Source organism: Corynebacterium anserum (assembly GCF_014262665.1).
GTDB lineage: Bacteria > Actinomycetota > Actinomycetes > Mycobacteriales > Mycobacteriaceae > Corynebacterium > Corynebacterium anserum.
Genome location: NZ_CP046883.1, coordinates 576,715 through 634,385 on the forward strand (window position 1 = coordinate 576,715; position 57,671 = coordinate 634,385).

The following is a 57,671-nucleotide window of genomic DNA, read 5'->3' on the forward strand; positions in this document are numbered from 1 at the left end:
CTTTTGCGGATGTCTCCGTCACTGAGCACTACGAGGAGATGGTCGAAGACCCGCGTATCCGTAAGAAGAAGATTAACGCTCGCCAGTTCTTCCAAACCCTCGCCGAGATCCAATTCGAATCCGGCTACCCATACATTATGTTTGAAGACACGGTGAACCGGGCGAACCCAATCGAGGGTCGCATTACCCATTCGAACCTGTGCTCTGAGATCCTTCAGGTCTCCACCCCTTCCGTGTTCAACGATGATCTCACTTATGAGACCGTTGGCGACGACATCTCCTGCAACCTAGGGTCTATGAACATCGCTGCTGCGATGGATTCGGAGAACTTCTCCCGCACCATTGAGACAGCAATCCGTGGATTGACTGCTGTGGCAGACCAGACCTCCATTGACTCAGTGCCGTCCGTACGCCAAGGTAACGACAATTCCCATGCCATTGGCTTGGGACAAATGAACCTGCATGGCTACCTCGGGCGGGAGCACATTTATTACGGGTCGGAAGAAGCGCTGGACTTTACCAATACGTACTTTGCCTGCGTGATGTATGAGGCGATTAAGGCCTCTAACACCATTGCGAAGGAGCGCGGTACGAAGTTCCAAAACTTTGAGAAGTCGGAATACGCCACTGGTGAGTTTTTTGACCGTTACGACGTGGCAGATTTCGTTCCAAAAACCGCACGCATCAAGGCGATCTTCGACAATTCTTCGGTGAACATCCCATCTCAAGAACAGTGGGATGAGTTGCGTGCCTCCGTCATGGAGCACGGCTTGTACAACCGGAACTTGCAGGCTGTTCCGCCGACCGGTTCCATCTCCTACATCAACAACTCCACCTCATCGATCCACCCGATTGCGTCGAAGATTGAGATCCGCAAGGAGGGCAAGATTGGTCGCGTGTACTATCCAGCCCCACACATGACCAACGAAAACCTGGAGTATTACCAGGATGCGTATGAGATCGGATATGAGAAAATCATCGATACATACGCGGTTGCTACGAAGTATGTGGATCAGGGATTGTCTCTGACTCTGTTCTTTAAGGATACGGCGACAACCCGAGACATCAACCGCGCTCAGATTTACGCATGGCGCAAGGGAATCAAGACCATTTACTACATTCGTCTACGTCAAACTGCGTTGACGGGTACTGAGGTTGAAGGGTGTGTTTCCTGCATGCTGTAGCCCAGAGCAGTCCCAGAGCAGTTGAGCTTCTGGCTGGTATGGGTTCGGGAACTATCCCACCCTCCATGGATCCCGGCTCCTCCCCGGTGCCGGGTCTTCATTGGTTCCTCCCGTTCATAGGGCGTTCCAGCACTGCACGTCCCTGTCCGCCGTCCCGGAGAATTCCTTCTCATTTATCCCATATATATCCCATATATATAAGGTATAAGCCGGCAACGCGGAATAGGGCGACGGCGTTATTCGAAAATGGGGTGGGGAAGCGGGCTAGTAAAGATGCAGTGGAGCCTCATGTGTGGAACGGAGTGGAGTAATTACTCGGAATCAGGGCGGGAACCAAGTTCCTGGTCGATGCGCAGCAGGCCCGAACCATCCGTGCCCACGATCTTGATGCGGTCGATGATCTCACCGACCGTGGACTCCTCCTCAATCTGCTCATCAAGGAACCAGTTGAGCAAGGAGCGGGAGTCGATGTCGCCGACTTTGTCGGCAGTACGGGCGAGTTCTCGGATGAGCTCGGAAACCTTTTCTTCATGAGCCAAGGATGCCTCGAAGGCTTCCAGAGGAGAAGAAATCTTGATGGCTGGAACGTTTACGGTGCCCAGCTGTACGCGCTCCCCGCGATCCAGGAGATGCTGAGCGAACTTCTGAGCGTGTTCGCGCTCTTCCTTGGCCTGTTCGAACATCCAGTCTCGCATACCCGAGAAAGAGAGCCTATCGAGTTCGTAGGCGAGCTGGGTGTAGATCAACGCAGCCTCATGTTCTGCGATGACTTGCTGGTTTAACTGCTTTGCGAATTTCTTGTTGATACTCATACGGCGGAGTCTACGGATGAACGATCGTCGGCGCTAGGGTTCGCAGCCTCACCTAAATGTGCGTAGCCTTATCTACCGCTAAGAATGTGCGTAGCCTCATCTACCGCTAAGTCTGCTGTGCGTCATACGACAGGTCAGAGAACCGGGTTCGATGAGCTAAGAGCATGAGCTTCTTGTCTAAAACGGGTACGATGAATCGAAGCGCCTTGTATGAGGCAAACGCAGCTATGAGCTGCGAAAGGACAACCATCTTCATTAACAAAAGTGTGTTCGCAGGAGCGCACACACGAGTGGGAAGAAAAACCAAGGAGAAGTTGTACAGATGAGCGCGCAGGCTCCACAGTCGCCAGTACACCGCCAGATTGGCGTACCAGTTTCTGCAATTAACTGGAACAGCATCACCGATGACAAAGACCTTGAAGTCTGGGATCGTCTGACGGCCAACTTCTGGTTGCCCGAAAAGGTGCCCCTATCCAATGACGTCCAGTCGTGGCATACGTTGAATGACGTCGAGCGAGAGACCACCATGCGTGTCTTTACTGGCTTGACCATGTTGGACACCATCCAGGGAACAGTGGGAGCCGTCAAGCTCATAGAAGATTCCGCGACCCCTCACGAAGAGGCAGTGTTCACGAATATTGCCTTCATGGAGTCTGTGCACGCTAAGTCCTACTCTTCGATCTTCATGACCCTTGCGTCCACTCCAGAGATTAACGACGCCTTCCGCTGGTCCGAAGAGAATGAAAAGTTGCAGAATAAGGCTGATCTGATCCTTGGTTTTTACGAGGGTGATGATCCAATGAAGAAAAAGATTGCCTCCGTTCTCTTGGAAAGTTTTCTTTTCTACTCCGGGTTTTACCTTCCGATGTACTGGTCGTCCCATGCGAAGCTGACTAATACTGCAGACATTATTCGTTTGATCATCCGTGACGAGTCAGTGCACGGCTACTACATCGGTTACAAGTATCAGCGTGCACTTGAGAAGGAAACGTCCGAGCGCCGTGAGGAACTCAAGGACCACACATTTGATCTCCTGCTCGAGTTGTATGACAACGAAGCCCAGTACACCGAGGATCTTTACGATGAGCTGGGTTGGACCGAGGACGTCAAGCGCTTTCTGCGTTACAACGCCAACAAGGCTCTGAACAACCTGGGTTATGAGGGGCTTTTCCCCGCTGATGAGACCCGTGTCTCACCAGCCATCTTGTCTGCGTTGAATCCGGGCGGTGATGAGAATCACGATTTCTTCTCTGGCTCCGGTTCCTCGTACGTAATCGGTAAGGCGGAAAATACTACAGACGAGGACTGGGATTTCTAAGAAAAGTTCTGTTGTTTCCGGCATGTGCCGCATGAGGCTCGGTTGTGGCGCCGCTGCAGCTCAACCTTCGAAGTTGCTGTATGTGGGTGGATGAGCTCAAGTCAGACAATTGCGCTCAGTAGACATGATGACCTGGTAAAACTAGGTCGCTCTAGTACTGTTTTCGTTTGTCCCTTGGGTGTCGATGAAGTCTGGTTGCTTTAGTGCCACGTTGTTCCACCCCACTTCCGACGTCACCTATACACCCCTACCGAAAATACCGGTGGGGGTATATGCTTGTGAACATGTAGGAAGGTGTTTACATAGATTCAAAATTTTCTGGGAATGCCATGTCACCCCCGAAAAGTGCAATAGGTAAAGATGCATAACATCCTGACTATTGAAAAGGGGGTTGCACCTACTAACATGAAGATATTCCTGCGCTCGGTGGGAAGATGCTGACGACATCACAACACTGAGACTTGGAGAGATCATTCTTTGAATATCGGGAGAGACGATCCCGATATTGCGTAGTCAGGAGGAATCAATGACCGCAGTAGCGCCACGGGAAGACCACCAGGTCGCCCCGAGTCGGCCTGCGCCACTCAATGTGCAGAACCGTCGCGGCAGCAAAGCTTGGCTGATGCTGACCACGACCGACCACAAGCAGCTGGGCATCATGTACATGATCATGTCTTTCAGCTTCTTTATGGTCGGTGGCTTGATGGCTTTGCTCATGCGTTTGGAGCTTTTTAAACCAGGCCTGCAGTTTCTGACCAACGAGCAGTTCAACCAGCTATTCACCATGCACGGCACCGTGATGCTGCTGCTGTATGGTTCTCCGATGGTGTTCGGCTTTGCTAACTACGTCATGCCGCTACAGATTGGCGCACCCGACGTTGCCTTCCCTCGCCTTAATGCTTTCGGCTTCTGGCTGACCACCGCGGGTGGTGTCATCATGCTGTCTGGCTTCCTCACCCCTGGTGGCGCGGCCGACTTCGGTTGGACCATGTACCAGCCACTTGCTGACCCAGTTCACTCCCCAGGCGTAGGTTCCGACCTGTGGATCTTGGGTGTCGGTGTTGGTGGTGTCGGTACCATCGCATCCGCTATCAACATGATCACCACCATTCTGTGCCTCCGCGCACCGGGTATGACCATGTTCCGTATGCCGGTGTTCACCTGGAACATCATGGTTACCTCCGTCTTGGTTCTGCTGATTTTCCCACTGCTGACCGCAGCAGCTCTGGGTGTGTTCTACGACCGCAAGCTTGGTGGCTTGATTTATGACGCCGGTAACGGTGGAGCTATTTTGTGGCAGCACCTGTTCTGGTTCTTCGGCCACCCAGAGGTTTACGTTCTGGCCTTGCCTTTCTTCGGTATCGTGTCTGAGGTTTACCCTGTCTTCTCCCGTAAGCCAATGTTCGGTTACGTCGGCCTGATCTTCGCAACCCTGTCCATCTGCGCACTGTCCATGGCAGTGTGGGCACACCACATGTTCGTTACCGGTGCTGTCATGCTCCCATTCTTCGGTTTCATGACGTATCTGATCGCCGTTCCTACCGGCCTGAAGTTCTTCAACTGGCTGGGCACCATGTGGAAGGGTCGCCTGACCTTCGAGACTCCAATGATCTTCGCATTGGGCTTCTTCGCAACCTTCCTCTTCGGTGGTTTGACAGGCATCATGCTGGCCTCCCCAGCACTTGACTTCCACGTGTCTGACACTTACTTCGTGGTGGCTCACTTCCACTACACCCTGTTCGGTACAGTGACCTTCGCTTCCTTCGCGGGCATCTACTTCTGGTTCCCTAAGATGACCGGTCGTATGCTTGACGAGAAGCTGGGTCACCTGCACTTCTGGCTGACCATGATCGGCTTCCACACCACCTTCTTGGTTCAGCACTGGGTTGGTAACCTCGGTATGCCACGTCGTTACGCCGACTACCTGGACTCCGATGGCTTCACCATCTACAACCAGATTTCCACTGTCGGCACCCTGATCCTGGCTGTGTCCGTCCTTCCATTCCTTTGGAACATTTTCAAGTCCTACCGCTACGGCGAGGTTGTCACCGTGGACGACCCATGGGGCTACGGCAACTCCTTGGAGTGGGCCACCTCTTGCCCTCCACCACGCCACAACTTCACCTCCATGCCACGCATTCGTTCCGAACGCCCAGCGTTCGAGCTGCACTACCCACATATGGTCAAGCGCATGCGTGACGAGGCTCACGTGGGACGTCACTTCTAAGCGGTATCACCCGTCGAAACGGCACCGCAGCTGCAGTGCTGGTGAAGTGATAACCCTCAGTTAGGCACCCTGCCCGTCCAGCCAACACGGCTCAACCGGGTTAGGGGAGAAGTTAAAGCCACATCCCTACTACGCGGGATGTGGCTTTCGTAGTTTTCAAAAAAGCTGGGGCACCCCATAAAATCCAAAGGAGCGCACCAGTACATCACCACAAGATGACGTACATATAGCGCATACCCGATAGAACCAGCACGCATAAGCGCTCCATGCCTACAAACATCCTTGTACGTATCGCTAACCCATACGCGTAACCAAATCACACATTTAAGACCGCACAGTGAATACAGAGAAAACCGATCTGACCCAGCCCGAATCCCACACCGACGCCACCTTTGAGGGCACAACCAACGACACCCTCCAGCAAGGCCTCGTGCCTGCATTAGTAACAGTCAGTGGATTAGACAGGCCAGGCGTGACAGCCGCCTTCTTCCGGGTGCTGTCCTCTTATGGCGTGCAACTACTAGACGTGGAACAATCCGTCTTTCGTGGCACGCTCAACCTTGCCGCATTGCTTGGGGTCAACAAGAACGACATAGACAACCTGCGCGACGGGCTACAGGCAACGCTCATTTCTTACGGTATGGGTGTTCAGGTCACCGCAGATAGAGAACTGGAGTCCACCCGCCCCCGTTCTACCCACGTCATGGTGGTGATCGGCCGTCCCGTCACCGCCGCTCATATCTCACGAATTGGCCAGACGCTGGCGGATTACGGAGCCAATATCGACACTATTCATGGCATCGCAGACTATCCCGTCACCGGCCTGGAACTTGAGCTAACCGTCGCCAATGCCGCACCCGGTGGCGGAGTCCCCCTGCGTAAGGCTTTAGCTGAACTCACGAGTGAAATTGGTGTAGACATTGCTATTGAACGAGGCGGCCTGGCACGTCGTGCAAAGCGTCTCATTTGCTTCGACGTCGATTCAACCCTGATCCAACATGAAGTTATCGAAATGCTGGCAGCCTATGCAGGAAAAGAAGCTGAGGTAGCCCAGGTCACCGAACGCGCCATGCGTGGAGAGCTAGACTTCGTGGAATCCCTCCACGAACGAGTGAAAACCCTCGCGGGTCTCGACGCATCCGTTGTAGAAAAAGTGGCCCGCGATATCCAGCTCACCCCCGGAGCCCGCACCACCATTCGCACGCTCAAACGTCTTGGATACAAAACTGGCGTGGTATCAGGCGGTTTTATTCAAGTCATCGAGCCACTAGCGCGCGAATTGGAACTGGATTTCGCCCGTGCGAACACGCTAGAGATTATCGATGGCAAGCTGACAGGTCGAGTGATTGGCCCTGTTATTGACCGTAATGCGAAGGCAGAATCTCTCAAGGAATTTGCGTGGTCCAACGGAATTCAGTTATCCCAAACAGTCGCCGTAGGTGATGGAGCCAATGATATCGACATGCTCTCTACCGCCGGTTTGGGCATTGCCTTTAATGCAAAGCCCGCCCTACGTGAGGTAGCCGATGCCGCAGTGAATCATCCATTTCTGGATCAGGTGCTGTTCCTACTGGGAATTTCACGCCACGAAATTGAAGACGCGGATTTACGTGATGGCACATATCGCCGCGTCCCATTGGATCAGTAGAACGCCCCGGGACAAAAGACAACCCGGGGCAATCCTGAAGTGGAATCGTGTAGGGGTGGTTCCTAATTACTTCTCCCGCGCCTTTAGCTCGCGGCGCAGGATCTTGCCCGTGGAAGATTTAGGAATTTGGTCAATAAACTCCACTTCCCGGATCTTCTTGTATGGTGCAACTCGCTCGGCAACAAAGTCCATGATGGACTGCTTTTCTGCGTCGGTATTCTCACAACCTTGCTGCAGCACAATGAAAGCCTTCGGAATTTCCTCTCCCTTACGCACCACGCCGATGACTGCAGCGTCCGCAACGTGATCATTATTGAGTAGCAACGCCTCGAGCTCCGCAGGTGGAACCTGATAACCCTTGTATTTAATTAACTCCTTAAGCCGGTCGACAATAAACACATTGCCTTCGGAATCCTGCTCGGCAAGGTCACCAGTGCGCAACCAACCATCACCGGGTAGAGTCGCAGCAGTTTCCTCAGGACGGTTGAGGTAGCCCTTCATGATTTGTGGACCGCGTACCCACAATTCACCAACTGCAGAACGTTCCCCAGGTTCCGGCAAGCCAATCTCGTTACCTGACTCAGGATCTACCAACTTGTGCTCAGTGTTCGCCACAGGCTTACCGATGGATCCACGGTTCATCTGTGGGTCACTGTTCGTGTGGGTGACGGGGGACGTCTCTGTCATGCCATAGCCCTGCTCCACGTGTACTCCCAGACGTTTCTCCACCGCAAGGGCTAGCTCCTCATCCAAAGCCGCAGCACCGGATAGTACCGCACGCAACGTGGACAAGTTGAACTTCTCCACCACAGGATGTTTAGCCAGCAGCACAGCGATGGGAGGAGCAATGAACGTAAACGTGACTCCGAACTTTTGGTGGGCAGTGAGAAAGCTTTCTACCTCGAAGCGCGGTTGGGTAATGAGTGTTGCTCGTGTGGTGAGCGACAGGTTAGCTAGCGCTGTAAGACCGTAAATATGGAAAAACGGCAGTACACCAAAAATCACGTCGTCACGCGTCACTAGCTGCGCATCTTGAGCTTGAAGCACGTTCATTACGAGGTTCTCATGGGTGAGCTTCACTCCCTTGGGAAGACCGGTGGTCCCAGAAGAATACGGCAGAGCTGCCAGGTGGGTAGAGGGATCGAAGCTCACTTGAGGAGCTGTACGGCGTTCCGCAAACCACTGCTGGAGGCCATTGTTGGAGTCGAGAAAAATAGTCTCCACACCCTCAGACTTCGCGGCGTTCGCAGACGCTTCGCCTAACGCAGCGACAGAAAGTAGAAGTGTAGTCCCGGAATCCTTAATCTGTTCCGCAATTGCTTCCTCAGTTGCCAAGAGAGAGATTGGGGTGAGTACGGCTCCTATTCGCCAGACAGCATGCGCAGCGATCACAAAAGCAAGGGAGTTAGGGCAGTGTAAAGCTACGACATCGCCTGGCTTAACTCCACGATGCACCAAACCCCCGGCAGCGGATTCCACGTAGGTCTTTAACTCAGCAAACGTGGTTTCGGAACCGTCAGCCACATCGATGATGGCCACGCGATCTTCATCTTCCGGAGCAAGAGATCCAAATACAAGACCCCACAGTCCACATGCGGGGATCTCGAGATCTGGGCGGGGGCTAGCCACTGGCATATGTTCCTCCTCGGTTGGGGAAATCAAAAGGTTGAACCCAATCGTAAGAGAAAGAAGAAGATTTTGCGTCCAAATGTAGGAACATCTTTTCGGCTGCACCCGGGAACTCCCCCGATAGGCTTCGGTATGCGCCCGCACGCACTGTGCTTCATCTCATCCTGTGACAGTTTGCTCTCAATCCACGGCGGTTTTTGCCAATCGACGCAGCGCAGCAAGAGCGGTGCTCTGACTGGAAGTTTCCCAAAAATCAGGCATGGACGCTCGAAGGAAACTCCCATACCGAGCAGTGGCTAGGCGCTGATCCAGTACGGCGACCATGCCGCGGTCGTCAACAGAACGGAGTAAGCGACCTGCTCCTTGCGCGAGTAAAAGTGCGGCGTGAGTGGCCGAGACCTCCATAAAGCCGTTACGTCCTGCCTTAACCGCAGCTTCCTGACGAGCTTTCATGAGAGGATCATCTGGGCGGGGGAAGGGCAGACGGTCAATGACCACCAGGCTTAAGCTGGAGCCCGGCACATCAACCCCTTGCCAGAGTCCGAGCGTGCCGAAAAGACAGGTGGATGGATTGTCCCGAAATTGCTCCACCAAAGAAGAGAGGGAATCTTCCCCTTGCAGCAAGATGTCATAGGGAACTACGCCACGTAGTTCATCGGCCATCTCTTCGGCGGCACGACGCGAAGAAAACAATCCCAGAGTTCTTCCTCCCGCGGCATTGATGAGCCGGGCAGTCTCGTCGATGGCCTCTGCAGACAAGCCATCTCGCCCAGGTTTTGGCAAATGGGTGGCGACGTACAAAATGCCGTGCGTTTTGGAATCAAAGGGTGTCCCCACATCCAAAGTGGTGGCATGGGAGGGCATACCCCACTGAGCCATCATCACATTGAACCTGCCCCCAAGCGCTAGTGTTGCGGAGGTGAGGATCACTGTGGAGTTGGAGAATAATCGCTGGCGCAGCAAGTCAGCCACGCTCAAAGGGGCGACGAAAATCTGCTTTCGGCTACTGTCCGAGGAGAGCCAGACTACGTCTTCCCCGAGCAGGTCGTCCGGTCGTTCCGCGGCATTGGCGGAGGAGGCATCCAGCACCCGCTGGGCAGTATCGTGTAGCTCTTCGGTGGCCGCAATAACGGACTGACGCTCGGCGGCTTGTGCCGGGTCATTGGCAAATTCCCCCGCCGGGATACTGCTGATTGCGCGATTGACCTTCCACGCGGCATCGCGCAGAGCGGACAGTGGAGTCACTAATCCAGCCGGAACTTCAGTCCACCTGCCGATGACCGAGCCTGGGGTGCCTGCGGGAGCCGAATGGGCGATGGCAGAATCCAGCGCCTGTGACCACGCGTCTCCTGCTTCCTCGAGTTCCACTCCCGTGTCTTTTGAGCCGATCTTGTTCGCTCGTTTGGCAAGGATAGCCACCGCCGTCGGAGAAAGTTCCGCGGTTGCGGCAGAGGTGATGCGAGGCACCAGCTCGTGTGCTTCGTCGATCACCACGGTCTCATGTTCAGGGAGAATGGGTGCGTCGGCCATGGCGTCGATGGCTAAGAGCGCATGGTTGGTGACCACAATGTCTGCTTGCGCGGCGCGCGCTCGGGCACGCTCCGCGAAGCACTGCTCTCCGAATGGGCAGCGCGTCGCCCCAATGCACTCGCGTGAAGCGACCGATACCTGACGCCAAGCCTGATCACTGACACCCTTGTCTAGATTGTCTCGGTCTCCGTCATCGGTCTCATTCGCCCACTCATATAGGCGCTTGACCTGAGCGCCCGTGCGGGATACCTCCGAAGAAGAAAGAAGTGCCTCTTCTTCAGGATTCATCCCGGATTCGTTGGCAGCCTCTACTGTGGCGCCGTGGATCTTATTCAAACACAGATAATTGTTGCGCCCTTTTAAAATCGCGGATTCCAATGGACGCGGCAATTCGTCCTCGAGAGCCTGCGCCAAACGCGGTAGGTCCCGCTCTACTAATTGCCTCTGCAGCGCAATAGTGGCGGTGGATACGATAACCGGGAGATTGCCGTGCATCGCTTGATTGATCGCGGGAATGAGATAGGCCAAAGACTTGCCCGTGCCCGTGCCCGCTTGCACTGCGAGGTGCTTTTCTTCGGCCATGGCTGCGGATACCGCATCGGCCATTTTTTGTTGCCCGGCACGCGGCGTGCCGTTCAGGGAATCAACCGCTAGGCTCAGCAGCTGTTGGGTACGGTTCATTCCTCCATCATTCTTCCTCTGCGACTGTGACACTACGTGGTGTGGCGCACGGAGAGCGCTGGTTCGTCTCGGGTGAGAGCTAGACCTTCCCACGGAAGAGTGACCAGCTGTTGTGCGAGGTAATCGCGGGATTCCGTGAGCGCTGGGATTTCTCCGACTAGCTCACCATCGCGCACCATAGGGATGGATAGCTGCACGTAGGAATGGTCACCGACTTCTGGCAGATCACCACCGAGCGGATAAGTGACTTCGTCGATGGCTGTACCCGTATTGCGGAATATGCGGATTGCGCCTTTGGCACCACCACGTGACTCTTTGCCGCGTGCTCGCTTAGAGACGGGCTGGCCTTCAACTTCGACGAGCTTATAAACCAGACCCGCTGTGGGGGCACCGGATCCCGTGACGACGGAGGTACCCACGCCAAAGATGTCCACCGGTTCGGAGCGTAACGCCGCGATCGCAAATTCGTCGAGATCCGAAGAGACGACGATTTTGGTGTTCGTCGCTCCGAGGTCGTCGAGTTGGCGTCGAACCTGACGGGAAACGACGCCGAGGTCACCGGAGTCAATACGTACAGCGCCTAATTCCGAGCCTGCCACGTCGATGGCGGTTGCAACGCCTTGAGTGATGTCGTAGGTGTCCACCAGTAACGTGGTGCCTTGTCCGTGAGCTTCTACCTGGGCGCGGAAGGCACTGGCCTCATCGGGGGAGCCGTCGGGATGTGTGTGCAAGAGAGTCCATGCATGCGCGGCAGTTCCGGTGGATGGAATGCCATAGCGTTTAGCGGCCTCGAGGTTACTGGTGGCATCGAATCCGGCGAGATAGGCGGCGCGAGCCGCAGTGACAGCGGCGTACTCGTGGGTACGGCGAGATCCCATCTCTATGATCGAACGGCCGGCGGCGGCAGTGACCATACGGGCAGCCGCACTGGCTACGGCGGAATCGGCGTTGAGAATAGACAGCACGACCGTTTCCAGGATCACGCATTCAGCAAACGTTCCCCGTACGGTGAGGATTGGCGAGTTCGGGAAGTACAGCTCACCTTCGCGGTAACCGTCAATGTCGCCGGTGAAGCGGTAATTGCGCAGATAGTCGATGGTCTCGGGGGAGAGGAAGTCCAGCTCAGCGAGTTGTTCTTCGGTGAAGACGAAATCTCGGATGGCGCAGAGAACACGAGGTATACCAGCCACTACACCGTAGCGGCGTTCATTCGGCAGACGCCGGGTGAAGACTTCAAAGGCGCACGTGCGGTGAGCAGTGCCATCTTTGAGCGCGGCCTCAAGCATGGTCAGCTCGTATTTGTCGGTGAGCAGTGCAGAGGAACGATTGCCTGCATGGCGGTTCTGCAGCTCGGTGGTATCTGGTGTAGTCACCCGATACATCGTAGTCGGGACGGGGCAGATTGTGTGCGCGGACGGTATCCTTTAGAACATGACGTCACCTGCAGCCCCTACAGCAACACCCGTTGAGGAAAAGGTTCCTGACATGGTCACGGATGCCAATTTACCGTGGCTGTGCATTTGTTGGGATGATCCCGTGAACCTCATGAGTTACGTAACCTATGTTTTTCAAACCACCTTGGGCTATTCGCGTAAGAAGGCCACGGAATTGATGATGAAGGTACACACTGAAGGAAAAGCCGTGGTCAGCTCCGGTGAGCGCGACAAAGTTGAGGTTGATGTGAAAAAGCTCCAGATGGCCGGTCTGTGGGCAACCATGCAGCGTTCGGATGGCTAAAACTAGGAAGGGAAGCGTCGAGGTTTAGTCATGGATGCATGGACCAAGAAGAAAAGCATGATGCGAGGTACCCGCTACATCACGCGCCTGGAACCGCTGGAACGGGAGATGCTGGGTGATAGTGCGTCGTTGGTGGCCAACCAGCTGATGGAGCGAGTGCGTACCGCACCAAAAGATGAGTTGGCTGAAATGACAGGAATGCCTTCCGGTCACGCGGAAGCGCCGGATAATCCAGCGCTGGCGCGCCTGCTGCCTAGCTATTTCGCAGATGGCGCTGAGGAGGTGGAGGGAGATGCTGCCCTCATGCGCCAACTTAACGAGACCGATATCATCCGTCAGAAGTTGCTGAACTTGCGGGTGCTGTGCGATGTTCTCGGCCCGGATGGTTCCGTGAATATTTCTCTCACTGAGTCGGAAGCAGCGATGTGGACAAATGCTCTGGCAGACATTCGCTCTTATCACTATGAACAGCTCAAACAGCTCATCGCTGAGAAGGGTGAAGATGCCGAGCAAGTAATTCAAGCTAATCAGTACATGGATTGGCTGGGTAGCCATTTAGATTCGCTCATGTATGCGATGATGGGCGACCTTGACCTCAACGACTTGGAATAAGTGTTCACCCGTGTCGAGTAGTGGGCAGTTATGAGAATGCGAGTAACGGAAGACTAGCTGATGTCCTTGGAGCTTTTCGGTTGTAGACCCGGTCCGCATAATGCCTTGATGGATGTGCGCGGGTTGGGCGTGGGTCATGCGACGTGTGAGGACGGTTCCGGTGATTCCGGTGTTAGCGTCATAGTCGCGCCGGGCGGCGCGGTGGCTGGTGTGGATGTGCGCGGTGGCGGGCCGGGTACGCGCGAGACGGATCTTCTCAACCCGGAGAATACTGTGGATGCCATTCACGCCGTCGCTTTGTGCGGAGGCTCGGCCTTTGGTCTCGACGCCACATCGGGTGTCATGGCGGTACTCGAGAAACACGGCATTGGGTTCCCCGTACTGGGCGATAGCGCTCCCGATAAGAAAATCCCCATTGTTTCCGCGGCGGTGATTTTTGATCTGCTGTTGGGACGTTGGGATTCGCGGCCGGATATGACCACGGGTGCACACGCCACGCGAGCGGCACTGCGGGCGCTGGCGCTCGCGGAAGGCGATGAGGAGGATGACCAACCTTATTCTTCGGACAATATAGGAGCGGGGCGTGGCGCGTCTGCTGGCGCTCTGAAAGGAGGCTTTGGGCAGGCCAGCGCTGTTTTCCCAGCTGGCACCCTATTGGCTGGCACTACGGTGTCCGCAGCCGTGGTGGTGAATCCGCAGGGCGGTGTTGTTAATCCGGCTAATGGTGTGCCGTGGGGCGTGGCTGCGGAATTAGAGGGGGAATTCGCCGCGTGTCCCCAGACTCGGTTGGAGGAGGCCGTAGTGGAACGCCTGCGCACGATGAATCTGTGGGGGACTAAGATCGCCCCACAGATGGTGGGGGTGGCGTCGGATGAGAGTGAGTCCACACCCCACAGTGCTACGAGTCTGAATACCACTATTGGAGTAGTGGCTACCGACGCCACACTGACCAAGGCGCAAGCAAAGCGCCTGGCGTTGGCCGCTCACGATGGTCTCGCTCGCGCGATTCGCCCGGCGCACATGCCCATGGACGGTGATACGCTGTTCGGCCTGTCCACAGGGTCTGACGCACAGCCGGTGAATCCGGTAGAACTGTCAATGCTTTCAGCCGTAGGTGCTAACTGTGTGGAGCGAGCGATTGTTCACGCTGTTCTCGCGGCAGAAAGCGCCTTTGGCGTCCCCTCATACCGTGAATTGATCGATCGTACTAGCAACACGGAGTAGCAACGTCGCGTGTATAACCAGCCCTATGATTCTCAGCCATTTAATCAGCGCCCTGGTCGACGAGGCGCTCCCAGAATAACTGGGCAAGCCGATATGGCAGGTCGGGGTAGGCGGAACCAGCCTCTTATGGTGACCCGCGCAGGTACGCGCATGATGTCCGCGTTGAGCACTACCGTCACGTTTTTAGTCCTCATTTGGGCCGTGCAGATCGTCAATGCGCTGTCTGGTTACCGGCTTACTGCCTTTGGTATTCGTCCGCATGACGTGGAGGGAATCTGGGGCATCATGTTCGCCCCATTTATTCATGCTAGTTTTGCCCACCTCATAGCGAATACTGTGGTGGCGGCGATTTTGCTGTTCATCGTGGCGTTATCGGGAAGCGGGGCTGTGGTTGTCAGCACTGTCATGAGCATGCTCGTGGGCGGCTTTGGGGTGTGGTTCTTCGCCCAGCCGTATTCGGTGCATGTCGGCTCGTCAATCCTCATTTATGGTTGGCTCGCGTTCCTGGTGACTCGTGGCTTTTTTACGGGAAGAATCGGTCAGATTCTGGTGGGGATCGTTGTGGCGTGCGTCTACGGCGGTATGCTCTGGGGCGTTTTACCAGGGCAGTCGGGGATCAGTTGGCAAGGGCACCTTTTTGGAGCGCTAGGGGGCCTTATGGCCGGATGGATGAGTTCCGGGTCGCGTTCTCATTGATATATTCTCGGCGCCAAGTCTGCCTGGCATGATGGCAATAGAGCCTCGTTCAGCAGGGACGGGAGATGCATCAGTGACGAACCCATGAGTGATAGAACCGTGACAAGGAATATGGATTACGCACTACATGATGAACGCGAAGAGCCTGTGAGTGATGAGCTGTCTGAGACACTACAACCGCAGCTAGTTGATGTCACCGACGCGGCTCAGGAGGCCGGTGCGATGGCGAAAGGCCTAAGCGATGCGTTGCCTGAAGACTCTATTGACGTGTCGGTAGGGGCTGTGGCCGATGTGTCGGGGAGTTCTTATAACAACGCCCCGATTGGCATGTTTGACTCAGGGGTGGGTGGCCTGACAGTGGCTCGCACTGTGGTGGATCAGCTACCTCATGAGTCCATCATTTACATTGGCGATACCGCAAACGCCCCCTATGGTGATAAGCCGCTGGAACAGGTGCGCCAATGTGCTGCTGCCGTGGCGGATGAACTGGTGGACCGCGGCTGCAAGATGATCGTTGTGGCTTGCAATTCTGCCTCGGCTGCGTTTATCGATTATGCGCGTGAGCATTACGACATTCCGGTCGTCGAAGTCATCCTGCCAGCTGTGCGGCGAGCAACAGCAGCCACCCGTAACGGAAAGGTAGGAGTGATTGGAACGGCGGCGACTGTGGAGTCCGGAGCCTATGCCCGTACTTTCGAAAAGCACGCAGGTGAAGGGGTGGAAGTCTATCAACAAGCGTGCCCGTTGTTCGTTCCTTTCGTGGAACGGGGCATCACTACAGGACGCCAAATCTTGGGCATTACTGAGAACTATTTAGAATCATTAAAAGACGCAGATGTGGACACCGTAGTACTGGGATGCACTCACTATCCGTTGTTGAGTGGAGTGGTTCAGTTGGTGATGGGGGACAATGTGACGCTGGTGTCTTCCGCGGAGGAGACAGCAAAAACTGTGTATCGGCTGCTTAGCGAATCAGGTCAATTGGCTGATACCGACCCGCAGCGTTCCGTCAGACTTAGCTTCGAATCAACGGGAGACCCCGCACGTTTTGCTTCTCTCGCAACTCGGTTTTTGGGACCCGCTATTACTTCGGTGTCTCATATTCCAGAAATCTTGCGTTAGACCAGATAAGATTTGAAGGCAAAACATTCGTTGCGATGCGTGTCGCTGAGGTTACTACTGAAGCGGTGTGTGAGAACGTGAGAAATCTAGCATTCCTACCGGCGATGTGAGATTACCTAAAATCTTCGTCGCCTAGGGGTGAATTTTAGGCTTCTCGTGGGAAAATAAACATCTATGGAACTGATTGTCTTGGGCTGTTCAGGAAGCGTTGCAGGGCCGGAATCTGCAGCATCGGGGTACTTCCTGCGTGGAAGTTCAGGGGAAAACGTCCTTCTTGACATGGGGCCAGGAGTTTTGGCTGCCATCCAGCGCACGCCAGAGGTAGATCCTTCTCAATGCCATGTGATTTTTTCGCACATGCATGCGGATCACTGCTTGGATTTTCCATCGCTCCTCGTGTGGCGTCGGTACCATCCCACAGCCCCCGCCACGGTGAGGCACAAACTCATCGGACCCCAAATGGCGCAGATTCACCTGCAACGCGCGGGCGGCGATTACCCCGATCAGCCAGACAACATCGAGGACACGTTCGATGTGCTTGTTCATCAGGTGGGCGAGGGGGACTTCGACGCCACCATATGGCCTGTCTACGAGGTGGGAGAACTTCGGGTATTTTCCGCTCCGGCCGTACACACCACAGAGAGCTACCTCACCAGAATCCAGGATTCTGATGGAACCAGCATTGTCTACACCGGTGATACCGCTCCGACCGATGTGTTGCCACGATTCGCACGAGGTGCCGATCTTTTGGTGTGCGAGGCGACGTGGGGAGAATGCGGGGGTGATAAGCCAGAAGGCATGCACATGGCTGGTTGCGATGCTGGCAAGGCAGCCCGGGAAGCAGGAGTGAAGACCCTGCTGTTGACCCACATCCCACCATGGGGAGATGAAGAGGCGACGTTCCGGGGAGCCCGTTCGGAATTCGAAGGGGAGATTCTTATAGCGAAGTCCGGGATGAAGCTCATCTTCTAAAAGACAGGCTGGGCTCATTATTCGACAGACAAGTCCCCCGCAAACGGGTCCCTTCCTAGACGGTTATCTGTAGACAGCTTTCTTAGACAGCTTTCTTTGTTAGATAGCTCCCCGCAACGAGGAGTCGGGGAGCTTGTAAGCTGGCGAATATGGCTAAAGAAACCTCTTTCACCCGCGCGGATGGACGCGCAACTAATGAATTACGCCCAGTACGCATCACTCGCGGTTTCACCACCAACCCGGCTGGATCCGTTCTGGTGGAGTTCGGTAACACCCGGGTAATGTGCACCGCCTCCGTCGAGTTTGGGGTACCACGCTTTAAGAAGGATTCTGGGGAGGGGTGGCTCACTGCAGAATATTCGATGTTGCCTTCTGCCACCCATGAGCGCATGCCTCGCGAATCTATGCGTGGCAAGGTGAAGGGACGCACTCATGAGATCTCTCGTCTCGTGGGGCGTGCCTTGAGGGCCGCAGTGGATCTGACGGAGTTGGGGGAGAACACCATTGCTATTGACTGTGACGTATTGCAAGCAGACGGCGGAACTCGCACGGCGGCAATCACTGGGGCATATGTCGCTTTGGCGGATGCATTGGCCTATCTGCAAAAGGAAGGAGTAGTGCCGGGGCATCCGTTACGTAAGCCTGTGGCGGCTGTCTCCGTGGGCATTATTGACGGTGTTGCTTGTTTGGATTTGCCGTATGAGGAGGATTCCCGTGCGGACGTGGATATGAATGTTGTCATGACAGAAGAAGGCCGGTTCGTGGAAATCCAAGGAACGGGTGAACATAGTGAATTCACCCGTGAGGAACTTAATGACATGCTGGCCCTAGCAGAGGAAGGGTTGCAACAGCTTATTGCTGTGCAGAAAGCGGTATTGAAGGAGAGCCTGGACTAATGCGCGTTCTGGTGGCATCGCGTAACGCAAAAAAACTTAAGGAACTCAACCGTGTTCTGGAGGCAGAAGGCATTACGGGAATTGAGTTGGTGACCTTGAGCGATGTTGAGGAGTATGCAGAGACTCCGGAAACGGGCCGAGATTTCGTCGATAATGCTCGGATTAAGACCAGCGATGGTGTGCGCCACACCGGGCTAGTTACCATCGCCGATGATTCGGGTATTGCCGTGGATGAACTGCGTGGCATGCCGGGTGTACTGTCGGCGCGTTGGGCGGGTCAGCACGGAAACGACGCCGCTAATAATGCTTTGCTACTCGCCCAGTTGAGTGACACACCTGATGAACGCCGTGGTGCACACTATGTGTCTGTGTGCGTGATGCAATTGCCGGAAGATGTTGCGTCGTCGGCTGGGATGGACACAGAGTATGTAGGTGAGGGCCACTGGCGTGGCACTATTTTGCGAGAAGAACGCGGCGAGGGCGGCTTTGGGTATGATCCACTGTTCTCTCCAGTGGAGGAGTCGGGCACGTCAGTAGCGGAGCTCAGTCCCGAACGCAAAGATGAACTGTCCCATCGCGGTAAAGCTTTGGCTCAGCTCGTGCCGGCTTTGCGTCAGCTCAGTAGACTTGAGCATTAAAGGTTCTTGGAAACCGTTTTGCCTGCTCGGGCTAAGCAAAGTCGCATGCCATCAGAGCAGGTTAATCCCCACATCGAAAAGTGAAAGGACTGAGCCTCTGTGACCGCCGATGTCGGTTCCGCCTCACCAGCCACGGTCTTTAGCCCCCAGGGCAAACTAGCTGCTAGCCCGGCGCAGATCGTCGAGGAATACATGGGTCCCCTGAACGGCGGTCGAGTGGACGGCGACGCCTCCCCCGAGGGCGGAAGGCTTGATCTGGAATGGCTAGAGAACATTTACAAGGAGTTCCACCAGGAACCGGAGCTGTCCACCGCCGAAGAGAAAACAGCCGCCCGTATCATTCGTGAGCTCACACCTTTTACTCACTGGAAGGTCACCACCAACATTGGTGGCTATGGCATCACCGCTGTATTGGAAAATGGCGAAGGGCCCACCGTGTTGATGCGTGCTGACTTTGACGGGCTCCCCGTCGCAGAGAAAACCGGGGTGGACTATGCCTCGAAGCACTCTCAATTAGACGCCCAAGGCCAACGCGTGCCGACGATGCATGCCTGTGGGCATGACCACCACGTTACGAGCCTGCTAGGAGCGATGCACGTTCTGGATGGTACTCGGGATAAATGGACCGGTACGGTAGTGGCGCTTTTCCAACCAGCCGAGGAAGCCTCCATTGGAGCCAACGGCATGGTGAATGATGGCTTGGGCAACATCATCCCTCGCCCCGATGTTTGTCTCGCACAACATATTGTGGCTGGACCGGCGGGAAGAGTATTTTCCGCCCCTGGTCCGGTGATGACCAGTTCCACCACCATCGAGATCACTCTCTACGGGCGTGGCGCCCATGCCTCAATGCCACACCGATCAGTTGATCCAGTTGTGTTGGCGGCCTCCACCGTTATGAAGCTACAAACAGTGGTGTCCCGTGAAGTACCACCGGATCAGTTTGCTGTGGTGACTGTGGCGTCGGTGGAAGCGGGCAAAGCCAACAACGTGATCCCAGATTCGGCCAAGATCTCGCTGAGTTGCCGCTTTTACGATGAGGCATTGCGCAAAAAGTGCGTGGATGCCATTAAGCGCATCGTACGAGCAGAAGCGTTGTCCATGGGGGCTGACCGCGAGCCAAATTTCAAATTTGTGGGCATGCTCGGGGCAACAAACAATTCCGAGGATGTCTTCAAGATGGTTCGCGGCAGTTTCGACGAGGCATTCGGAGACGAGTCTGTGGACATGGAACCATGGACGGCCTCCGAGGATTTCTCCGTCATCCCGAAGTCCTTCGGAGTTCCTTACATGTTATGGACCGTGGGAATTACCCCGCGGCGGCAATGGGATCGTGCTGAACGCGCTGGTCGTTTGGATGCTGACATACCAACGAACCACAACCCGGCGTTCTTGCCGGATCTTACAACCCTTCCGGTGGGAGTGCGGGCAGCTGCAGTAGGGGTGCTGTCCTGCCTGCAGGGTTCGTGGCCTCGGCCAGATAAAAGCAGCGAGGATCAAACATATTTACCAACTGTCCCGACAGACGCGGACATTGACGCGGTTGCGGTAGAAACATCCGGTGCTGACTAACGGCTGGAACGCTATGCCAAGTCGTCAAGCTTAAATGCGGTGACAACCTCGTTGCGGCGCTTCTTTTCAACGTAGAAGCTGAGAAATGGCACGACGCCAGCGAGCATCGTCGTTAACCATTTCGCAGGCTCCCAGCGAGCCTTAGTGCCCAAATCGAGGCATGAGATGGCGTAGAGCATGAAGAACAAACCATGCGTGGGGCCGATATAGGAAAACCAGGTTGGCTGGTTCCCGTTGCCCAAAATGATGTACTTGATGATCATTTCCGCGACCAGAACCAGCAACCAAATACCGGTGATAATAGCCATGGTGGAGTAGAACTTTAGACTCTTGGCGACGCGCTTCTGACGCGCTGGGTGCACAGGGGTGCTCATCTAGATAAGGATCCTTTAATCGTTGTCTGGTTGCGTGTTCTTGGCGTGCTCGGCGGGAGAGGAGGATGGGTCGGACTTGCGTGCCTGTTGGCGTCTGTCGTCCGTCAGGATTTCTTGGCTATTTAAATCCGTGGGAACGCGTTGGCCAGGAAGGTGGATGAAATCTTCCGGAATCTCCGTCATAGATTCCCTGTGTGCTTTGGGCACAGCGGCCATCTCATCGCCATTGAGACGTTCACGCTCATACTGAATGTACTTGCGGTAAACCACCACGATAAATGCGCCGAATATTGGCCACTGCAGGGCATAGCCGAGGTTTTGGAAATCTCCCTGAGCAGATGTGAAGCGACACCATTGCCAGTAAGCCAATCCGATAGTCGCGAGAACCGCGAGGACGATAAAGATCATCTGGACGATTCGCACGCGTAGCGGGAAGGGTTCAAGCCGTTCCTTCGGGAGGTTACGATCCTCATCCGACGCATGTTCGTGCAGCATACTCACAGTTTTACAGCTTACCCAGTGGCCAGTTGAACTTTCCACTGCGTTAGTTGCTAGTATTTGTAGATGATCGCACGAGCCCGAGGTGCCGTGCGGCTAATGCGCCCGTGGCGGAATTGGCAGACGCGCTGGATTTAGGTTCCAGTGTCTTATGACGTGGGAGTTCAAGTCTCCCCGGGCGCACGCTGAAAAAGGACGTTTATCCGGTATAAACGTCCTTTTTATTTTGTTAGAAGCTCGGCAGAGTGCACACAAAGTCCGGTTCTCACAGGAGTGGAAAATATAGACCTCGTTTGCTCTGCCGGCGCCGGACACACCTAGGCACCGATTTCTTTGATGATCCGGGCTACGTGGCCGGTAGCTTTGACGTTGTACTTGGCCAGGGCGATGGTGCCTTCTTCATCGACGAGGAAGGTGGAGCGAATGACACCCTGCACAACTTTGCCGTAGTTTTTCTTCTCCCCGAAGGCTCCATAGGCCTTCATGACGGTCTTGTCTGCGTCGGACAGGAGGGGGAAAGTTAATTCATACTTATCGCTAAACTTTTTAAGCGCTTCAGGCTGATCGGGCGAAATGCCTACCACTGCGATGTCCTGACCGTTGAGCTGGGTGAGCGAGTCGCGGAAGTCACAGGCTTCTGTGGTACACCCTGGTGTATCGGCTTTGGGATAGAAGTAAATGATGACCTTCTTACGCTTGAAATCGGCCAGCGAAACTTTCTCGCCATCGGCGTTTACCAATGTGAAATCCGGTGCAGCCACACCTTCTTCTAAACGAACAGCAGTGTTGTTTTCAGTCATGAGCCCCACTGTACCGTGAGATCAAGAAGTGTTGCCGGCAGGATTGAGCCCTCAACTTCGGTACATACTTCGGTACATGCGGCAAACATCCTCTACAATGGTGCAAGTATTTAGTTTAAACGTCCGCTGTACTCGTACAAGGGAGAATGTTCCGTGGCCCGTAGTGTCGATGCCATCCAGCGCGATATTGAGCGCACCCGTAACCAGCTCGCTAAAACTCTGGATGAGCTTTCTGTGCGCGCCGCCCCAAAGAACTTTGCTAACGATGCCAAGGCGCAGGCCTTGGGCACCGTGAAAGATCCAAAGGTTCAGATGATTGCCGGCGGCGTTGCTCTGGGTATTGTGACCCTGACTGCTTTGCTCATCTCCTCTAAGCGAAAGGAGAAGAAGCAAATTAAGGAGATTCAGCGACTCCTTGCAGCTACTCGCTAAGTCGAGCGAGATGAGTGAACGTCAATCCCGGCAGGCAGATAGAGCCTCCGGGATTTTCACACGTTGGGCTCGTTTAGCGGGTTTGGCGGTGCTAGCTATCATCGGCGGAGTACTCGGTGAGAAGGTAGGCGTGCCCGCCGCATGGATTTTCAGTTTCCTTGTGGTGTTTGGGATGTATGCGATCTTCGGAGATGAACGGGTGACTCCTCCGAAGAAAGCGATGATTCCTTCGCAGGCGATCATCTCCCTACTATGTGCCGCGCCTCTGGCGACCGTGGGGATTTCTTCGGCTGCCAGTTACGTCGGCGCGGTGATTATCTCTTTGATGACGACCTTCGCCGTGTGTGCGTTGGGGTCCTGGTTGCTTGTGCATTGTCGTAAAGTCACCCCGGCGACGTCCGTGTTGTCAACGATGGCTGGCGGAGCATCCGGCATGGTGATGCTTGCGAATGAGATGGACGACGCAGACATACGCTTTGTCACGCTCACGCAATATCTGCGGTTATCCATCGTGGTACTTACTCTGCCTGCCATGGTTCAGCTGCTCGGAGGGATCCACTCCAATGGTGGAGGTGCGGGAGATATCGGCGAACACACCGCTTGGTGGGATACCAGTTGGCAGCCGGTTATTGGCGTGGTGTGCACCATTGCCGTGGTGTGGTTATTTACGCGTGCCACGAGGCGCTGGTTTACGGTGTCCTCGCCTTATTTGTTGCTGTCAATCGCTTTTCTTATTGTCGCGCATGTCATCGGTTTGCCCGCTCAGTTTTTAACCCCGGACGGTCTGGTGGTGGATGTGGCCTATGCCCTGATTGGTATTCAGGCGGGTGGGACCTTGACGAAAAGCGCATTGCGGCAGTTTGCACGGGCTTTGCCGATCATCGTGAACGTGGTGCTGTTGATGATTGTTAGTTCCTTGCTCGCTGCGTTGGGGATTAGCGCGTTGTGGGATCTTACAGTGTTGGATAGCTACCTAGCCACCGTGCCCGGAGGAATCTATGCAGTGCTGGCATTTGCGCACGAAGCGGGTTCTGACCCGGTTGTGACAGTAGTTCAGGTGATGCGCATGATAGCCATGCTTGTTGTTGGTGCTTATGCACCGCAGATTATTGACACACTGCGGCGTCGGTCAGAGAAAACGCATTGATGAAACTAGAACGTCCAAGTAGAGGAATACCTTGCCGATATTTTCCTGAGCCCCGCCGCTAGTCTCGCCACGGCCGCAATGTCATTAGGTGCAGAAAGTCTCCGAGCGGAGTGGAGGTTAACTCCCAGCTTGCTCTCATCTGTGACTGCTAGCCTGGGCTCACATTTTCCCTATCTCCATCCTGGAGAACAATTTAGTGAGTGAGGTTTTCCCTGTGTTGAAGTTTGGGCGCACGTGGTCTGTGGCAATCGGCGCCTTTTTCATTACCGTTGCTTTTGTTATTGGCATGCTTACCCGTTGGTGGTTGGTCGTGGATGGCGATAACGACGTCCTCGCGGAATTCATTGAGCACCGCTCTTCGTGGGCAACCGTTGTTATGAAGGCCGCTACGACTTTGTTCAATCCTGTGTCAGCGATAGTCTTTTCCCTCCTCGCTGGAGCGGTCGCGTGGTCGTGGACTAAACAGTGGAAGAAAGGGGCTTATATCGTTGCATCCGTTGCGGTCTCGGGTGCTATTACCCAGGTACTCAAGCGTGTTTTCGAGCGATCCCGCCCGCCCCGGCTCGACCAAATCCTCCTTGAGACTGACTTCAGTTTCCCCTCTGGCCATGCTACCGCTGTTGCGGCTCTTGCCGTGGGCATTGTTTTGTTCCTGAGTTATCGCGGCTATCATCGCCGTCTAGAGTTTGTAGTCCTTGCAATCGCTGCTGTCATTATCGCCACGGTTGCCGCATCACGGCTCTACCTGGGGGCTCACTGGTTTAGTGACATCTTAGCCGGCACTCTCATCGGCGCCGGTACGGCGTTGGTGCTCATTCCGATTCTCCCGGCATCAGCACGTTCCCGTTCAATCTCAGCAACTTCGTGAAGACTCACGGGCACGCCGCTGGTTTGAGCTCGATAACCCTCCTGGTGGATGTGGGTTATGCACTCATTGGTGTTCAGGCGGGTGGGACATTGACTAAGAGGCCTTTGCGGCGGTTTGGGGGGCGGGGGCTGTGCCGATCATCGTAAGCGTGGAGTTGTTGACGATCGTGGGTTCCTTTACCGGGAGAGCGTCTATTCCGGGAATCGTAGAAGAATCAGTAAGGTAACCCCGCAGTTCTGGTGGGCTGGCAATGGATGGAATATCATGACGCATTCTCAATGCCAGATCGATTTGTAAGCGAGACTTCCGGCTTGCTGCGCCCAGCGCATGCTGCGATCGAAAGCGATGGAGAAGTTTCGCCGCGAGAGACGTGGGCGAAGTACGTGAGAGACAGGGGAATGCGGAAATCCGTCACGGGGTTTGTTCTCGTAAGGTTCAACGCAAGTTCCGCGCAGTAATCTGAGTTGCATGTGCTGAAGTAACCCCGGATGCATGTGCTGAAAGTTAGGGGGTTGAATGGATAGTTGTAGTGTCTGGAATCATGAAGACCGTGAGAGACGAATAAATAGCCCAAAAGCTGTAAGTATGACAGTAATTAAGGCGCTGCCGTAGCAGAAAACCTGAGTGGCAGATATGTGCTCAATAATCTGGCTTGAGATGATGAGTGTTGTTATAGATCCTATTCGACTGCATACGCTCACTAGAGAGGTTACTGATCCGATTCTTTCAATGGAAGAGTTTCGCCGAACCCCAATAGTGCAGTAATTGAGAAAGATTATAAGAAAGAATACTATAATCGCATAGGAAATGACGTAGAGGTGACCGGTATACTTATGAAGCGAAAAAATGCATACTGTAACCGCTAATAAAACGGTAGCTGCTCCTGTTGTACTGCCAATAATCTTCTCAGCTCGGAAAGTTGAGCTAAATGCTGAGATTGCAATGAATGTTGCGTAAAGAAGGAAAAGGCGGTTCTCTCCTATGCTGTTTTCCAAGGCAATGGCCTGCCATAATTGCATGTGTAACTGCATAAAAGATTCAATGAGTACCGTGAGAAGTAGGAATCTCTTTAATAAGGGAGACTGTCTCATTTCTACAGTGGTGTCATCGACGTGATGCTTCAGCTTTCCCAAAGAGAACTTAAAATCTGAGTTAAACTGTGGTTTCTGTTCTGGGATATGGAAGAAGAGAACTACGGACACGATGGCGAGAACAGTGGCGCAAAAAGAAAATAGATAGATGTTATATCCTATATATGGGTAGGAGATCGCCCCTGTTACACTACCGAATAACATGCCTGAAAAATTAAATTGAGATTCTCGTCTTACGAGCCAAGAAACACGACCTTCTGATGTAGGATGATTTCTTTTTTGGTTCTTTGCGTTGTTGACAAGTGCGGCATCTAATGTTCCTGATTCTAGAGCGTTTGCAATGCCGTATATTGACCAGATGGAAAGTAGAAAATAAAACCCACTGCCTAGCATTACTGCGATAAAGAAGATCGCAAGGATAGCGCGAGAAGCGACGTACACTATTCGTCGATCGATAATGTCTGCAATTGCACCACTCGGAATCTCGAATAGTAATACGCAGATGCTGAATGCAACCTGAAGCTTTAGTATCTCAGATAGGGATAATCCTTTAGATAATAGTATAGGGGTTAATATCGCGTGCGGGATGGAGAGTGCAAATGTTGATAAAAATTTCGCTGCAAAGTAGGGAAATGCCACATCTGAGAAGATGCTCTTTTCTCTCACCATCATTTTTATCTAACTTTCACAACAGACAGTGGTGGATATATCCCAGTAAACGTACGGGTTGAGATTGCATGCGTGAAGCTTCATGCTCATGCTTCGAGCAACCAAAGAATTTAGCCGCCTATTTGTTCCTGCTATCCTAGAACATGCATGGGGAGATCTTTGAAATGCGCTCCATGAGTGAACGGAACCAGTCTTTCATCAGTGGGTACTCATCTCGGGGAGACTCCGGGAGCCTTCCCCTGTGTGCTGGCCACACGCCAAGGCTTTCGATGTGGGCTGGTCTAGTTTTCTACTTCGCTGGGTGTGATGACTTTTCCAATCATTTTCTTAGCGTATGCGTTCTTCGTTATCTTGTAGGGCTGACAGGCGATCGGAGGTGCGTGAGGTGCCGCGGTCAGTAGAGGCTCGGGCGTAGCCAATGGTTGAACTCATGGCATCGTGGAGCGGTTCGGCGCGTAGGTAGGCTAACTGGTTAGAAACAGGAAAACCCCCACCGGAGATAACCCCGGTGAGGGCTTGAATGTGGGTCATCAGGGACTCGAACCCCGAACCCGCTGATTAAGAGTCAGCTGCTCTGCCAATTGAGCTAATGACCCGCATGGATGCTGTTAGCGGTTCTCATCTGCTGAGTTCCTCAGCAACGACATGAAACTATATGTCTTAAACGTTGATTGCACAAATCGCCTGGATATCAGCGGTTTTTAACTGGCTAACGTCTCGAATTAGTTGATTCTTGTGTCTGGCGTATATCAGTTCGGTAAACGTTTGCTGCGAGTAGTCATTTCGGCGTGTGGAAAAACGGTGGACGGCGGTAGAGTTCGTGTTATTGCCGCCGCGTTCGATGAAGACGATTGGGACACGGCGGCAGCGTCCACAACATTGACTAGCTCTTGTGTATTCGGAGAATAATGCGTCTCTTTTGTCGAACCGGAACATTGCACCATGCCCGTCGCGTCTTCGCCAGCGTTGCTGTTGCGGCGACGGTGCTGAGCACTGCTGCCTGCACCATTGATAATAACGGTGGGCATGGGGATGATCAGCCGGCCGCTGAGAAGTCCTCCGTCGAGTTTCAGTCCAATGTGAAAGATGGCGATACGGATGTGGCTGTCGCTGATCTGATCACCGTCTCCTCCTCCGAGAAACTGGGGGATGTGTCTTTGACTAACGACGCCGGGAAGCAGGTCAAGGGCACTCTGTCTGAGGATGGCAAGAAGTGGACTGCAAAGGAAAAGCTCGGGTATGGCCGCTCATACGAGCTCAAAGCGAAGTCGGAGGACAAGTCTTATGATGCGAGCTTCACTACGCAGTCCCCGGCTTCCCAGACTAGTGCTGCGCTTTCTCCGCTTTACGGTTCCACTGTGGGGATTGGTCAGTCCATAAGCTTTCACTTCGATACTCCCATCACCGACCGCAAGGCTGTGCAGAAGCTCATCGATATTGAAACCACGCCAAAGGTAGAGGGCGCGTTCTATTGGATCTCCTCTACTTCGCTGCGTTGGCGCCCGGAAGAGTATTGGAAGCCCGGCACGAAGGTGCATGTGAAAGCCAACTTTTATGGCGAGGATTTAGGCGACGGTGTGTATGGCCAGGAGGATCGTGAAGCTAGCTTCACAATTGGCGACGCCATGCGTGCCGTCGTTGACGACGCTGCGAAGACCATGACGATTTACAAAAACGGTAAGGTCGTGCAGACCATGCCGGTATCCAACGGTCGTGACGGTGGCCGCTGGGCTACCCCGAACGGGATATACCAGGTTGGTGACCAATATGAGAAGTTACTGATGGATTCCGAAACCTTCGGATACTCTCATGAGGACGGTGGCTACCGTACTGACGTCAAATATGCGACTCAGCTCAGTTATTCCGGCGTCTATATTCACGCAGCGCCATGGTCTGTGTGGGCTCAGGGTAAGCAAAACACCTCACACGGTTGTGTGAATGTTTCTGACGCCAACGCCAAATGGGTGTATGACAACATGAAGCGAGGCGACATTGTGGAAGTGAAGAACAGCACTGGTTCCACATTCGACGGTCACGACGGTTTGGGTGACTGGAACATCCCATGGTCCACGTGGAGCAAGGGAAACGCTGACAAGTAGAAAGCCGGCACGCACTTTTCTAACCGTGTCGATCCCGTAAAGGAGAAGATGAACAATGAGCACTGAGAATTACATCGTTGAGGGCATGAGTTGCGGCCATTGCGAAGCGGCGGTGACGCAAGAGATGCAGAAGTTGGCAGGTGTGAGCGATATTCAGGTGTCGGCTTCTTCCGGTACTTTGAGTTTCCAATCGGATGGAACGGTGGCAGAGGCTGATGTTATTGCCGCTGTGGATGAGGCGGGCTTCGACGCCACACGTGCCTAAGCACACCGTGTGCATAGTGGGAGTCAGCTCCCCCCGTAAAGTTCCTCCATTTGCCATGACGCTCTTCGTGTGCGGTTGTCGGGGATACGATAGGCGAGGGTGTGCTTGAGGGATACGGTAGGCGAGGGGGTGGCTGGGGGATACGGCAGGCGACTGCGCATGGTTGGGGAACGGAGCGTAAAGGGGAGAAAACCAGTAGACAGCGCAGCGCAGCCTTTCTCACAGGGGTGCGACTTAATCAGAGCGCAAAGGCTTAGGGTTTTCGGAAGCGAGTGGTCTGGCGTTTTCAATGCTGTAGAAACGGTGCCCCTGGTACACAAGCGCGGAGGCTTCTTTGAGGTTGTGAACCTCGGTGACTTCCGCGGCTACAAGGGTAGCGTCGCCCGATTTGGCCGTATCGAGGATTCTTACGCGGAGAACAGCCCGTGAACCGGGAAGATAGGGTTCGCCGGTGATGGCTGTGACCCAACCCTGTTCGGGGGAGAAACGGTCACTCCCGGATGTCGCGAAGCTTGCTGCGACGTGAGCGTGTTGATCGGACAGAAAGTGGATCAGCAACGACTCGGCGCGCAGAAGAGCATGTGCTGAACCAGTGGACTTCATGAATGAAAAACTCACAGCGAGTGGGTCGAGCGACAGGGAGGAGACTGACGTCGCAGTAATTCCCACCGGTTTTCCGTCGACGGTCGCGGTGATCAGGGTGACGCCAGCCGGATGACCCCTGAATACATTGCGAAATGCGCGAGGCAAATCGTCATGCTGGGGAAGGGACTGGTTCACGGGAAACTATCCTCAAGGTTCTGATCGCTGAGGGGATCTGGCGGTTGCGTAATGGGCGGGGCGCTGGCTCTCCGGTAAGTGCGGAAAACGACGACCCCGCCGATCGGTTTGTCTAGCACTCCAGGATAGACAAGTTTGTGGCCACGGAGAAAGCTACGATGGAGAAAATGGGGAAGAAAATGAAAACCGCCTCACACCATCTACGCGGTGTGAGGCGGTTTCTTGGGGTGGCTGACGGGGCTCGAACCCGCGACACCCAGGATCACAACCTGGTGCTCTACCAGCTGAACTACAGCCACCATCGCGCTTCAAACGAAAGCTTCACGTTTCAGCAGCGAGACTCATGTTAGACCACCTTGTGCCACAAACCAAAAACCGAGGTGGTGCGGGGTTATTTACGCGGAATGCCGTGCCGGTTACGCGGGGTGCTCTCGAAGTGTTGTGGGATGCTGGGGCGGTTACACTTGCCAGCAACCCAGAATGCCGTGTCGGTTACACCGGGTACTGTTCGGTGACCTGCTGAGCAATCTCCTTGAGCACTCCGGTACTCGGTGCATCGGAAATGAACATGGCAGTGCGGTAGAAAGCAAGCTCACGAATGGATTCGCGGATATCCGCTAACGCACGGTGAGCCATGCCTTTGGTTGGTTGTGCATTGTAAATGCGTGGATGCCAGCGGCGAGACAGCTCCTTGATACTGGACACATCGATCATGCGATAGTGCAGGTAGTTATCCAATTCAGGCATATACCGAGCGATAAAAGTCCGGTCCGTGGCGATGGAATTGCCCGCTAGTGGGGCTTGCCCGGAAACGGGAACAAAACGCTTGATGTACTCCACGCACTGTTGTTCCGCATCGCGTAAGGAAACCGTCGACTCACGGATTTGCTCTGTGAGACCCGAGTTGCCGTGCATCTTGGTAACAAAGTCATCCATATGCGCGAGCTCCTCCTCAGTAGCGTGGATGACGATGTCGATGCCCTCGTCCAGCGGGTGTAGATCAGCATCGGTGACAATCACCGCGATCTCGACCAGCACATGACGATCTGGATCGAGGCCGGTCATCTCGCAGTCGGCCCAGACGATGCGATCCTGTTTCGCAATCTGATGCGGGGTGGAAGCTGTAGCGGGGTTCGCCATTATTTGTTGGTCTCCTTCGTAGCCTCGTCGGCAGCCATCTTTGAGTAAAACTTTCCGATTATCGGTGCGGTGATACGGCGTGGAACATAGGTGGATACCATATTCATTGCCTTGGACAATGGGCCTGGAACTACGCGTAACTTTCCTTGATCGAGCGCATTGAGTGTGTCAATGGCACAGTCTTCGTACGTGGTCCAGAGAAAGTCGGGGACAGCTGCGTCCACTTCGGTGAGGTCGTTGCTGTTCTTGCTTTCCTCCCGGACTGGCCCGGGAGCGAGCAAAGTACATGCGACGCCGGTGGGCTTGAGCTCATAATGGAGCGCTTCGGTGAAAGTATTCACCATCGCTTTGGTGCCGACATAGGTGGCGTTACCGGGAATCGCCATATTGCCTGCGGCTGATCCGACGTTGACTATTCCCCCCTTTCCCGCCTCCACCATGGAAGGAATAACTGCGGCGGTGAGTTCGAACAGAGCCGTGGCATTGAGTTCAAATTGCTTACGCTCATACTCGTAGTCCAAGTCGAAGAAGTTGCCGAACGTTGCGATACCCGCGGAATTAATGATGATGTGCACGTTGGTGGACGTGAGCTCTTGTATGAAAGCTGCTCGTGCCTTGCTATCGGCAAGGTCGACTGAACGGATCTGCACATCCACGCTGGGCAGTTGTGAGGCAAGTTCTTCCATTGGGCCGGTTGTACGGGCAACGAGGATGAGGTTGTGACCCCGGCGCCCCAGCTCTAGCGCAATGGCTCGGCCAATACCCGAAGAAGCACCTGTGACGACTGCGTAGGAGTCAGGGGTGGGCGCCGGAATCTTATGGGAGGATGAGTTTTTCGCCATAAAAGCCATAAGGGAAAGCTCCTTGCAATCGTCGAAGCGAAAATTGCTGAGACGGTGAGAGAGGTTGAGATGTAGAACATGAGTCTCGGCGACGAATGCGTGAGACCGTTAATGTTTACAACGTTACCTTCTGAATTTTTAAGAGGGTGTATCGGTGCACGGAGCCGCTTGGTGTTAAGAGGCCGTACTGGCGCGAGGAGCCGCCCGACAACGATCTAGGAAGATGGCCTAAGAATTTTTGCGCCCCCGGCAGGACTCGAACCCGCGACCAGCCGGGTAGAAACCGGATGCTCTAATCCACTGAGCTACGGAGGCATTACATCCCGCCATTGTTGCCTAAGCATAAAGGTGTGTAAACGACCTTCTATGCTTCCGACCCAATTGGGGGATATGGATAGAGTATGCCACGTCTCGTGATCGTGGATTCAAAGGGGTCGGGCGGTACGGTTACAAGTATGTCGGAACAGACTGCAACGCACAGGCCACAAGATGTGAAACAACCTGCAGAAAACAAGTCAGCGCCAAGGATGAAATCCCCGGCCTTGGTGTATGTAATCGCTGCGGTGTTGGCAGGTTTGGTAGCCGCGATTATCGGCTATTCCTTTACGGGTGCATCTCTTGCGGTACTCGGAGTTCCGGATCCGGGCATAGTCACGACGTTCGGTTTTCCACTCTTAAGGGCAGCGGGAACTCTGGTTGCGTGCATAGGAGTAGGAGGCTTCCTTATGTCAGCTCTAGGAACTCCGCCACGCAAGGATGGATACCTAGATCTGGATGGCTTCCGAGCTTCCCGCACCGGCACTTGGGCGATGTTCCTGTGGGGCATTATCGCTTTATTTATGATCCCCATGAGCCTGTCGGATGTATCCGGTCAACCATTTTCTGAAACTCTCCAACTTCCGTACTGGTCTGTCGCATTGGAGCAGGTCTCTTCTGCCAAAGCATGGGAATGGGTGGCTATCTTCGCCATCTTTGTGGCAGTTGTTTCTTTACTCACTCGCAAATGGATATGGCAGCCGGTGTTCCTGGCTATTTCACTGCTGTCGCTGATTCCGCTGGCGCTCGATGGCCACTCCGCAGCTGGCGGTAACCATGACTATGGTGTGAATTCCTTGCTATGGCACGTCTTGATGGCTGCTTTATGGATCGGCGGTCTTATCGCGCTGATTGCCCACGCACAGCGGCGAGGACCTTATCTTGCGGTGATTACTAAGCGGTATAGCTTTTTGGCGTTGTGCGCAATAATCGCGCTGGGGCTGTCCGGTGTGGTTAACGCTTCACTCCGCGTGGCGTGGAATGAGTGGTTGACCACGGGATATGGCCTGGTTGTCTTTTCCAAGCTCGTGTTGACCGTCGCGCTAGGTGTATGCGGTTACTTCCACCGTAAGAAGATTATCCCGTTGTTGGAGGCGGGCGAAGACGCGTCGGGTAAAGGTAGCGATGCTCAGCGTAAGCCGTTCATTCGCTTGGCCGTGGTTGAGGTGTTGATCATGGCTGTCACCATGGGTGTGGCGGTCTCGCTCTCCCGTATCCCTCCGCCGCTTCCAGCTCAACTGGATCTCACACGCCAAGATGTGTTGCTGGGGTACACCATTACGGAGCCGCCAAGCTTAATGGCGTTTATCACGAACTTCCGTTTTGATCTGGTTTTCGGTGTGGGGGCCTTACTTCTGCAGGCCGTGTACCTCTGGGCCTATTTCACCTTGAAGAACCGCGGTGTGCAGTGGCCTATGTCGCGTCTGCTGTGGTGGACTGGTGGCAATGTTTTGCTGTTGATCACCACGTCCTCGGGGCTTGGAATGTATGCGATGGCGATGTTTGGGCCGCACATGTTGCAGCACATGCTGCTCTCGATGGCCATCCCGATTTTCTGGGTTTTGGGCGGGCCTATGACTTTGCTCTTGCGTGCCCTTCCACCGGCTGGTCGCGATGGCGTACCTGGCCCGCGTGAATGGCTCGTTGTTTTCATTAACAACCCGTTTTCTCGGTTCCTCACCAATCCGATTGTTGCGGGTGTGCAGTTTGTGGTTGGTTTCTACTATCTGTATCTGTCGCCACTGTTTAACTGGATGGCTCCACAGCACGGCGGCCACCTGTTTATGATGCTGCACTTCATCATCTCGGGCTATATTTTCTACTGGGTCATCATTGGTGTCGACGCAGCTCCTCGTCAGTTGTCGCCTTTCGTGAAGATGATGACGCTGTTGGCTGCGACTGCGTTCCACGCATGGTTCGGTATCGCCATGATGCAGATGAGCCAGCCGCTTAATGAGGCATTCTATGAATCACTCGGATTACCGTTCGAGGTTGATCTGATGCATCAACAGCTAGTAGGTGGCGGTATTGCATGGGCAATCGGAGAGCTTCCGCTGATTATCGTTTCCATTGCGCATGGTGTGCAGTGGGTACGGACGGATCGCCGGGAGTCGGAGCGTTATGACCGCAAGGAGGCTCGTACGGGAGAACAGGATTTGTCCTCCTACAACGAGATGTTGGCTGCTCTGGCGGCGGGGGGTGAGAATGCGTCGTTGAGCCAGTACTACAACGCACAATATAACCAGGACGAGGTGCAAAGTGCCTTTCACACGGCCAAGTACAAGCGTCAGCATCGTCATCGCAATTCACCGTCACAGACGGACGGAGCCGGAGGCAGTGAAGACTCGTAAGCTTGATTTATAGTTCCCTGTCAAGTCCTTGTTTTGTAACTTGTGGATAAGGGGATTGTTCAGGGAGATTCTTCACAGTCCGTCAAAGAGTTTGTGGCGCAAGGCGTGGCGTCGTGTCACAGTAGAGCGTGATTGCGCAGCGAGTAACCACACGGAGCGAGTGCCTGAAAAGAGCGAGAGTCTCAACGGCGACTGAGAAACAAACGAGAAGCAAAAAGGGAAGGGGAAGGCTCCGAGCTGCGCAATCCTCAACGCACTGAACAATGCGGGGCATATGGTGCAGAAGAATGCGCCCGATGAACCCGATGGAGGGCTGCGCGGCGCAGCATCCAACACCACTTGCGGGAACTTGTGCGTGATACACGGGTGAAAGACACCACGTGAGGGATACTACTTGATCACTGAAGGAGGGGCGTCACATCATGGATATGGCGTATACATTTATCGCGGGACGGCTGACCGGGGAGCCAGATAGTAAGCAGGTAGGCGATGGTAATCGCGTGACGACGTTTAGGCTTGCCGTCAACCACGGATACCGGGGCGACAACGGTGAATGGATTGAAAAGGAACCCACATATATCCAGGTGCAATGTTGGGGAAGGCTTGCAGAAAATACCAATCTGACGTTCACAAAAGGCATGCCCGTGCTCGTGGTGGGCAGGCTAGAAACATCCTCGTGGGTCGCGGTTGATGAGCGTGGACACGAAGAAAAACGCTCGATTCAACGCATCAATGCCACATATGCGGGGCCAGACCTCAATGAACGCACGGCACAAGTGCATTTTGACCGTGTGAAACTGCTCCGCGTCAAAGAAGCCCATGAAGAAAGAGAGCGGCACGAGGCTGAACAATCAGGGCAGATGCACGAGGATAAGCAGCAGCGTGAAGCACTATTAGCGGGAAAACTGGAATCGACTCGCGCCGGATCCCGTGAATCAGCACCAATGCACACTCCAGAAACAACCTTTGCCGGAAACGAAGAAAAAGCGGCGGTGCCGTTTTAACGCGGGCTGCTGAGGGGCACGAACAGCTAAAACATCCCTGAGCGAAGAAAGCGGCGAGCAATGCTCCCTGTTAAGTAGGGGGATGATAGATAAGGACGTACACTTGTAGATTAAAGCGTGCGTCCTAACCCGGGCAGAACCTGTCCGGGTTACTTTCCGCGTTGCAGTGGAAAGGCATCCTACGTAGATGCAGCGAGACGCAGGGCAAACAACCACCCTGTCGAAAGGTTTAAAGAGTTCACCGTGGGCGAGTTCATTTACACGATGAAAAACGTGCGCAAAGCGCACGGCGAAAAGGTCATTCTCGATAACGTCACCATGGCGTTTTACCCAGGCGCGAAAATCGGCGTCGTCGGACCAAACGGTGCGGGAAAGTCTTCTATTTTGAAGATCATGGCTGGTATTGATCAGCCATCTAACGGTGAGGCTTTCCTCGACCCAGGCGCTACAGTGGGCATCCTCATGCAGGAGCCGCCTCTCAATGAGGAAAAGACCGTGCGCGAGAACGTCGAAGAAGGCATGGGCGAGATTTTCCAGATCCGTCAACGCTATGAAGAGATCGCCGAGGAGATGGCGACCAACTACACCGACGAGCTCATGGATGAGATGACCAAGCTCCAAGAACAAATCGACGCAGCGGATGCGTGGGAGCTGGATTCAAAGATCGAACAGGCGATGGATGCACTGCGATGCCCTCCAGGTGATGAAGGCGTGACTAATCTCTCCGGGGGTGAACGCCGCCGAGTAGCTTTGGCGAAATTGCTGCTGTCTGAACCTGACCTGTTGCTACTGGATGAGCCTACTAACCACCTGGACGCGGAATCCGTTCTCTGGTTGGAGCAGCACTTAGCGAAGTACCCGGGGGCAGTGTTGGCGGTGACGCACGACCGGTACTTCCTTGACCACGTTGCAGGCTGGATCTGCGAGGTCGATCGAGGAAAGCTGTACCCCTATGAAGGCAACTACTCCACATATCTGGAGACCAAGCAGAAGCGCCTCGAAGTGGCGGGTAAGAAAGACCAGAAGCTCCAGAAACGCCTGAAGGAAGAGCTCGCATGGGTTCGTTCTGGAGCAAAGGCACGCCAGGCCAAGAACAAAGCTCGTCTGCAGCGCTATGAAGAAATGGTTGCTGAGGCAGAACAGTACAAGAAGCTAGACTTTGAAGAAATTCAGATTCCAACCCCGCCACGTCTGGGCAACCAAGTTGTGGAGGTCAGTAATCTGACCAAGGGCTTCGGAGATCGAACTCTGATTAAGGACTTGTCTTTTACCCTTCCACGTAATGGCATCGTGGGAGTGATTGGTCCTAATGGTGTGGGCAAGACCACGCTGTTTAAGACAATTGTCGGTTTAGAAGAGCCAGACTCCGGTGAAGTGAAAGTCGGCCAGACGGTGAAACTGTCCTACGTCGACCAGAACCGTGAGAACATCGACCCAGAAAAGACCGTGTGGGAAGTTGTCTCTGACGGGCTGGACTACATCGTGGTTGGTCAAAACGAAATGCCGTCGCGCGCATACTTGTCCGCCTTCGGCTTCAAAGGGTCAGACCAGCAGAAACCATCTAAGGTTCTGTCCGGTGGTGAACGTAACCGCCTGAATCTTGCGCTGACGCTTAAGCAGGGCGGCAACCTGATTCTGCTAGATGAGCCGACGAATGACTTGGACGTGGAGACCCTGGGCTCATTAGAGAATGCCCTGGAGAAATTCCCGGGTTGTGCCGTGGTTATTTCTCACGACCGTTGGTTCCTTGACCGTACGTGTACGCATATTCTCGCCTGGGAAGGCAACGTCGCAGAGGGTCAGTGGTACTGGTTCGAAGGAAACTTCGAAGATTATGAAAAGAACAAGGTGGAGCGCCTCGGCCCAGAAGCAGCCCGTCCCACACGAGTAACCCACCGTAAGCTCACCCGCTAATGCTCGTGTGCTATCAGCTCGTCTGCTGATATGCCGGTAGAGATACCGTGCAACACTGGTGGGGTATTCTCCACAAAACTGTGGGGAACTCCACCAGATTCTTTCCTAGGGATTTGCCATAAAATGCCCGCTCATAGGTTCATACGTTTTACCGCAGAAAATTTATCTGCTTAACTAGACCTCCTGCATGCATTGCCCTCACTCGCCAATGCGTTGTGCAGGCACGCGACCCCAACACACCCACAACTACAGAGGATGACTCAAATACGATGCCGTTTGTGATGAATGAAGCTACCGGCACCCGTTGGCACACATGCCATCGTGAATTACGCTGGTCAGACTTCGACCAATACCAACACGTCAATAATGCGAAATACCTGGAATTTGCCCAGGATGCGCGCATGGTCTTCCTCCGCGACGTCCTCACCGAAATGGATATCGCGGTTCCACCGTTTTTTGTCCGGCATACGACCATCGACTATCCACGTCCTCTGTCGCCCGGAGAAAATGAAGTGGCAGTGAGCACCTTCGTGACTCATGTAGGAAAAAAGTCCTGCACGATGCGTCAACAAATTAAGGATGCTCTCGGTCGCGTGACCTGTACGGTGGATACCGTCATGGTGGGGGTAGACATGATGACCGGTAAATCACGCGAATGGTCGGAAGATGACATCAAGAACCTCAAGATGTTCTTCATACCTATAGAAGAATCAGAGGAAGAAACCGAAGGATAAACTCCTCAGTACACAACCTTTCTTCTTGAACACTTATGCTGGTGAGCATGAACGCTCGTCTTAGCTTTTCCGTCCTCTCTGATTCAGGTTCTGTCCGGCGCTCTGTATCAGCGATGCGCCGGGCGTCGTCGGTTCTGGATCGCGTACTAAAGATGGACGCTGGAGCTATGGTTCGCGTGCGTTCCGCAGGAAAGGGAGTCTCCGACCTTTTTATTTCGACGCCACTAGGCTGCATCATCGCCCAGCGTGTACCGGGTACACCTGTAACCGACTCAGAGGACGGCGGCGATGCCGGTGCTGAAGGCATCGTTGTTTTGGCAGACAACCTGCCGAGACTCTTTCACCAATATGAACCGGAAGATGGTTGTCTCGACCTAGGCCCGATGATCAATGTGATGTGGACAGGTGCATTGCCACCGAGTCATGGTTACGTGTTCATTGATACTGTGCCAGGGGAGAAGCTGCGTGATGTGTATCGAAAGATGGCACGAGAGAATAGAGAAGCTGGTGCGCCGGGAGGTATTGCCCGGTCATTGCTGGAACAGGAGATCCTTGTTGTTAAGACAGAGGATGGCGCGAAAAGTGCGTCGATAACAGGGCGCACCATCGCGGCGATGGGAGGTGCGGGGATCATTGCCAAGCCTGGTAATCAAGAAATGGCGGATTTCGACTATGCACGCGTATCCATAAGCGCATCCTGGATCCGAATTGATGCGCTGTTCGGCACGGTCTTTTTCCCACGGCCTGGAGGATTAGCGCGAGTCCCCCAACCCACCTAGGCTTTGAGCCCTCGTTCCCCAACCTACCTAAGCTTTGAGCCCTCGTTCCCCAAACTGCCTAGGTTAGGAGATCGTAGGAGAGCTTTCCCACCATCGTCAAGACGACAATGAGTAGCATCACGCGCACAAAACCAGTGCCTTTGTTGATCACCATTCGGGCTCCAATCTGGGCACCAATGATGTTTGAGAAAGCCAGTGCGAGACCAAGAGTCCACCACACGTGACCGAAGCTGGCGAACACCAGGAGACCTCCGAAGTTGGTGGACGCATTGATCACTTTTGTCATGGCGGAAGAATGGATGAAGCTGTGGGAGAGTAGCGCCGTGAGCACCATAATGAGGAAAGTGCCCGTTCCGGGTCCGAAGAAGCCGTCATAGAAACCGATTCCGGCAATCATCAGGAGAGCGATGCTGCCTGTCATCGGACTCACCGGAGTATTTGTCCCGGCACCGATCCCAAAGTTGGGGCGGATATAGACATAAATGGCCACCGCCAGAAGCAACGCGATGACTAGTGGGCGCATTACACCACTGCTGATAATCGTGGCGAGCAGGGCTCCGAATGCCGAACACACAAGCGCGATGGGGGAGGCGACCAAGAGTAGTTTCTTGTTTACTTTTACTTTGCGCAGCATGCTGATAGCTGCGGATGTGGTGCCACTGATTGATGTTAGCTTGTTGGTGCCTAGGGCGGTGGCTTCCGGGAGGCCAGGTGCTGAAATCAGCAGTAGGGGAATCATGATGAGACCGCCGCCGCCCACAATGGCGTCGATAAACCCTGCGAACGCACTGCCACCGAGTAATAACGCGATCGTTTGCGGTGCTAAATGCATGGTGTAGAAGCTAGTCAATGCGTGGTGTAGACGTTAGTAAACATAGTGGGTGATCCCTCGAGGCTGTGCTAATTCAATGGCGAGCCTGTGCCATGGGTGGGGGTATTGAGCAGCATATGAGCCACTCGCTCCATGTGGTCCCACATTGCTGCTCGGTGTTCATCGGGCAACTGTTCGCGGGGAATGGTTCTGAGGGCGTTGGCCATGAGTTCGAGCCAACGGTCGCGAGCCGCTTCGTCGACGCGGAACCGCGCGTGACGCATACGTAGGCGGGGGTGTCCGCGTTTTTCATTGAATTCTTGCGGGCCACCCCAGTATTGAGCGAGGAACCAGCGTAGTCGATCCTCTGCCCCCTCCATGTCCTCGGCGGGATACATGGGTCCCAGGATGTCGTCGGTGCGCACTTGCTTGTAGAACTCGTGGACTATGGCCCGAAAAGTGTCGTCGCCACCCACGGCGTCGTAGAAATTGCTCACGTGATGTGTCGCCTCCTTGGGCTAGGGAGTTGAGGGTGTGTAAACAACTGCATGAGAAATACGCAGTGAGAGGTGGATACGCAGTCATTTATTCGCAGAGGGTACGTAGTCCTAGCTACCAACTCGTGAATTCGTAGCTGGCGATACGTATTTTCTGCCGCTACAGACCAGCGTACCTGCAACGAGGCGCTGGTCTGTGGTATTAGCCGCGGTCGCAGGCTCGAGCTGCTTTGGCCCGGGCGACGTGGTCTCGGCCTTCCTTCAAAACGCGACGCAGCCCCGCCGGAGTGTCAGCAGACTCGATAAGTTCAGCGATCGTGGAATCGGTGGACTCGGAGTGATCCCATACAGGGTAGATCGCCTCCAGTGTGCGTAGCGCCATCTCAGAGGATAGGGATTCCCACATGTTTGGCGCGGTGTCTGCGTAGCGAGCACCGTAGTCTTCCAGCAAGCCTCCGTGACCCACGTGAGTGAAACCAGCAGTGGCATGGCGGAGGTAGAGATTGGACAACTCTGGGCCTCGCTTGGTGAAGTCATCCCAGAGTCGGGCTTTTGTTTCCGCGTCGGGGCGTGCTGCGCGGGCTTGAATGGCCATCATTTCGCCGGTAGAGGAGGAGTCTCTTTCCTGTTCGGCGGTGATTCGTGCCTCGACTTGTTCGTTGGATTCGCCTGTGATGCGGGCAGCGCCGGTGAGGGCGATGATCAACGCCCAGCGCAAATCTTGGTCAATGTTCAAACCAGGGGCTATTTCTCCTGCGGATACCTCTTGGCTGGCACCTGCCGTAACAGTGTCTTGTTCGCCCAGGAGTACCCGCAGTACTTGGGCTGATTCGGCCGATTGCTGTGCCCTGGCATAGGCGCGAACAAAGGCTAACTGAGCTTGACCGGTGATGGAACCCAGACCGTGCAAAAGCGCAGTGCGTAGGTTTTCCCACCCTTCCGATTCCGCCCATGTGGGGTCGGCGTAGTTACTGACGGCCGAGTGAGCCTGCAGCAGCAGCTGCTCCAAGACTGCCAACTCTGTTTCTGAGGCAGCTCCGCGAGCGACGAGAGCAACGAAGTCGCGGGCGCGCATCTGTGCATTCCGTGTCATCTGCCATGCTGCTGACCAGATGAGGCTGCGGGGCATGGGGTCGCTGATCTTGTCGATGTTCTCGGTAGCCGTAGCAAGCGACTTGTTGTCCAGCGCGATGAATGCGTAGGTGAGGTCATCATCGTTAACCAGAACTAGATCTCCTGCAGGTACTCCGGCGAGTTCCTTGACTTCCGTGCGCTCACCGGCGATGTCTAGTTCTGCACGCGCCGTTCGTTCCACAGTACCGGAGTCGCTGACGCTATAGACTCCCACGGCGAGTCGATGCGTGCGGGTTTCCTCGGAACCAGGTTGTGCGCCAGATTGGGTGATGGCGACGTGAGAGTACGCCCCATTGGCGTCGATGTCGAAGTCGGGTGCCAGGGTGTTAATACCCGTAGTTTTGAGCCACTGGTCGGCCCAGTCGGACAAATCCCTCCCGGAGGCTTGTTCCAGTGCGTCGAGTAAGTCGTTGAACGTGGCATTGCTCCAAGCGTGGGCGGCGAAGTGAGCGCGGATTCCGGCAAAGAACTGTTCAAGGCCCACGTACGCGGCGAGTTGTTTGAGGAGGCTTGCGCCCTTGGCGTAAGTGATGCCGTCGAAGTTAGCTTCGACTGTGACGATGTCTGATGCATCGCTGAATACGGGGTGGGTCGAGGAGAGCTGGTCTTGGCCATACGCCCAGGCTTTCTCCTTGTTAGCGAACGTGACCCAGGCTGTCTTGTACTTCGTGGCGCCGGCCTGACTCATCGCCGCTGACCATGTTGCAAAGGACTCGTTGAGCCATAGGTCATCCCACCATTTCATGGTGACCAAGTCGCCGAACCACATGTGAGCGAGTTCATGCAGGATAGTGTCTGCACGGCGTTCGTACTGGTAATGGCTGGCTGCGGAGCGGAAAATGTATTCGTCCCGGATTGTGACGCAGCCAGCGTTTTCCATGGCGCCCATGTTGTATTCAGGGCAGAAGATTTGATCGTATTTGTAGAATGGATAGCCAATACCGAAATGCTTCGCGTAGTAGTCGAAGCCTTGTTTGGTGACCTCAAATAGTTCGTCAGCATCCAGATATTCCGCAAGGGACTTGCGACAATACAGTGCGAGAGGGACTGTCATCTCTCCGGAAGTGATTAGCTGTCCTCGTGTGAGAGCTGCGGCCGTGGTCGCTGCTGTGGTCTCCGGATGCTCGGTCACGGTGCCTGTCCATTCGTCGCGCACCTCGTACCAGGGGCCGACGCAGAAAGCCACCAGGTAGGTGGAGAGCTGATAGTCCACCGTCGAGGTGTGCACCGTCTGCCCTTCGGAATCGACGCCACGTTGCTCTGACACAGTGTTATTAGTGATGACACTCCATTCCGCGGGAGTGGTGAGCTTCACGTTATACGTTGCTTTGATATCCGGTTGGTCAAAGCACGCGAAAACACGCTTGGCATCAGCGGTCTCGAACTGGGTGTAAATATACACCTCGTTATCCGCTTTATCGAGGAAACGGTGGAGCCCTTGGCCAGTGGTGGAATATGCTGCCTCCGCCACAACGCAAAGTTCATGGTCTCCCTCGGCGAGGTTCTTGAGCTGGATGCCTTGCGTTTCGTCGTATTCCCCGTTGCCTGTGGTGGGGATAGCCTCATCTGTTATATCCACGCCGTCCAGCTGTACGCTGGCGATCTGTGGAGCGCGTAGGTCTATGAAGGTTGAACCCACTTGTGAGGTGAAGCGGACAGTAGTGCGAGAACCGAAGGTCTTGTGGACCATGTCTGCGCCAGCCGTGAGATCGAGGGCAATGTCGTAATGAACCTTGCTGATGAGATCAGCGCGTTGGGCAGCCTCGGTACGAGTCAAATTGGTTGATGTCATGGTCACCACCCTAGTCACTCGCTGAGACACGTCTGCATAGACATATCTGCATCGGTTTGAATCCCGTCCGTACCGATGTGTCCTCATCGTCTCGAATCCGGTCTGCATCAACGTGATCACTATGTGCGTAAAGGTTCGGGGCTCGTCTGCACTGATGTGGGAGCGTTGACTAGGGTGGTGGCCATGAGTGATCAACAGAATGCCACCATGTATTTCGATGTCACATGCCCATTTGCCTGGGTGACGAGCCGCTGGCTACTCGAAGTGGAGAAGGTCAGAGATGTGGAAATTCAGTGGGCGCCCATGAGCCTTGCGGTTCTCAATGAGGACCGTGAAGGGCTGGATCCCGCATACGCCCGGCAGGCCGCTAATTCAAAGGCTCCTGCGTTGGTAGCGGCAGCCATCTACACCGAATACCCGGAAAAGACGGGGGATTTTTATACGGCTATGGGAGAGAAGATCCATAACATTGGGGGTGTGGATAAACAGGATCCTGAATGCTACGACCAGCTGATCAAGAATTCCTTGGCTGAGATTGGGTTACCGGCGGAGTTCTTCGACGCTGCTCACAAGGCTGATGACGCAGAGGGCTCTTATGGCGAGCAGCTGCGGGCAAGCCACGCGAAGGCACTCGAATTGGTGGGCGATGATGTCGGCACTCCGGTGGTGCGGCTGGGCGACCGCGCCTTTTTTGGTCCGGTGTTAACTCGTATTCCGCGTGGCGAGGAGGCTGGCAAACTATTTGATGCCTCTGTTACCTTGGGCAGCTATCCGCATTTCTTCGAGCTGAAGCGCTCACGCACGGAGGATCCGCGGGCAGAGTTTGCTTAACTGCCGTGGACTGGAAGGGGATTTGTGGTTTCTCAATCATGACGAGTCACGGTCTTTAGGTAGGATCTGCAGATATGCGTATTTACTTGGGTGCCGACCATGCCGGCTTTGAAATGAAGAATCTCATCAAGGACCACCTGAGCCAAAAGGGTATTGAGGTCGTTGATTGTGGTGCACACACTTATGATGCGGATGATGACTACCCAGCTTTTTGTATCGAAGCCGCGCGTCGTGTTGTCGAGGATGAGGGTTCCTTGGGCATCGTGCTCGGAGGATCCGGCAATGGTGAGCAAATTGCCGCTAATAAGGTCAAGGGAGCTCGTTGCGCTTTGGCTTGGTCGGTAGAGACCGCGCAGCTGGCTCGCGAACACAACAATGCGCAGCTGATCGGCCTAGGTGGCCGGATGCATTCGAAGGAAGAAGCGCTGGCTATCGTTGACGCTTTTGTGGCTCAGCCCTGGAGTCAGGCAGAGCGCCATCAACGGCGTATCGACATCCTGGCTGAGTACGAACGCACAGGTATCGCTCCGGAACTACCGGAACAGAAATAGGGCTCTTTTAGTCTTCTGCCGAGGAATTGTTCTTGGCGAGACGTTGCCGCTGCCATTCACGGACTTCGTCAGAGTTCCACAACGTTAAACCGTTGTATTTGGTTACGGGTCGTGGAGCTCGTCCACGACCCGCATAGCTGGTGAACGTGCCGCGAGCTGTACCGGAGAATTCAGCGCATTGGGTCGCAGTCCACAGTTCAACACCGCTGTCGCGATCGATAATCACTGGTTTCATGGCTAAGAATTCTACTTCTTCAGGTGTGGGCAGGTCTAAGACTTTGGGAAGAACTTAATGCCAAATTCAAATAATATCCACCTGATACACTCGCTTATCTGCGCGCTCAACAGACCCTTATCAACGCACCCAACAGACGCACCATCGATGTGCTCTTGTCGCGGTTCCTAGTGTGGGTCGTGGAGTTTCTTCTCATCATGGAACTCTATCTTCTCCATCTTCTGCGCTTCGGGTTTCAACGCAACAAAGATTTGTCAGCGCAAAAATAGGGAGGGGAGCCAGTACTGTACTGACTCTCCTCCCTCTTATAGAAGAGGTAGAGGCTTAGCGCAGGCCACGTGCGATGATGTGACCGGTAGCTTTAGCACCCGCAACGGTTGGGTGGTTGGTCATTGGACCCATGTTTGGATCAACGAAGCCTGCAACCCAGCGATCTGGGCCTTCTGGGGCGCAGGTGCCGTGGCCGATGGATTGCTGGTAGACGTCAATGAACTGGAAGTTATTGGCGGCAGCGGTGTTACGCAGGTTGTCGCGGAAGGCTTCCTGAATGCGGGTAGCGCCAGGAGCTGGAATTGGGTTGGTGACGTTTCCTGGGAGGTTGACCAGGCACAGCTGGTCGTTGGTTGCATACTCGGAGTAGGAAGTCATGAAGATGCGTGCGTTTGGAGCAACTTCACGGATGCGGTCGCCGACCACGCGCATCGTATCGTTGAATGCATGGAAGTCGACCTTCAGTTCAGGAGCCATGGTCTGACCGGTCTGAACCCACTGAATAGCATCCATGCCGCCGTACATCATGACAACATCCTTGGTGCCTGGACCCAGGTCACCCTGAGCGATTGCGGCCTCCACATAAGCCATCAGCTGAAGAGCTGGCAGGCCACCGGTGCCGTTGCAGGACCAGTCGCCCAGGGACACGTTGAGATCCTTGGCAGCGGTCTTTGGCCAGTTTTCCATGTCGGTAGCGCAGTTGGCGGTCAGTGCATTGTGACCAGGCTGCAATCCACGTGGACCGCCCTTGCCTGCGTTAGCAGTGAAGGAGTCACCGAAAGTAACCAGTTCCTTGTTGCCACCGCCTTGGCTAGGGAAGGTGATTGGCCCGAAACCTGGGATCTCAAATTGCTGGGCAGCTGCAACACCAGCACCGGTTCCGAGACTCAGTGCCGCAACTGCTGCGATTGCAGCGGTGCGAACCTTGGCAGAAAACTTAGCCATCTTGAAACGTCCTTATTTGTTTAGAGGCGAATCGCGTTGCGATTGCGTGTCTAGTGAAGTCCCGAAGTACGCGTTTTGCCCTTCGAAACAAGTGCTTAGACATCATAACGAAACGGTCTCAAGCGCACAACATTTACTAGCAGTTTTGTGGCGAGAGACCTTCGAGGTCTCAGCATGGTCTTGCGTGCCGGTGAGCACATAAGAACATTTGCGACGCAGTGTTCCTTGCTCCTCGTTACGTCGTCGACAACAGACAATAGAAACACAATCGCGGTTATAGACTCAATAGTCACAGTATTTTTATGGAGGGTAAGACGTTGCGTCGATTGTGCGTAGACGCGGGGCGTATTTTTAGGAAATAGACAGTTGAGAAGCAGAAAGCTAGGGGGATCGTGTGCACATCATGCCTGGCTGGAGGTGATACCCCCAAGCGGGGCGTAAACCCGGTGAATCATCTGGGATGCGCACACCGTAGCCTTACTGAAACTCCCACGCAACGGCTTATCGGGAATGTCGCTACAACATTTCGCTTATGAGCTCGCATGGGACTGTTCAAGAGGCAAGCACATGGTTGCTTGTGTGAGTGCTTTCGTGATCGCTCAGCGGGGTGATACCCAATGGAGCGTACGCTGGAAAGTCACGCCACGAGTCCACAAGTTAAGTAAGGATGTGACTACACATGGCAACCAGCTACGCACAACAACTCATCACAACGCTGGAAAACAACGGGGTTCGCAGGATTTATGGAGTGGTGGGGGACAGCCTGAATCCCATCGTGGACGCAGTAAAGCACAGCTCTATCGAATGGATTCATGTGCGTAACGAGGAAGCTGGCGCATTTGCAGCTGGAGCGGAATCCCTGATGATGGACAGCTTGGCCGTGTGTGCTGGAAGTTGTGGACCAGGCAACCTGCACCTTCTCCAGGGCCTTTATGATTCCCATCGCAACGGAGCCAAAGTGCTGGCCATTGCCAGCCATATTCCAAGCCAGTACATCGGATCGCGTTATTTCCAGGAGACTCATCCGGAAAAACTTTTCGCGGAATGCTCTGGTTACTGCGAGATGGTTAATTCTACTGAGCAGGGTGCAACGATTCTTCACCACGCTATTCAGTCGACAATGGCGGGCAATGGTGTGTCTGTGCTCGTTATTCCTGGTGACCTTGCATCTCAGGATGCGCACGACTCTCCGCAGTTGCGTTCCGCTATCTCCGTGGAGCGGCCAACTGTTGTACCTAGCCCTATTGAGGTTCGGCAATTGGCTCGGAAAATTAACGACGCCAATAAGGTGGTTCTCTTCGGGGGTGCGGGCTGCAGGTACGCCCGTGAGGAGGTGCTGGCACTGGCGGATAAGATCAATGCGCCGCTGGGGCACGCATATGGCGGTAAGGAATACCTCCACTATGACAATCCGTTTGACGTGGGAATGTCGGGTCTGTTGGGCTATGGCGCGTGCAACGATGCTTTCGAAGAGGCGGACTTGCTCATTCTTCTGGGAACGGATTTTCCCTACTCGGAGTTCCTGCCGAAGCCTACAGAGACGGCCCAGGTGGATATCAACGGAGCGAACATTGGCAGGCGCACTCATGTGAGCGTTCCTGTCCATGGTGATGTAGCCGCCACGATTAATGCTCTGATGCCGCTGATTGAGAAGAAGACGGATCGTCGTTTCCTCGACGCAATGTTGAGGAAGCATGAGAAGGCTCTTTCTCACGTCATTGAGGCTTACACTGGTGCGCACGGGAAGAAGAAGCCCATACACCCCGAGTTTCTGACAGACGTTGTGGACGGTCTAGCGGATCGGGATGCTGTGTTCACTGCTGATACAGGCATGTGTAACGTTTGGCATGCGCGGTATATCAACCCCAATGGGCAGCGGAAGATGATCGCCAGCTTCCGACACGGAACGATGGCGAATGCCTTTCCTCAGGCGATTGGAGCACAATTTGCGGATCGAGGGCGTCAAGTCATCGCCCTGTGTGGCGACGGAGGTATGGGCATGCTTCTGGGGGAGTTGCTCACTGCGAAATTGCATGACCTGCCTTTGAAAGCGATTGTGTACAACAACTCATCGCTGGGCATGGTGAAACTGGAGATGCTGGTCGCGGGATTGCCGGATTTCGGGACCGACCACGAGGAGGTGAACTACGCAGCAATCGCCAAGGCAGTAGGAATTGTCTCTTACAGGATCGAAGACCCAGAGGATATTGAGTCCACGCTCAGGGAAGCGCTGGCGCATCCTGGACCGGTGCTGGTCGATGTGGTGACTGATCCTAACGCTCTGAGTATTCCGCCGGAGATTTCCTTAGAACAAGTCGGCGGTTTTACGAAGGCTGCGGCGGCAACGGTTTTGGAAGGAGGGGTGGGGAAAATGATCGAGATGGCGCGTGCCAATTTGCGTAATTTACCTGCGCCTTCATCGTTTAAAGGGCTCTGATTATGCGACGATTATGTGCCCGTGAATTCATTCGGTATAGTGTCTTCTCGTGGAAATCACACGGGCGCAAGCCTTGGGATAACGGTGGTTGTCTCTGGGGGTAGCCGTGATTAGTGATGGACATGGGAACGTCGTATAGTGGCTAATACCTCAGCCTTCCAAGCTGAAGACGCGGGTTCGATTCCCGTCGTTCCCTCTCGTCGGGATGTGGCGCAGTTTGGTAGCGCATCCGCTTTGGGAGCGGAGGGTCGCAGGTTCAAATCCTGTCATCCCGACCAAATATTCTCGCTTAAGCCTCCACCGGAGATTTTCGGTGGAGGCTTAAGCTTTCTCTTGTTGGTGGGGGTGACTTAGGTTCTGCCTGGCTGGGGCTGCCTAGTTACCTTTGGCCGGTGCTTGTGGAGTGTTCAGTTGTGCAACCACTACTGTGTTCCATGTCACATTCTGGCTGTTTTTATAGTCAAACGGTTCGGAGGAGCTTAAAGGGGGCTGTCACTTTTGAGGGTAGGCAGTGAGTGCATCGAAAAATTTCACACAGCTGAAATATGGAGTGGTGATTAACTCAAAGACTATGCTGACCTCCCCTGATGTCCGTCGGAGTGTGGATTGGCCAACGGGGGTTACCCGATGAGCTGGGTAAATGTTATGAAACCGATTGAATAATTCTTTCAAGAAGAGCAATTTCTCTTGTTAGTCTCAGCTTTAGCAATTGTTCATTGCATTCACTGACTTTCTGGAGGTAGGGCCACATGACCCTCAAGAAAACTGCGGTAACCGTATCCGCAATCGCTCTGGCGCTGGGACTTGCTGCTTGCGGAGGTGATTCCGGCAATGGTGGGGGGGCTGGTCTCATCACTGCGTGGGGCTTAGAGCCACAAAACCCGCTGATCCCTGCGAATACCAATGAAACGGGCGGCGGTAGAATCCTCGACCTTATTTACTCTGGTCTGGTGTCCTATGACACCAAGGGTGAAGTGCACAACGAGATGGCGAAAAACATCGAGCAGACTAGTGATACCAAATATAAGGTGACCCTGAAGGATGACATTACTTTCCAGGATGGCTCCCCGGTTACCTCCGCTAACTTTGTGGATGCATGGAATTACGCAGTAAAGAACGAGTTGCTTGCTTCCTCCTTCTTCGAACCAATCAAGGGCTACAAGGAGGGCGTCGACTCGCTCGAAGGCCTGAAGATTCTGGACGACAAGAACTTCACTATTGAGTTGGATCACCCAGAGTCAGACTTTACCCAGCGTCTGGGGTATTCAGCGTTCTTCCCGCTGCACAAGTCTGCTTACGATGACATCGACGCGTATGGGGATAAGCCAATCGGCAACGGCCCTTACAAGTTGGAATCGTGGAATCACAACCAGGATGCCACCCTGGTTCCTAATGACGAATACGACGGCGAGCGTGAGGTCAAAAATGACGGAGTGAAGTTCGTCTTCTACAGCTCATCAGATGCCGCTTACGCAGACCTACTGTCTGGCAACCTTGACATTTTAGATCAGGTTCCTGACTCTGCGTTTACGAAGTATGAAGATGAACTGGGTGGCCGTTCTGTTAACCAGCCATCCGCTGTATTTCAGTCATTCACCATTCCAGAAAAGGCAAAGCACTTCGAGGGCGAAGAAGGCAAGCTTCGCCGTGAAGCTCTCTCCATGGCAGTCGACCGTGACGAAATCACAAAGACGATCTTCCAAGGCACCCGTACTCCAGCTACTGACTTCACGGCTCCAGTAATTCCGGGTCACTCCGACAGTCTAAAGGGAGCTGATGTCCTGAAGTACAATTCAGAAAAGGCTAAGGAGCTGTGGAAGAAGGCTGATGATATCTCCGAGTTCTCTGGAGAATTTACCATCGCCTACAATGCCGACGGTGGTCACCAGGCATGGGTTGACGCTACTGCCAACGGCATTAAGAACACCCTCGGCATTGAAGCGGTAGGCAAGCCATATCCAGACTTCAAGTCACTGCGTGATGACATCACCAATCGGAAGCTGAACGGCGCATTCCGTACCGGATGGCAGGCCGACTATCCATCGCTGGGCAACTTCTTGGTTCCGCTATACACCACTAACGCCAGCTCAAATGATGGTGATTACAGCAACCCAGAGTTCGACAAGTTGATGAAGGAAGCTGCTAGTGCGTCCGATATCAATAAGGCGAAGTCCAAGTACAACGAGGCACAGGAAGTTCTGCTCAAGGATCTCCCTGCAATTCCTCTGTGGTACTCCAACGTGACCGGTGGCTGGTCCGAGAACGTGGATAACGTTGTATTCACCTGGAATTCCCTCCCTGCCTACAACGAGATCACCAAGAAGTAATCCCGCTTCGTGGTAACTGTTTAGCGATTGTGGCTGTCACCTAGTGAAACCGCCTCACCGTCCCCAGAGCATCGTCTCGGGGCACGGTGGGGCGTCTTGTGCGTTCATGACGCAGCCTCAGTGAATTACCTAACCCTCTAGAGGAGAAACTTTTTATGTTGCGCTATGTTGGGCGCCGATTGCTCCAAATGATCCCCGTGTTCTTTGGTGCCACGCTGCTCCTATACGCACTCGTCTTTCTTATGCCCGGTGACCCGGTGGCAGCCCTTGGTGGCGACCGTGGCTTGAGCGAGGGTGCTCGCCAGCGAATCAGCGCGGAATACAACCTAGATAAGCCATTCTTTATACAGTATTTGCTATATCTCAAAGGTATTGCGCAGCTGGATTTTGGAACCACTTTCTCCGGTCAACCAGTGTCTCATGTGATGGCACACGCATTCCCGGTCACCATCAAGCTAGCTATCATGGCGCTGATTTTTGAGACCGTTTTTGGCATTTTGTTCGGCTTCATCGCCGGCGTTCGTCGAGGCGGAATTTTCGATTCGACAGTGCTATTCCTGTCTCTGACAGTCATCGCCGTGCCATCGTTCGTGATTGGTTTTGTGCTCCAGTTCGTTGTCGGGGTGAAATGGGGACTGTTACCGGTGACAGTGGGATCGAAAGACACGTTCAAGGCCTTGCTGATGCCTGCGATAGTTTTGGGCGGTCTATCTTTCGCTTACGTGCTACGCCTCACCCGGCAATCGGTCAGCGAAAATCTTCGCGCTGACTATGTGCGTACTGCACGAGCCAAAGGTCTCTCAAATGGGCAGGTGATGAGCCGCCACGTTCTCCGTAACTCTTTGATTCCAGTGGCCACGTTCGTTGGTGCGGACCTCGGTGCTCTCATGGGCGGAGCTATCGTCACCGAAGGTATTTTCGGTATTAATGGCGTCGGTGGTCAGATTTATCAGGCCATCCTGAAGGGGGAACCAACCACCGTAGTGTCATTCACTACAGTATTGGTGATCGTCTACATTATCGCCAACCTGCTCGTTGACCTCATCTATGCCGTTCTTGACCCAAGGATCCGCTATGCCTGATATCAACCGAAACATTCCTGTATCTGATGCCACGGACCCACACCCTGCCCAAGATACGGTGATTAATGCTGAGCTGCGTCGCGGCCAGGAATACTACATCGCGGAAACCGATGAGACAGGCCTGGGTGCTGTGGACGCCGTTGCTGATGAATCTGCCCCTACCTCTCAATGGGGCGAGGCCTGGCAGTATCTTCGTAAGCGCCCGATGTTTTGGATCGCCGCAATTTTGATCGTGTTGGCTATTGCCCTGGCTGCCGTTCCGGGACTGTTCACCAGTGTGGATCCCCGGGCCTGCACCCTTGCTAATTCGCTGCACGGGCCGGCCTCCGGTCACCCACTAGGCTTTGACCGTCAAGGCTGTGACATTTTGGCGCGGACGATTTACGGTGCGCGAGCATCCGTTCTCGTGGGAGTTTTCTCCACGCTTGTCGTCGTCATTATTGGAACGATATTTGGAGCGCTTGCCGGTTTCTTCGGAGGCTTCGTCGATACGCTCCTATCCCGTCTCACCGATATCTTCTTCGCTGTTCCGCTGGTGCTGGCAGCCATCGTGGTGATGCAGATGTTCAAGGAACACCGCACCATCTGGACTGTCGTTCTCGTTCTCGCTGTCTTCGGTTGGACCAACATCGCGCGCATTACCCGCGGTGCAGTGATGAGCGTGAAGAATGAGGAATTCGTGACTGCGGCAAAGGCCGTAGGAGCCTCCAAGTTCCAGATTTTGACTAAGCACATCCTGCCGAATGCCGCAGCGCCGATCATCGTGTACGCCACCGTCTCCCTGGGTACCTTCATCGTCGCGGAGGCAACCTTGTCCTTCCTGGGCATTGGCTTGCCATCGAGCGTGGTGTCATGGGGCGGAGATATTTCAGCTGCCCAAGCATCCCTGCGAACCCAGCCAATGGTGCTGTTCTACCCAGCCATCGCACTGGGTCTTACTGTATTGTCCTTCATCCTGATGGGTGACGTGGTACGCGACGCACTCGACCCAAAGGCACGGAAGAAGTAATCCTATGACTAAGCCCGGCGACAAGAACACACAAAGTTTTAACGATAAACCACTGCTGGACATGAGAGATGTGAAGATCTCCTTCACGTCCTCCACCGGTGTGGTCGAAGCAGTCCGTGGAGTGAACCTGACCATCTACCCCGGTCAGTCCGTGGCCATCGTAGGTGAGTCTGGCTCAGGTAAATCCACCACCGCGATGGCGATCCTAGGGTTACTCCCCGGCACGGGTAAAGTCACCGGAGGTTCCATCGAGTTCGAAGGCAAAGAAATTACCAATCTCAGCCCTAAACAGTGGCAAGAGCTGCGGGGTTCAGAGATCGGCCTCGTGCCTCAAGACCCAATGTCTAACCTCAATCCCGTGTGGCGCATTGGTACGCAGATCGGTGAGTCTCTCAAAGCAAATCACGTAGTTGAGAACAACAAGGTAGAGGAGCGCGTTTCTGAGCTCCTTGAGGAAGCCGGTTTGCCAGATGCGAAGCGTCGAGCAAAGCAATATCCTCACGAATTTTCCGGAGGAATGCGCCAGCGTGCTCTCATCGCGATGGGCTTGGCCGCTCGCCCGAAGCTGCTGATCGCAGATGAACCGACATCCGCCTTGGACGTGACCGTCCAAAAACGGATTCTCGATCACCTGGAGAGTCTCACGAGGGATCTGGGAACCGCCGTGCTGTTCATTACCCATGATCTGGGACTTGCGGCGGAGCGCGCCCAACACCTCGTCGTGATGCATCGTGGCCGAGTGGTGGAGTCTGGCCCCTCATTGCAGATCCTGCGAAATCCGCAGCATCCCTATACTCAGCGTCTGGTGAAGGCAGCGCCATCTCTGACCTCTGCTCGCATTCAATCTGCGAAGGCTGCGGGCTTGGAGACTGAAGAGATGAAGCAGCAGACTAACGAGGATGCTGGTGAAGTCATCCGCGTAGAAAACCTCGTAAAGGAATTCGACGTTCGAGGTGCGCGGGGTGGCGAAAAAATTCTGCGTGCGGTGGATAACGTGACCTTTGGCGTGCGGAAGGGCTCGACAACCGCACTGGTGGGAGAGTCTGGTTCTGGCAAATCGACCGTGGCCAACATGGTGCTGAACCTGCTGGATCCAACGAGCGGCAAGGTGCTGTACAAGGGGCAGAATATTTCCCATCTGAAGGGCAAGGAGCAGTTCCATATGCGTCGTAAGATGCAGGTCGTCTTCCAGAACCCTTATGGCTCCTTGGATCCGATGTATTCCATTTACCGGTGTATTGAGGAGCCTTTAGCCCTGCACAAAGTGGGTAATCGTAAACAACGTGAAAAGCGCGTGGCTGAACTGCTGGATATGGTGTCTATGCCTCGATCAGCGATGCGCCGTTATCCGAACGAACTATCGGGAGGCCAGCGGCAACGTATTGCTATTGCGCGCGCCCTAGCGCTTAACCCTGAGGTGCTGGTGTTGGATGAAGCGGTATCCGCGCTGGACGTCCTAGTGCAGGACCAGATCTTGCGCCTGATTACTGACCTACAGCATGAACTTGACCTGACCTACTTGTTTATTACCCATGATCTGGCGGTTGTTCGCCAATGCGCCGATGACATTGTGGTGATGAAGAAGGGTGCTGTGGTGGAGCAAGGCCCTGCTGATGCTATCTTTGCCCATCCGCGTGAGGACTACACGCGTGATCTTATTGACTCCGTTCCTGGTCTCAACATTGAGTTGGGAGTGGGCGAGGAGCTCGGACTGGATGTGAAATAGCTAACTCAACGCGAAGAGGCTGCGGTCACGGAGGAAAACACGAAGGAAAATGGGTGTGTTCACTCGGACGTTCGGTATCTGAGCGTTCAGAGGTACACGCTCGCTGAGCGTGGCTCCGTGATCCCCTCGGGGGATCGTGACTGCCTGCCTGTAGTATGCGCCATACTGTGTTTTATCGACCCCAACAGACATCGACTCCAGCGACCCTATAAAATCGATGGACGACCAAGAAAAAGGCGTGGCCACACCTGGCTCGCCTGACCCCAATAAACAACAGGAGTGTGCATTCGTGAAGAGCTCTGTAGAGAAGCTGAGCGCCACCCGCACCAAGATCACCATCGAGGTTCCTTTCGAGGAGCTCAAGCCGGAGTTCGACAAGGCGTATGCCTCCCTGGCTAACCAGGTCAATATGCCGGGCTTCCGTAAGGGTAAGGTGCCTGCGAAGGTGCTTGAGGCTCGTTTGGGTCGCGGTGTAGTACTGGATCAGGTAATCAACGAGATGTTGCCATCTCGCTACAGCCAGGCAGTCGAAGAGAATGACCTTAAGGTTCTGGGCCAGCCGGAGATTGACATCGCTGAGCTGAAGGACAACGAATTCATTAAGTTCACCGCTGAAGTTGATGTGCGCCCGGACATCGAAGTTCCTGATTTCTCCACGATCTCTGTTGAGGTCGCGCCTCTTAAGGCCGACGATGAGGCTGTCGACGCAGAGCTGAAGAACCTGCAGGCTCGTTTTGGCACCTTGAAGGCTGTGGATCGCAAGGTGAAGAAGGGTGACTTCGTCTCCATTGACCTATCCGCAACGATTGACGGTGAAACTGTTGATGAGGCAACAACCGAGGGACTGTCCCACGAGGTTGGTAACGATTCCCTCATTGAGGGTCTTGATGACGCGTTGATCGGCATGAAGGAGGGTGAGGAGAACACCTTCACCTCCACACTCGTCGCCGGTGAGCACGCTAACGAAGAAGCAGAGGTCACCGTCAAGCTTGGTTCCGTGAAGGAACGTGAGCTACCCGAGCTGGACGATGATTTTGCACAGCTGGCTTCCGAGTTCGATACGTTGGACGAACTGCGTGACTCTTTGAAGGGGCAGGTAGAGGAACAACTGAAGAACACCCAGGCAGGGGAGATTCGGGACAAGGTATTGGCCGCTGCTCTAGAGCAGACTGAGGTGCCTCTACCCGAAGCAGTGGTGCAGGACCAGGTGGATGGTCAGATCAAACAGATCATCGGCCAGTTCGGCGGCGACGAAAAGACCTTCGAAGCAATGCTCGCTGCACAGGACATTACGCGTGAGAAGTTCGAGGCAGACTCTCGCGAGGCTGCTGAGGATTCTGTGCGCACCCAACTCTTCCTCGACGCAGTGGCAGATGCTGAACAGCCTGAGGTATCGCAAGAAGAGTTGATGGATCACATCAGCTTCACGTCCGCCCAGTATGGCATGGATCCTAATCAGTTCATCATGCAGCTCCAGCAAGCTGGCCAATTGCCGAGCCTGTTCGCTGATGTGCGTCGTGGAAAAGCTTTGGCAATCAACATTGCTAAGACCTCCGTGAAGGATACCGACGGCAATAGCATTGACCCGAAGCAGTTCTTTGGCGTCGAGGACTCTGAGGACAAGGCTGAGGACGTTGAGAGCGAGAAGGTCGAAAAGGACGAGAAGAATGCGGGTGCTAAGAAGGCTCCTGCAAAGAAGTCCACCAAGAAGGCTGCGAAGAAGGCTCCCGCAAAGAAAGCAACTAAGAAGGCCACTAAGAAGGCCGCCAAGAAGACTGCAAAGAAGTCCACCAAGAAGGATTCTGAGTAAGCAGCAAGGCGGCAAGCAGTTAAGGCGCAAGGGTCTGGTTTCGATAAGACATCGGAACCAGACCCTTGATCTGTGTGGGGTGTGGGCAGCCGAAGAAGAAGGAACTTTCCTTGTTACGCCTGCAGTTCCTAGGCATGTGACAATCTGTAGAACTTGTGGTGATTTAGTTCTCTTAACGCTGTGAAATGACACAGCGGTCAGGAGACGCAGGGGATTAGGAGGGGCGTTGCGCGAGTTTAGCTCGACCATGGTGCGTGTGATTTTTGTTTGATGTTGGCGTCTCGTGGGGCTGTGTATGCGTCGCGTGAGCATGTGTTGCGTGTGGGTGCTGGTGGGTTGCGTAAGGGGACGAAGCGTGAGTTGGGGGTGGCGTTTCATGATCATTGTCGGTGTTTGGCGATTGAGGTCAGGCGTGATGGGTCTGATTTGCCGAGGATTAATCGGGATTTGGAGCGGTTGTGGTCGGAGTCGGGGAGTAGGACGCAGGCGGATTTCAAGAAAGCTCTTGGCGCTCGCAGGCTTAATGGTGCTCCTACTTGGCCGGCGCTGAAGCGTGTGAAGGTGCCTGCTTACCGCAGTGATGGGATGTCGAAGGCTTTCCCTGGGGAGCCGTTGCCGAAGGACTTAAACCGGGCGGTGGCGCATGTTCTTTATGGATGGCGTGACCGTCCGCGTAAGGGAGAAGGATGGGTTCCACACTCTGAGGATTCAAGGATGGGACACACGTGGGATTCGAAGCGTGAGAGTGTATCTCGGTTTCCGAGAAGTTGGTCGGATCAAAAGATCACGGATGCGGTTGTCGAGACTCTCGAGAATCCCTCGTTTCGACTGTCTAAAGGTACTCTCCGAAATGTATGGAAGGAAGTGGATGACCTGACAGTGATCGCCGATTACGTGGTGCTTCCAAATAGTAGAGTTAGTTTTGTAACGGCGCATCCCGCAGGCGGAATAGCAAAGGAGGCAAAACGTGTTGAAGACTGATCGTGATGTTTATCGTGTTTTGGACAGCATGCTTCCTCCGAATATATCTCGCGAGGTTCCTCTAATGTTTGTGGACGCAGGTGAAGCGGAGTGCGGTGTCAGCAATCTCTTGTGCGAAGCGTGGGAGATGGGATGCTTGACCGACGAGATTAAGGCTTTTATCCGTTTTGAATATGAGTATGGCGATCCTATTGACACGTTGGATGGTCTCGAGGAGTTGGATCGTCAAAAGAAAAACAGCGCCGCTTAGTTGGTAGGTAGCCGGGTTCGAGTCCCACACGCGGAGGTCAGTGATGGAAGCGAGAAAGCCGTCCAGTCTGGATAGGTTCTCTGATGATCTAACCCCTATGGATAGACAAGGGCCGCCGAATTGTCTGCCTATCCTGCTGGAGGAGTTAGATGTAATTGGTGAGCCGTTGAGCGTGAAGAAGAGGGCTGTTGCGGAATGGCTCAAGGAGAATGAGCCGATCGGATTGCTTCCTTCACAGCTGAAACGTTCTGGGCTTTTATAACTGGTCTGCTTGTGCAGCTATAGCGTCTACAACCGTCACCTTGTGGTGGCGGTTTTTGCGTAACGCGCCGCCAAGTTTTTTGGTTGGTCTTGTTCCGGGTTCGAGTCCCGGCGGCGCACTA

At 54.3% G+C, this 57,671-nt stretch carries 50 protein-coding genes, 6 tRNA genes and 2 pseudogenes (1 of these 58 running past the window's edge); 38 read left to right on the forward strand and 20 right to left on the reverse strand.

The features are described from left to right. A protein-coding gene (gene nrdE / locus GP473_RS02310) for a class 1b ribonucleoside-diphosphate reductase subunit alpha (protein WP_185769222.1) crosses the window boundary here: on the forward strand, window positions 1-1,184 show its 3' portion. It extends 979 nt beyond the left edge of the window; the window shows 1,184 of its 2,163 coding nt (coding positions 980-2,163); its start codon lies beyond the left edge, outside the window; its stop codon occupies window positions 1,182-1,184. 311 nt (window positions 1,185-1,495) lie between these two features. Here the strand turns inward: nrdE and GP473_RS02315 are convergent, their stop codons facing one another. Beyond that, window positions 1,496-1,996 carry a ferritin gene (locus GP473_RS02315; RefSeq protein ID WP_185769223.1) on the reverse strand — a complete coding sequence of 167 codons (501 nt, stop codon included), beginning with the start codon at window positions 1,994-1,996 and terminating at the stop codon, window positions 1,496-1,498. A gap of 322 nt (window positions 1,997-2,318) precedes the next feature. Here GP473_RS02315 and nrdF point away from each other — a divergent pair, with 322 nt between their 5' ends. The 3 genes from nrdF to serB all read left to right on the forward strand — a co-directional run bounded on the left by nrdF (window position 2,319) and on the right by serB (window position 7,189). After that, window positions 2,319-3,314 carry a class 1b ribonucleoside-diphosphate reductase subunit beta gene (nrdF, locus tag GP473_RS02320; protein WP_185769224.1) on the forward strand — a complete coding sequence of 332 codons (996 nt, stop codon included), beginning with the start codon at window positions 2,319-2,321 and terminating at the stop codon, window positions 3,312-3,314. A gap of 526 nt (window positions 3,315-3,840) precedes the next feature. Continuing rightward, window positions 3,841-5,541 carry an aa3-type cytochrome oxidase subunit I gene (ctaD, locus tag GP473_RS02325; RefSeq protein ID WP_185769225.1) on the forward strand — a complete coding sequence of 567 codons (1,701 nt, stop codon included), beginning with the start codon at window positions 3,841-3,843 and terminating at the stop codon, window positions 5,539-5,541. A gap of 358 nt (window positions 5,542-5,899) precedes the next feature. Next, window positions 5,900-7,189, forward strand: coding sequence for a phosphoserine phosphatase SerB (gene serB / locus GP473_RS02330; RefSeq protein ID WP_186277245.1), 1,290 nt, complete (start codon window positions 5,900-5,902; stop codon window positions 7,187-7,189). Between the two features lie 66 nt (window positions 7,190-7,255). Here the strand turns inward: serB and GP473_RS02335 are convergent, their stop codons facing one another. The 3 genes from GP473_RS02335 to GP473_RS02345 all read right to left on the reverse strand — a co-directional run bounded on the left by GP473_RS02335 (window position 7,256) and on the right by GP473_RS02345 (window position 12,402). Next, window positions 7,256-8,824 (reverse strand): AMP-binding protein, encoded by a 1,569-nt coding sequence (locus tag GP473_RS02335; RefSeq protein ID WP_186277068.1) that lies wholly within the window; start codon window positions 8,822-8,824, stop codon window positions 7,256-7,258. Window positions 8,825-8,998: 174 nt separating this feature from the next. Further along, a complete protein-coding gene (locus tag GP473_RS02340) occupies window positions 8,999-11,029 on the reverse strand; it encodes an ATP-dependent DNA helicase (RefSeq protein WP_186277069.1) in 2,031 nt (676 codons plus the stop codon). 32 nt (window positions 11,030-11,061) lie between these two features. After that, entirely contained in the window at window positions 11,062-12,402 is a 1,341-nt protein-coding gene (locus GP473_RS02345; protein WP_425488588.1) for a nicotinate phosphoribosyltransferase, read from the reverse strand. A gap of 58 nt (window positions 12,403-12,460) precedes the next feature. Here GP473_RS02345 and clpS point away from each other — a divergent pair, with 58 nt between their 5' ends. The 9 genes from clpS to GP473_RS02390 all read left to right on the forward strand — a co-directional run bounded on the left by clpS (window position 12,461) and on the right by GP473_RS02390 (window position 20,498). Continuing rightward, entirely contained in the window at window positions 12,461-12,766 is a 306-nt protein-coding gene (gene clpS / locus GP473_RS02350) for an ATP-dependent Clp protease adapter ClpS (RefSeq protein WP_185769229.1), read from the forward strand. Window positions 12,767-12,796: 30 nt separating this feature from the next. After that, window positions 12,797-13,378 carry a DUF2017 domain-containing protein gene (locus tag GP473_RS02355; RefSeq protein ID WP_185769230.1) on the forward strand — a complete coding sequence of 194 codons (582 nt, stop codon included), beginning with the start codon at window positions 12,797-12,799 and terminating at the stop codon, window positions 13,376-13,378. Window positions 13,379-13,438: 60 nt separating this feature from the next. Next, entirely contained in the window at window positions 13,439-14,602 is a 1,164-nt protein-coding gene (locus tag GP473_RS02360; RefSeq protein ID WP_186277071.1) for a P1 family peptidase, read from the forward strand. A gap of 9 nt (window positions 14,603-14,611) precedes the next feature. Further along, window positions 14,612-15,298 (forward strand): rhomboid family intramembrane serine protease, encoded by a 687-nt coding sequence (locus tag GP473_RS02365; protein ID WP_246394872.1) that lies wholly within the window; start codon window positions 14,612-14,614, stop codon window positions 15,296-15,298. A 222-nt stretch (window positions 15,299-15,520) separates the two neighbouring features. Further along, window positions 15,521-16,420 (forward strand): glutamate racemase, encoded by a 900-nt coding sequence (murI, locus tag GP473_RS02370; RefSeq protein ID WP_185769378.1) that lies wholly within the window; start codon window positions 15,521-15,523, stop codon window positions 16,418-16,420. Window positions 16,421-16,594: 174 nt separating this feature from the next. Then, entirely contained in the window at window positions 16,595-17,392 is a 798-nt protein-coding gene (locus tag GP473_RS02375) for an MBL fold metallo-hydrolase (protein WP_186277073.1), read from the forward strand. Between the two features lie 149 nt (window positions 17,393-17,541). Beyond that, a complete protein-coding gene (rph, locus tag GP473_RS02380; protein WP_186277074.1) occupies window positions 17,542-18,288 on the forward strand; it encodes a ribonuclease PH in 747 nt (248 codons plus the stop codon). After that, window positions 18,288-18,926, forward strand: a complete 639-nt coding sequence (locus GP473_RS02385; RefSeq protein WP_185769235.1) for a non-canonical purine NTP pyrophosphatase — start codon at window positions 18,288-18,290, stop codon at window positions 18,924-18,926. Before rph ends, GP473_RS02385 begins: the two co-directional genes overlap by 1 nt. A gap of 192 nt (window positions 18,927-19,118) precedes the next feature. Next, the gene (locus GP473_RS02390; RefSeq protein WP_185769379.1) at window positions 19,119-20,498 is read left to right on the forward strand and encodes an amidohydrolase; all 1,380 of its coding nucleotides are present in this window, start codon (window positions 19,119-19,121) and stop codon (window positions 20,496-20,498) included. An 11-nt stretch (window positions 20,499-20,509) separates the two neighbouring features. Here GP473_RS02390 and GP473_RS02395 read toward each other — a convergent pair whose 3' ends face one another. After that, on the reverse strand, window positions 20,510-20,872 hold the full coding sequence (locus tag GP473_RS02395) for a DUF3817 domain-containing protein (protein ID WP_185769236.1): 363 nt from the start codon (window positions 20,870-20,872) through the stop codon (window positions 20,510-20,512). Window positions 20,873-20,887: 15 nt separating this feature from the next. After that, the gene (locus GP473_RS02400) at window positions 20,888-21,367 is read right to left on the reverse strand and encodes a hypothetical protein (RefSeq protein ID WP_260619925.1); all 480 of its coding nucleotides are present in this window, start codon (window positions 21,365-21,367) and stop codon (window positions 20,888-20,890) included. Between the two features lie 104 nt (window positions 21,368-21,471). Here GP473_RS02400 and GP473_RS02405 point away from each other — a divergent pair. Further along, window positions 21,472-21,553 (forward strand) — tRNA-Leu (locus GP473_RS02405). A 134-nt stretch (window positions 21,554-21,687) separates the two neighbouring features. Here GP473_RS02405 and bcp read toward each other — a convergent pair. Then, on the reverse strand, window positions 21,688-22,170 hold the full coding sequence (gene bcp / locus GP473_RS02410) for a thioredoxin-dependent thiol peroxidase (protein ID WP_185769237.1): 483 nt from the start codon (window positions 22,168-22,170) through the stop codon (window positions 21,688-21,690). 153 nt (window positions 22,171-22,323) lie between these two features. Here bcp and GP473_RS02415 point away from each other — a divergent pair, with 153 nt between their 5' ends. The 3 genes from GP473_RS02415 to GP473_RS02425 all read left to right on the forward strand — a co-directional run bounded on the left by GP473_RS02415 (window position 22,324) and on the right by GP473_RS02425 (window position 24,617). After that, window positions 22,324-22,602 (forward strand): DUF3618 domain-containing protein, encoded by a 279-nt coding sequence (locus GP473_RS02415; protein WP_185769238.1) that lies wholly within the window; start codon window positions 22,324-22,326, stop codon window positions 22,600-22,602. Window positions 22,603-22,612: 10 nt separating this feature from the next. After that, a complete protein-coding gene (locus tag GP473_RS02420) occupies window positions 22,613-23,749 on the forward strand; it encodes an AbrB family transcriptional regulator (RefSeq protein ID WP_186277075.1) in 1,137 nt (378 codons plus the stop codon). 196 nt (window positions 23,750-23,945) lie between these two features. Beyond that, window positions 23,946-24,617, forward strand: a complete 672-nt coding sequence (locus GP473_RS02425; protein ID WP_222104964.1) for a phosphatase PAP2 family protein — start codon at window positions 23,946-23,948, stop codon at window positions 24,615-24,617. Window positions 24,618-25,156: 539 nt separating this feature from the next. Here the strand turns inward: GP473_RS02425 and GP473_RS02430 are convergent. The 3 genes from GP473_RS02430 to GP473_RS02440 form a co-directional block, all read right to left on the reverse strand. Then, complete coding sequence (locus tag GP473_RS02430) at window positions 25,157-26,347, reverse strand: MFS transporter (RefSeq protein WP_185769241.1); 1,191 nt, start codon at window positions 26,345-26,347, stop codon at window positions 25,157-25,159. Between the two features lie 357 nt (window positions 26,348-26,704). Further along, window positions 26,705-26,908, reverse strand: a complete 204-nt coding sequence (locus GP473_RS02435; protein ID WP_186277076.1) for a hypothetical protein — start codon at window positions 26,906-26,908, stop codon at window positions 26,705-26,707. Further along, window positions 26,901-26,973, reverse strand: a tRNA-Lys gene (locus GP473_RS02440). Before GP473_RS02440 ends, GP473_RS02435 begins: the two co-directional genes overlap by 8 nt. Window positions 26,974-27,285: 312 nt before the next feature. On the opposite strand from GP473_RS02440, the gene GP473_RS02445 reads away from it, so the two are divergent. Then, the gene (locus GP473_RS02445) at window positions 27,286-28,476 is read left to right on the forward strand and encodes a L,D-transpeptidase (protein ID WP_186277077.1); all 1,191 of its coding nucleotides are present in this window, start codon (window positions 27,286-27,288) and stop codon (window positions 28,474-28,476) included. A gap of 55 nt (window positions 28,477-28,531) precedes the next feature. Continuing rightward, complete coding sequence (locus tag GP473_RS02450) at window positions 28,532-28,741, forward strand: heavy-metal-associated domain-containing protein (RefSeq protein WP_185769244.1); 210 nt, start codon at window positions 28,532-28,534, stop codon at window positions 28,739-28,741. A gap of 234 nt (window positions 28,742-28,975) precedes the next feature. On the opposite strand, the gene GP473_RS02455 is transcribed toward GP473_RS02450, so the two are convergent. The 5 genes from GP473_RS02455 to GP473_RS02475 all read right to left on the reverse strand — a co-directional run bounded on the left by GP473_RS02455 (window position 28,976) and on the right by GP473_RS02475 (window position 31,818). Further along, entirely contained in the window at window positions 28,976-29,521 is a 546-nt protein-coding gene (locus tag GP473_RS02455) for a flavin reductase family protein (protein WP_246394873.1), read from the reverse strand. A gap of 223 nt (window positions 29,522-29,744) precedes the next feature. After that, a tRNA-His gene (locus tag GP473_RS02460) sits at window positions 29,745-29,820 on the reverse strand. A gap of 193 nt (window positions 29,821-30,013) precedes the next feature. After that, entirely contained in the window at window positions 30,014-30,661 is a 648-nt protein-coding gene (orn, locus tag GP473_RS02465) for an oligoribonuclease (protein WP_185769245.1), read from the reverse strand. After that, window positions 30,661-31,512, reverse strand: coding sequence for a mycolate reductase (gene cmrA / locus GP473_RS02470; RefSeq protein ID WP_425488589.1), 852 nt, complete (start codon window positions 31,510-31,512; stop codon window positions 30,661-30,663). The genes orn and cmrA overlap by 1 nt, the downstream gene beginning before the upstream one ends. Window positions 31,513-31,744: 232 nt before the next feature. Beyond that, window positions 31,745-31,818 (reverse strand) — tRNA-Arg (locus tag GP473_RS02475). A 140-nt stretch (window positions 31,819-31,958) separates the two neighbouring features. Between GP473_RS02475 and GP473_RS02480 the strand changes: the two genes are divergently transcribed. From GP473_RS02480 to GP473_RS02505, 6 genes and pseudogenes are all read left to right on the forward strand, one after another. Further along, on the forward strand, window positions 31,959-34,169 hold the full coding sequence (locus GP473_RS02480) for a bifunctional copper resistance protein CopD/cytochrome c oxidase assembly protein (RefSeq protein WP_186277078.1): 2,211 nt from the start codon (window positions 31,959-31,961) through the stop codon (window positions 34,167-34,169). Between the two features lie 315 nt (window positions 34,170-34,484). Continuing rightward, window positions 34,485-34,553: pseudogene (locus tag GP473_RS09630) on the forward strand (hypothetical protein); the annotation flags it as partial. Between the two features lie 38 nt (window positions 34,554-34,591). Further along, entirely contained in the window at window positions 34,592-35,173 is a 582-nt protein-coding gene (locus GP473_RS02490; RefSeq protein ID WP_186277079.1) for a single-stranded DNA-binding protein, read from the forward strand. Between the two features lie 243 nt (window positions 35,174-35,416). Then, window positions 35,417-37,087 carry an energy-dependent translational throttle protein EttA gene (gene ettA, locus GP473_RS02495; RefSeq protein WP_186277080.1) on the forward strand — a complete coding sequence of 557 codons (1,671 nt, stop codon included), beginning with the start codon at window positions 35,417-35,419 and terminating at the stop codon, window positions 37,085-37,087. Window positions 37,088-37,368: 281 nt separating this feature from the next. Further along, a complete protein-coding gene (locus GP473_RS02500; protein WP_246394874.1) occupies window positions 37,369-37,821 on the forward strand; it encodes an acyl-CoA thioesterase in 453 nt (150 codons plus the stop codon). A 47-nt stretch (window positions 37,822-37,868) separates the two neighbouring features. Continuing rightward, the gene (locus tag GP473_RS02505) at window positions 37,869-38,600 is read left to right on the forward strand and encodes a DUF8185 domain-containing protein (protein WP_185769250.1); all 732 of its coding nucleotides are present in this window, start codon (window positions 37,869-37,871) and stop codon (window positions 38,598-38,600) included. 58 nt (window positions 38,601-38,658) lie between these two features. Here the strand turns inward: GP473_RS02505 and GP473_RS02510 are convergent, their stop codons facing one another. The 3 genes from GP473_RS02510 to pepN all read right to left on the reverse strand — a co-directional run bounded on the left by GP473_RS02510 (window position 38,659) and on the right by pepN (window position 42,834). Further along, entirely contained in the window at window positions 38,659-39,432 is a 774-nt protein-coding gene (locus GP473_RS02510; RefSeq protein WP_186277082.1) for a TSUP family transporter, read from the reverse strand. Window positions 39,433-39,500: 68 nt separating this feature from the next. Continuing rightward, window positions 39,501-39,908, reverse strand: a complete 408-nt coding sequence (locus GP473_RS02515) for a globin (RefSeq protein ID WP_185769252.1) — start codon at window positions 39,906-39,908, stop codon at window positions 39,501-39,503. A 202-nt stretch (window positions 39,909-40,110) separates the two neighbouring features. Next, window positions 40,111-42,834, reverse strand: coding sequence for an aminopeptidase N (gene pepN, locus GP473_RS02520; protein WP_186277083.1), 2,724 nt, complete (start codon window positions 42,832-42,834; stop codon window positions 40,111-40,113). Between the two features lie 183 nt (window positions 42,835-43,017). On the opposite strand from pepN, the gene GP473_RS02525 reads away from it, so the two are divergent. Together GP473_RS02525 and GP473_RS02530 are read left to right on the forward strand one after the other, a co-directional pair. Next, window positions 43,018-43,665, forward strand: a complete 648-nt coding sequence (locus GP473_RS02525; protein WP_281381140.1) for a mycothiol-dependent nitroreductase Rv2466c family protein — start codon at window positions 43,018-43,020, stop codon at window positions 43,663-43,665. Between the two features lie 74 nt (window positions 43,666-43,739). Then, a complete protein-coding gene (locus GP473_RS02530; protein ID WP_185769255.1) occupies window positions 43,740-44,216 on the forward strand; it encodes a ribose-5-phosphate isomerase in 477 nt (158 codons plus the stop codon). Between the two features lie 7 nt (window positions 44,217-44,223). Here the strand turns inward: GP473_RS02530 and GP473_RS02535 are convergent, their stop codons facing one another. Then, window positions 44,224-44,451 carry a helix-turn-helix transcriptional regulator gene (locus GP473_RS02535; RefSeq protein ID WP_185769256.1) on the reverse strand — a complete coding sequence of 76 codons (228 nt, stop codon included), beginning with the start codon at window positions 44,449-44,451 and terminating at the stop codon, window positions 44,224-44,226. A gap of 324 nt (window positions 44,452-44,775) precedes the next feature. Continuing rightward, window positions 44,776-45,666, reverse strand: coding sequence for a GDSL-type esterase/lipase family protein (locus tag GP473_RS02540; protein ID WP_185769257.1), 891 nt, complete (start codon window positions 45,664-45,666; stop codon window positions 44,776-44,778). Window positions 45,667-46,345: 679 nt separating this feature from the next. On the opposite strand from GP473_RS02540, the gene GP473_RS02545 reads away from it, so the two are divergent. The 11 genes and pseudogenes from GP473_RS02545 to GP473_RS02595 all read left to right on the forward strand — a co-directional run bounded on the left by GP473_RS02545 (window position 46,346) and on the right by GP473_RS02595 (window position 57,550). Next, window positions 46,346-48,103, forward strand: coding sequence for a pyruvate dehydrogenase (locus tag GP473_RS02545; RefSeq protein WP_185769258.1), 1,758 nt, complete (start codon window positions 46,346-46,348; stop codon window positions 48,101-48,103). A gap of 124 nt (window positions 48,104-48,227) precedes the next feature. Then, window positions 48,228-48,299: transfer RNA gene (locus tag GP473_RS02550), tRNA-Gly, on the forward strand. Between the two features lie 5 nt (window positions 48,300-48,304). Then, window positions 48,305-48,381: transfer RNA gene (locus GP473_RS02555), tRNA-Pro, on the forward strand. Between the two features lie 471 nt (window positions 48,382-48,852). Beyond that, the gene (locus GP473_RS02560) at window positions 48,853-50,430 is read left to right on the forward strand and encodes a peptide ABC transporter substrate-binding protein (RefSeq protein WP_185769259.1); all 1,578 of its coding nucleotides are present in this window, start codon (window positions 48,853-48,855) and stop codon (window positions 50,428-50,430) included. 155 nt (window positions 50,431-50,585) lie between these two features. Next, complete coding sequence (locus tag GP473_RS02565) at window positions 50,586-51,512, forward strand: ABC transporter permease (protein WP_186277084.1); 927 nt, start codon at window positions 50,586-50,588, stop codon at window positions 51,510-51,512. Beyond that, the gene (locus GP473_RS02570) at window positions 51,505-52,521 is read left to right on the forward strand and encodes an ABC transporter permease (protein ID WP_185769261.1); all 1,017 of its coding nucleotides are present in this window, start codon (window positions 51,505-51,507) and stop codon (window positions 52,519-52,521) included. Before GP473_RS02565 ends, GP473_RS02570 begins: the two co-directional genes overlap by 8 nt. Before the next feature lie 4 nt (window positions 52,522-52,525). Continuing rightward, entirely contained in the window at window positions 52,526-54,247 is a 1,722-nt protein-coding gene (locus GP473_RS02575; protein WP_185769262.1) for a dipeptide ABC transporter ATP-binding protein, read from the forward strand. Between the two features lie 289 nt (window positions 54,248-54,536). After that, entirely contained in the window at window positions 54,537-56,057 is a 1,521-nt protein-coding gene (tig, locus tag GP473_RS02580) for a trigger factor (protein WP_185769263.1), read from the forward strand. Between the two features lie 261 nt (window positions 56,058-56,318). Further along, window positions 56,319-57,038 (forward strand): annotated as a pseudogene (locus tag GP473_RS09450) (VG15 protein); the annotation flags it as partial. Then, entirely contained in the window at window positions 57,025-57,288 is a 264-nt protein-coding gene (locus GP473_RS02590) for a hypothetical protein (protein ID WP_185769264.1), read from the forward strand. The pseudogene GP473_RS09450 and the gene GP473_RS02590, both read left to right, overlap by 14 nt. 97 nt (window positions 57,289-57,385) lie before the next feature. Further along, a complete protein-coding gene (locus tag GP473_RS02595) occupies window positions 57,386-57,550 on the forward strand; it encodes a hypothetical protein (protein ID WP_185769265.1) in 165 nt (54 codons plus the stop codon). Window positions 57,551-57,671 lie beyond the last annotated feature (121 nt).

Coding starts and splice junctions, on each gene's coding strand:
- GP473_RS02315 (WP_185769223.1), bottom strand. CDS start 1,996: ATGAGTATCAACAAGAAATTCGCAAAGCAGTTAAACCAGCAAGTCATC.
- nrdF (WP_185769224.1), top strand. CDS start 2,319: ATGAGCGCGCAGGCTCCACAGTCGCCAGTACACCGCCAGATTGGCGTA.
- ctaD (WP_185769225.1), top strand. CDS start 3,841: ATGACCGCAGTAGCGCCACGGGAAGACCACCAGGTCGCCCCGAGTCGG.
- GP473_RS02335 (WP_186277068.1), bottom strand. CDS start 8,824: ATGCCAGTGGCTAGCCCCCGCCCAGATCTCGAGATCCCCGCATGTGGA.
- GP473_RS02340 (WP_186277069.1), bottom strand. CDS start 11,029: ATGAACCGTACCCAACAGCTGCTGAGCCTAGCGGTTGATTCCCTGAAC.
- clpS (WP_185769229.1), top strand. CDS start 12,461: ATGACGTCACCTGCAGCCCCTACAGCAACACCCGTTGAGGAAAAGGTT.
- GP473_RS02355 (WP_185769230.1), top strand. CDS start 12,797: ATGGATGCATGGACCAAGAAGAAAAGCATGATGCGAGGTACCCGCTAC.
- GP473_RS02360 (WP_186277071.1), top strand. CDS start 13,439: ATGTCCTTGGAGCTTTTCGGTTGTAGACCCGGTCCGCATAATGCCTTG.
- murI (WP_185769378.1), top strand. CDS start 15,521: ATGGCGAAAGGCCTAAGCGATGCGTTGCCTGAAGACTCTATTGACGTG.
- GP473_RS02375 (WP_186277073.1), top strand. CDS start 16,595: ATGGAACTGATTGTCTTGGGCTGTTCAGGAAGCGTTGCAGGGCCGGAA.
- rph (WP_186277074.1), top strand. CDS start 17,542: ATGGCTAAAGAAACCTCTTTCACCCGCGCGGATGGACGCGCAACTAAT.
- GP473_RS02385 (WP_185769235.1), top strand. CDS start 18,288: ATGCGCGTTCTGGTGGCATCGCGTAACGCAAAAAAACTTAAGGAACTC.
- GP473_RS02390 (WP_185769379.1), top strand. CDS start 19,119: ATGGGTCCCCTGAACGGCGGTCGAGTGGACGGCGACGCCTCCCCCGAG.
- GP473_RS02395 (WP_185769236.1), bottom strand. CDS start 20,872: ATGAGCACCCCTGTGCACCCAGCGCGTCAGAAGCGCGTCGCCAAGAGT.
- GP473_RS02400 (WP_260619925.1), bottom strand. CDS start 21,367: ATGCTGCACGAACATGCGTCGGATGAGGATCGTAACCTCCCGAAGGAA.
- bcp (WP_185769237.1), bottom strand. CDS start 22,170: ATGACTGAAAACAACACTGCTGTTCGTTTAGAAGAAGGTGTGGCTGCA.
- GP473_RS02420 (WP_186277075.1), top strand. CDS start 22,613: ATGAGTGAACGTCAATCCCGGCAGGCAGATAGAGCCTCCGGGATTTTC.
- GP473_RS02435 (WP_186277076.1), bottom strand. CDS start 26,908: ATGACCCACATTCAAGCCCTCACCGGGGTTATCTCCGGTGGGGGTTTT.
- GP473_RS02445 (WP_186277077.1), top strand. CDS start 27,286: ATGCGTCTCTTTTGTCGAACCGGAACATTGCACCATGCCCGTCGCGTC.
- GP473_RS02450 (WP_185769244.1), top strand. CDS start 28,532: ATGAGCACTGAGAATTACATCGTTGAGGGCATGAGTTGCGGCCATTGC.
- orn (WP_185769245.1), bottom strand. CDS start 30,661: ATGGCGAACCCCGCTACAGCTTCCACCCCGCATCAGATTGCGAAACAG.
- cmrA (WP_425488589.1), bottom strand. CDS start 31,512: ATGGCTTTTATGGCGAAAAACTCATCCTCCCATAAGATTCCGGCGCCC.
- GP473_RS02480 (WP_186277078.1), top strand. CDS start 31,959: ATGTCGGAACAGACTGCAACGCACAGGCCACAAGATGTGAAACAACCT.
- GP473_RS02490 (WP_186277079.1), top strand. CDS start 34,592: ATGGATATGGCGTATACATTTATCGCGGGACGGCTGACCGGGGAGCCA.
- GP473_RS02500 (WP_246394874.1), top strand. CDS start 37,369: ATGAATGAAGCTACCGGCACCCGTTGGCACACATGCCATCGTGAATTA.
- GP473_RS02505 (WP_185769250.1), top strand. CDS start 37,869: ATGAACGCTCGTCTTAGCTTTTCCGTCCTCTCTGATTCAGGTTCTGTC.
- GP473_RS02510 (WP_186277082.1), bottom strand. CDS start 39,432: ATGCATTTAGCACCGCAAACGATCGCGTTATTACTCGGTGGCAGTGCG.
- pepN (WP_186277083.1), bottom strand. CDS start 42,834: ATGACATCAACCAATTTGACTCGTACCGAGGCTGCCCAACGCGCTGAT.
- GP473_RS02525 (WP_281381140.1), top strand. CDS start 43,018: ATGAGTGATCAACAGAATGCCACCATGTATTTCGATGTCACATGCCCA.
- GP473_RS02530 (WP_185769255.1), top strand. CDS start 43,740: ATGCGTATTTACTTGGGTGCCGACCATGCCGGCTTTGAAATGAAGAAT.
- GP473_RS02535 (WP_185769256.1), bottom strand. CDS start 44,451: ATGAAACCAGTGATTATCGATCGCGACAGCGGTGTTGAACTGTGGACT.
- GP473_RS02540 (WP_185769257.1), bottom strand. CDS start 45,666: ATGGCTAAGTTTTCTGCCAAGGTTCGCACCGCTGCAATCGCAGCAGTT.
- GP473_RS02545 (WP_185769258.1), top strand. CDS start 46,346: ATGGCAACCAGCTACGCACAACAACTCATCACAACGCTGGAAAACAAC.
- GP473_RS02560 (WP_185769259.1), top strand. CDS start 48,853: ATGACCCTCAAGAAAACTGCGGTAACCGTATCCGCAATCGCTCTGGCG.
- GP473_RS02565 (WP_186277084.1), top strand. CDS start 50,586: ATGTTGCGCTATGTTGGGCGCCGATTGCTCCAAATGATCCCCGTGTTC.
- GP473_RS02570 (WP_185769261.1), top strand. CDS start 51,505: ATGCCTGATATCAACCGAAACATTCCTGTATCTGATGCCACGGACCCA.
- GP473_RS02575 (WP_185769262.1), top strand. CDS start 52,526: ATGACTAAGCCCGGCGACAAGAACACACAAAGTTTTAACGATAAACCA.
- GP473_RS02595 (WP_185769265.1), top strand. CDS start 57,386: ATGGATAGACAAGGGCCGCCGAATTGTCTGCCTATCCTGCTGGAGGAG.